This is a genomic window from Mycobacterium sp. P2_H7 (assembly GCF_056403275.1).
This window is the reverse complement of record NZ_JBFUFU010000013.1, coordinates 31727-87734: the sequence shown is the minus strand read 5'-3', so window position 1 is coordinate 87734 and position 56008 is coordinate 31727. Positions and strand designations below refer to the sequence as shown.

Annotated in this window: 54 protein-coding genes (1 of these 54 only partly in view); 27 read left to right on the top strand and 27 right to left on the bottom strand. The window is 68.0% G+C overall.

Features of this window, described 5'->3' with window-relative positions; genetic code table 11:
- The 5 genes from AC1DY7_RS20950 to AC1DY7_RS20930 form a co-directional block, all read right to left on the bottom strand.
- Positions 1–455, bottom strand: the 5' end (the start) of a protein-coding gene (locus tag AC1DY7_RS20950; RefSeq protein ID WP_477495640.1) for a type I polyketide synthase. Its footprint begins 5089 nt before the window's first position; 455 of the gene's 5544 nt are visible here — the first part of the coding sequence; the start codon lies at positions 453–455; the stop codon falls past the left edge of the window.
- A 103-nt stretch (positions 456–558) separates the two neighbouring features.
- A complete protein-coding gene (locus AC1DY7_RS20945; protein WP_477495639.1) occupies positions 559–2328 on the bottom strand; it encodes an NAD(P)/FAD-dependent oxidoreductase in 1770 nt (589 codons plus the stop codon).
- Positions 2319–3599 carry a cation:proton antiporter gene (locus AC1DY7_RS20940; RefSeq protein WP_477495638.1) on the bottom strand — a complete coding sequence of 427 codons (1281 nt, stop codon included), beginning with the start codon at positions 3597–3599 and terminating at the stop codon, positions 2319–2321. The genes AC1DY7_RS20945 and AC1DY7_RS20940 overlap by 10 nt, the downstream gene beginning before the upstream one ends.
- A 140-nt stretch (positions 3600–3739) precedes the next feature.
- Complete coding sequence (locus AC1DY7_RS20935; RefSeq protein WP_477495637.1) at positions 3740–5437, bottom strand: acyl-CoA dehydrogenase; 1698 nt, start codon at positions 5435–5437, stop codon at positions 3740–3742.
- Between the two features lie 9 nt (positions 5438–5446).
- The gene (locus AC1DY7_RS20930; RefSeq protein WP_477495636.1) at positions 5447–6334 is read right to left on the bottom strand and encodes a sigma-70 family RNA polymerase sigma factor; all 888 of its coding nucleotides are present in this window, start codon (positions 6332–6334) and stop codon (positions 5447–5449) included.
- Between the two features lie 81 nt (positions 6335–6415).
- Here AC1DY7_RS20930 and AC1DY7_RS20925 point away from each other — a divergent pair, with 81 nt between their 5' ends.
- The gene (locus AC1DY7_RS20925; protein ID WP_477495635.1) at positions 6416–6811 is read left to right on the top strand and encodes a DoxX family protein; all 396 of its coding nucleotides are present in this window, start codon (positions 6416–6418) and stop codon (positions 6809–6811) included.
- On the opposite strand, the gene AC1DY7_RS20920 is transcribed toward AC1DY7_RS20925, so the two are convergent.
- Both AC1DY7_RS20920 and AC1DY7_RS20915 read right to left on the bottom strand, forming a co-directional pair.
- On the bottom strand, positions 6795–7571 hold the full coding sequence (locus AC1DY7_RS20920) for an SDR family oxidoreductase (RefSeq protein WP_477495634.1): 777 nt from the start codon (positions 7569–7571) through the stop codon (positions 6795–6797). The genes AC1DY7_RS20925 and AC1DY7_RS20920 overlap by 17 nt on opposite strands.
- Entirely contained in the window at positions 7564–8220 is a 657-nt protein-coding gene (locus tag AC1DY7_RS20915; RefSeq protein WP_477495633.1) for a TetR/AcrR family transcriptional regulator, read from the bottom strand. The genes AC1DY7_RS20920 and AC1DY7_RS20915 overlap by 8 nt, the downstream gene beginning before the upstream one ends.
- 143 nt (positions 8221–8363) lie before the next feature.
- Between AC1DY7_RS20915 and AC1DY7_RS20910 the strand changes: the two genes are divergently transcribed.
- Positions 8364–8513: a hypothetical protein gene (locus AC1DY7_RS20910; protein WP_477495632.1), complete on the top strand. Its 150-nt coding sequence runs from the start codon at positions 8364–8366 to the stop codon at positions 8511–8513.
- Here AC1DY7_RS20910 and AC1DY7_RS20905 read toward each other — a convergent pair.
- Genes AC1DY7_RS20905 through AC1DY7_RS20895 form a run of 3 tightly spaced genes read right to left on the bottom strand, consistent with a single transcriptional unit; the run spans position 8494 to position 11154 of the window.
- Positions 8494–9282, bottom strand: a complete 789-nt coding sequence (locus AC1DY7_RS20905; protein ID WP_477495631.1) for an ABC transporter ATP-binding protein — start codon at positions 9280–9282, stop codon at positions 8494–8496. The two genes, AC1DY7_RS20910 and AC1DY7_RS20905, sit on opposite strands and share 20 nt — an antisense overlap.
- A complete protein-coding gene (locus tag AC1DY7_RS20900) occupies positions 9263–10294 on the bottom strand; it encodes a taurine ABC transporter substrate-binding protein (RefSeq protein WP_477495630.1) in 1032 nt (343 codons plus the stop codon). Before AC1DY7_RS20900 ends, AC1DY7_RS20905 begins: the two co-directional genes overlap by 20 nt.
- A complete protein-coding gene (locus AC1DY7_RS20895; protein WP_477495629.1) occupies positions 10291–11154 on the bottom strand; it encodes an ABC transporter permease in 864 nt (287 codons plus the stop codon). Before AC1DY7_RS20895 ends, AC1DY7_RS20900 begins: the two co-directional genes overlap by 4 nt.
- A gap of 242 nt (positions 11155–11396) precedes the next feature.
- On the opposite strand from AC1DY7_RS20895, the gene AC1DY7_RS20890 reads away from it, so the two are divergent.
- From AC1DY7_RS20890 to pntB, 5 genes are all read left to right on the top strand, one after another.
- On the top strand, positions 11397–11720 hold the full coding sequence (locus tag AC1DY7_RS20890) for a DUF732 domain-containing protein (RefSeq protein WP_477495628.1): 324 nt from the start codon (positions 11397–11399) through the stop codon (positions 11718–11720).
- A gap of 92 nt (positions 11721–11812) precedes the next feature.
- Complete coding sequence (locus AC1DY7_RS20885) at positions 11813–13099, top strand: serine/threonine-protein kinase (protein WP_477495627.1); 1287 nt, start codon at positions 11813–11815, stop codon at positions 13097–13099.
- Positions 13096–14103 carry a magnesium transporter CorA family protein gene (locus tag AC1DY7_RS20880; protein ID WP_477495626.1) on the top strand — a complete coding sequence of 336 codons (1008 nt, stop codon included), beginning with the start codon at positions 13096–13098 and terminating at the stop codon, positions 14101–14103. Before AC1DY7_RS20885 ends, AC1DY7_RS20880 begins: the two co-directional genes overlap by 4 nt.
- 106 nt (positions 14104–14209) lie before the next feature.
- Positions 14210–15733 (top strand): Re/Si-specific NAD(P)(+) transhydrogenase subunit alpha, encoded by a 1524-nt coding sequence (locus tag AC1DY7_RS20875; protein ID WP_477495625.1) that lies wholly within the window; start codon positions 14210–14212, stop codon positions 15731–15733.
- A 37-nt stretch (positions 15734–15770) separates the two neighbouring features.
- Positions 15771–17192: a Re/Si-specific NAD(P)(+) transhydrogenase subunit beta gene (gene pntB / locus AC1DY7_RS20870; protein WP_477495624.1), complete on the top strand. Its 1422-nt coding sequence runs from the start codon at positions 15771–15773 to the stop codon at positions 17190–17192.
- 3 nt (positions 17193–17195) lie between these two features.
- On the opposite strand, the gene AC1DY7_RS20865 is transcribed toward pntB, so the two are convergent.
- Positions 17196–17777, bottom strand: a complete 582-nt coding sequence (locus AC1DY7_RS20865; RefSeq protein WP_477495623.1) for a TetR/AcrR family transcriptional regulator — start codon at positions 17775–17777, stop codon at positions 17196–17198.
- 88 nt (positions 17778–17865) lie between these two features.
- Here AC1DY7_RS20865 and AC1DY7_RS20860 point away from each other — a divergent pair, with 88 nt between their 5' ends.
- On the top strand, positions 17866–19005 hold the full coding sequence (locus AC1DY7_RS20860) for an acyl-CoA dehydrogenase family protein (protein ID WP_477495622.1): 1140 nt from the start codon (positions 17866–17868) through the stop codon (positions 19003–19005).
- A 48-nt stretch (positions 19006–19053) separates the two neighbouring features.
- Here the strand turns inward: AC1DY7_RS20860 and AC1DY7_RS20855 are convergent, their stop codons facing one another.
- From AC1DY7_RS20855 to AC1DY7_RS20845, 3 genes are read right to left on the bottom strand one after another with little or no spacing between them, the layout of a single operon-like run.
- On the bottom strand, positions 19054–19962 hold the full coding sequence (locus tag AC1DY7_RS20855; protein ID WP_477495621.1) for an alpha/beta fold hydrolase: 909 nt from the start codon (positions 19960–19962) through the stop codon (positions 19054–19056).
- Positions 19963–20005: 43 nt separating this feature from the next.
- Positions 20006–21187 carry a sensor histidine kinase gene (locus tag AC1DY7_RS20850; RefSeq protein WP_477495620.1) on the bottom strand — a complete coding sequence of 394 codons (1182 nt, stop codon included), beginning with the start codon at positions 21185–21187 and terminating at the stop codon, positions 20006–20008.
- Position 21188: 1 nt separating this feature from the next.
- Positions 21189–21836, bottom strand: a complete 648-nt coding sequence (locus AC1DY7_RS20845; RefSeq protein WP_477495619.1) for a response regulator — start codon at positions 21834–21836, stop codon at positions 21189–21191.
- A gap of 86 nt (positions 21837–21922) precedes the next feature.
- Here AC1DY7_RS20845 and AC1DY7_RS20840 point away from each other — a divergent pair, with 86 nt between their 5' ends.
- Both AC1DY7_RS20840 and AC1DY7_RS20835 read left to right on the top strand, forming a co-directional pair.
- Positions 21923–22804: a LysR family transcriptional regulator gene (locus AC1DY7_RS20840; RefSeq protein WP_477495618.1), complete on the top strand. Its 882-nt coding sequence runs from the start codon at positions 21923–21925 to the stop codon at positions 22802–22804.
- Positions 22805–22850: 46 nt separating this feature from the next.
- The gene (locus AC1DY7_RS20835; RefSeq protein WP_477495617.1) at positions 22851–24113 is read left to right on the top strand and encodes an MFS transporter; all 1263 of its coding nucleotides are present in this window, start codon (positions 22851–22853) and stop codon (positions 24111–24113) included.
- Here the strand turns inward: AC1DY7_RS20835 and AC1DY7_RS20830 are convergent.
- The gene (locus tag AC1DY7_RS20830) at positions 24037–24585 is read right to left on the bottom strand and encodes a nuclear transport factor 2 family protein (protein ID WP_477495616.1); all 549 of its coding nucleotides are present in this window, start codon (positions 24583–24585) and stop codon (positions 24037–24039) included. The genes AC1DY7_RS20835 and AC1DY7_RS20830 overlap by 77 nt on opposite strands.
- A 56-nt stretch (positions 24586–24641) precedes the next feature.
- Here AC1DY7_RS20830 and AC1DY7_RS20825 point away from each other — a divergent pair, with 56 nt between their 5' ends.
- Together AC1DY7_RS20825 and AC1DY7_RS20820 are read left to right on the top strand one after the other, a co-directional pair.
- Complete coding sequence (locus tag AC1DY7_RS20825) at positions 24642–25856, top strand: acyl-CoA dehydrogenase family protein (protein ID WP_477495727.1); 1215 nt, start codon at positions 24642–24644, stop codon at positions 25854–25856.
- A gap of 5 nt (positions 25857–25861) precedes the next feature.
- Positions 25862–26647 carry a tyrosine-protein phosphatase gene (locus AC1DY7_RS20820; RefSeq protein WP_477495615.1) on the top strand — a complete coding sequence of 262 codons (786 nt, stop codon included), beginning with the start codon at positions 25862–25864 and terminating at the stop codon, positions 26645–26647.
- 80 nt (positions 26648–26727) lie between these two features.
- On the opposite strand, the gene AC1DY7_RS20815 is transcribed toward AC1DY7_RS20820, so the two are convergent.
- From AC1DY7_RS20815 to AC1DY7_RS20805, 3 genes are read right to left on the bottom strand one after another with little or no spacing between them, the layout of a single operon-like run.
- A complete protein-coding gene (locus AC1DY7_RS20815) occupies positions 26728–27210 on the bottom strand; it encodes a DUF456 domain-containing protein (RefSeq protein WP_477495614.1) in 483 nt (160 codons plus the stop codon).
- A gap of 9 nt (positions 27211–27219) precedes the next feature.
- Positions 27220–28185, bottom strand: coding sequence for an NADPH:quinone oxidoreductase family protein (locus AC1DY7_RS20810; RefSeq protein ID WP_477495613.1), 966 nt, complete (start codon positions 28183–28185; stop codon positions 27220–27222).
- Positions 28182–29045 (bottom strand): SDR family oxidoreductase, encoded by an 864-nt coding sequence (locus AC1DY7_RS20805; protein WP_477495612.1) that lies wholly within the window; start codon positions 29043–29045, stop codon positions 28182–28184. The genes AC1DY7_RS20810 and AC1DY7_RS20805 overlap by 4 nt, the downstream gene beginning before the upstream one ends.
- Positions 29046–29258: 213 nt before the next feature.
- Here AC1DY7_RS20805 and AC1DY7_RS20800 point away from each other — a divergent pair, with 213 nt between their 5' ends.
- On the top strand, positions 29259–29426 hold the full coding sequence (locus tag AC1DY7_RS20800) for a hypothetical protein (protein ID WP_477495611.1): 168 nt from the start codon (positions 29259–29261) through the stop codon (positions 29424–29426).
- Positions 29427–29476: 50 nt separating this feature from the next.
- On the opposite strand, the gene AC1DY7_RS20795 is transcribed toward AC1DY7_RS20800, so the two are convergent.
- From AC1DY7_RS20795 to AC1DY7_RS20785, 3 genes are all read right to left on the bottom strand, one after another.
- Entirely contained in the window at positions 29477–30886 is a 1410-nt protein-coding gene (locus AC1DY7_RS20795; RefSeq protein ID WP_477495610.1) for an aldehyde dehydrogenase family protein, read from the bottom strand.
- Between the two features lie 74 nt (positions 30887–30960).
- Positions 30961–31905: a class I SAM-dependent methyltransferase gene (locus tag AC1DY7_RS20790; RefSeq protein ID WP_477495609.1), complete on the bottom strand. Its 945-nt coding sequence runs from the start codon at positions 31903–31905 to the stop codon at positions 30961–30963.
- 90 nt (positions 31906–31995) lie between these two features.
- Positions 31996–32631, bottom strand: a complete 636-nt coding sequence (locus AC1DY7_RS20785) for a TetR/AcrR family transcriptional regulator (protein ID WP_477495726.1) — start codon at positions 32629–32631, stop codon at positions 31996–31998.
- 159 nt (positions 32632–32790) lie between these two features.
- Between AC1DY7_RS20785 and AC1DY7_RS20780 the strand changes: the two genes are divergently transcribed.
- Together AC1DY7_RS20780 and AC1DY7_RS20775 are read left to right on the top strand one after the other, a co-directional pair.
- On the top strand, positions 32791–33357 hold the full coding sequence (locus AC1DY7_RS20780; protein WP_477495608.1) for a TetR/AcrR family transcriptional regulator: 567 nt from the start codon (positions 32791–32793) through the stop codon (positions 33355–33357).
- Between the two features lie 10 nt (positions 33358–33367).
- Positions 33368–35518 carry an FUSC family protein gene (locus AC1DY7_RS20775; protein ID WP_477495607.1) on the top strand — a complete coding sequence of 717 codons (2151 nt, stop codon included), beginning with the start codon at positions 33368–33370 and terminating at the stop codon, positions 35516–35518.
- Here the strand turns inward: AC1DY7_RS20775 and AC1DY7_RS20770 are convergent.
- Positions 35493–36467 carry a pirin family protein gene (locus AC1DY7_RS20770; RefSeq protein ID WP_477495606.1) on the bottom strand — a complete coding sequence of 325 codons (975 nt, stop codon included), beginning with the start codon at positions 36465–36467 and terminating at the stop codon, positions 35493–35495. The two genes, AC1DY7_RS20775 and AC1DY7_RS20770, sit on opposite strands and share 26 nt — an antisense overlap.
- A 56-nt stretch (positions 36468–36523) precedes the next feature.
- Entirely contained in the window at positions 36524–38269 is a 1746-nt protein-coding gene (locus AC1DY7_RS20765) for a phosphoenolpyruvate--protein phosphotransferase (RefSeq protein ID WP_477495605.1), read from the bottom strand.
- A 72-nt stretch (positions 38270–38341) separates the two neighbouring features.
- Between AC1DY7_RS20765 and AC1DY7_RS20760 the strand changes: the two genes are divergently transcribed.
- The 9 genes from AC1DY7_RS20760 to AC1DY7_RS20720 all read left to right on the top strand — a co-directional run bounded on the left by AC1DY7_RS20760 (position 38342) and on the right by AC1DY7_RS20720 (position 50541).
- A complete protein-coding gene (locus AC1DY7_RS20760; protein ID WP_477495604.1) occupies positions 38342–39121 on the top strand; it encodes a DeoR/GlpR family DNA-binding transcription regulator in 780 nt (259 codons plus the stop codon).
- Positions 39118–40095 carry a 1-phosphofructokinase family hexose kinase gene (locus tag AC1DY7_RS20755; RefSeq protein WP_477495603.1) on the top strand — a complete coding sequence of 326 codons (978 nt, stop codon included), beginning with the start codon at positions 39118–39120 and terminating at the stop codon, positions 40093–40095. The genes AC1DY7_RS20760 and AC1DY7_RS20755 overlap by 4 nt, the downstream gene beginning before the upstream one ends.
- A gap of 25 nt (positions 40096–40120) precedes the next feature.
- Entirely contained in the window at positions 40121–42151 is a 2031-nt protein-coding gene (locus AC1DY7_RS20750; protein WP_477495602.1) for a PTS fructose transporter subunit IIABC, read from the top strand.
- A 30-nt stretch (positions 42152–42181) separates the two neighbouring features.
- Positions 42182–42439 (top strand): HPr family phosphocarrier protein, encoded by a 258-nt coding sequence (locus AC1DY7_RS20745; RefSeq protein WP_477495601.1) that lies wholly within the window; start codon positions 42182–42184, stop codon positions 42437–42439.
- 182 nt (positions 42440–42621) lie between these two features.
- Positions 42622–43968: a type VII secretion-associated serine protease mycosin gene (gene mycP / locus AC1DY7_RS20740; protein ID WP_477495600.1), complete on the top strand. Its 1347-nt coding sequence runs from the start codon at positions 42622–42624 to the stop codon at positions 43966–43968.
- The gene (gene eccE, locus AC1DY7_RS20735) at positions 43965–45368 is read left to right on the top strand and encodes a type VII secretion protein EccE (protein ID WP_477495599.1); all 1404 of its coding nucleotides are present in this window, start codon (positions 43965–43967) and stop codon (positions 45366–45368) included. The genes mycP and eccE overlap by 4 nt, the downstream gene beginning before the upstream one ends.
- Positions 45365–46930, top strand: coding sequence for a PPE domain-containing protein (locus AC1DY7_RS20730; protein ID WP_477495598.1), 1566 nt, complete (start codon positions 45365–45367; stop codon positions 46928–46930). Before eccE ends, AC1DY7_RS20730 begins: the two co-directional genes overlap by 4 nt.
- 20 nt (positions 46931–46950) lie before the next feature.
- A complete protein-coding gene (locus tag AC1DY7_RS20725) occupies positions 46951–47274 on the top strand; it encodes a YbaB/EbfC family nucleoid-associated protein (protein ID WP_477495725.1) in 324 nt (107 codons plus the stop codon).
- A gap of 69 nt (positions 47275–47343) precedes the next feature.
- Entirely contained in the window at positions 47344–50541 is a 3198-nt protein-coding gene (locus tag AC1DY7_RS20720) for an AAA family ATPase (RefSeq protein WP_477495597.1), read from the top strand.
- On the opposite strand, the gene AC1DY7_RS20715 is transcribed toward AC1DY7_RS20720, so the two are convergent.
- The 4 genes from AC1DY7_RS20715 to AC1DY7_RS20700 are packed head-to-tail and all read right to left on the bottom strand — an operon-like array spanning position 50542 to position 54294.
- Entirely contained in the window at positions 50542–51567 is a 1026-nt protein-coding gene (locus AC1DY7_RS20715; protein ID WP_477495596.1) for an ABC transporter ATP-binding protein, read from the bottom strand.
- Entirely contained in the window at positions 51564–52322 is a 759-nt protein-coding gene (locus tag AC1DY7_RS20710) for an ABC transporter permease (RefSeq protein ID WP_477495595.1), read from the bottom strand. Before AC1DY7_RS20710 ends, AC1DY7_RS20715 begins: the two co-directional genes overlap by 4 nt.
- Positions 52319–53161, bottom strand: a complete 843-nt coding sequence (locus tag AC1DY7_RS20705) for an ABC transporter permease (protein WP_477495594.1) — start codon at positions 53159–53161, stop codon at positions 52319–52321. The genes AC1DY7_RS20710 and AC1DY7_RS20705 overlap by 4 nt, the downstream gene beginning before the upstream one ends.
- Positions 53162–53175: 14 nt before the next feature.
- The gene (locus tag AC1DY7_RS20700) at positions 53176–54294 is read right to left on the bottom strand and encodes an ABC transporter substrate-binding protein (RefSeq protein ID WP_477495593.1); all 1119 of its coding nucleotides are present in this window, start codon (positions 54292–54294) and stop codon (positions 53176–53178) included.
- Positions 54295–54516: 222 nt separating this feature from the next.
- Here AC1DY7_RS20700 and AC1DY7_RS20695 point away from each other — a divergent pair, with 222 nt between their 5' ends.
- The 3 genes from AC1DY7_RS20695 to AC1DY7_RS20685 all read left to right on the top strand — a co-directional run bounded on the left by AC1DY7_RS20695 (position 54517) and on the right by AC1DY7_RS20685 (position 55961).
- Positions 54517–55098: a hypothetical protein gene (locus tag AC1DY7_RS20695; RefSeq protein WP_477495592.1), complete on the top strand. Its 582-nt coding sequence runs from the start codon at positions 54517–54519 to the stop codon at positions 55096–55098.
- Entirely contained in the window at positions 55095–55493 is a 399-nt protein-coding gene (locus tag AC1DY7_RS20690; protein ID WP_477495591.1) for a TIGR03668 family PPOX class F420-dependent oxidoreductase, read from the top strand. The genes AC1DY7_RS20695 and AC1DY7_RS20690 overlap by 4 nt, the downstream gene beginning before the upstream one ends.
- Positions 55494–55667: 174 nt before the next feature.
- Positions 55668–55961, top strand: coding sequence for a hypothetical protein (locus tag AC1DY7_RS20685; protein WP_477495590.1), 294 nt, complete (start codon positions 55668–55670; stop codon positions 55959–55961).
- Positions 55962–56008: the final 47 nt, after the last annotated feature.

The following is a 56008-nucleotide window of genomic DNA, read 5'->3' as shown; positions in this document are numbered from 1 at the left end:
TTGAACTGGTAGCGACTGGCTCGGCCCTGATTCTGCAGCAGTTGGTAGTCCAGGGTGAAGCCACCGACGAACACCCCCACGTCCGTGCCGGCCAGCCGGTCAGCCGATATGCCACCGTCTTCGAGCGCCTCCCAGGTGGCTTCCAACAGGAGCCGCTGCTGCGGATCGAGGGAGTGCGCCTCGCGGGGCGAGATACCGAAGAACTGCGGATCGAATTGATCGATCTCGCTGAGGAATCCGCCTCTACAGGTGACGATCTTGCCGATCTTGGCCGGGTTCGGGTCCCAGAAGCGCGCGGCGTTCCATCTTGTCTCGGGGACGACGCGGGTGGCGTCGACACCGTCGCACAACAGCTTCCAGAAGCTCTCCGCGGAGTCACAATCACCCGGAAACCGGCACCCGATGCCGACGATCGCCAAGGGTGCACGGGTGTTGCCGTCATCAGGAGTTGTCATGCCCGTCCCGTCGTGAGTTGCGATTCTCCTGAGTCATTCGTTTCAGGGGCCGTGGCGGACGGGTTCGACGTGCACATCGCTCCCGGGTGCCGACGAAGAGCGTTCAAGTCGCCTGGAGCGCAGCGGAATCGGTGATGATCCACGCATCGCTGACCGGATGGTCCCGCTGCTCGCGGCGGTAGGTGTCACGGAGCTCGCGCAGCAACGAATCCCGCTGCCAGGCTTGCACCTGGCGCACGACATCGTCGTCCTCGAAGTTCCGGGCTTTGTCCGCGACCACGGTGTCCACAAGCTGACCCGCCACCTGGCGGAGCAACAGGGCGTTGGCCTCGAACTGCTCGACGAAGTTCGAGGGGGTCCCCATCATCGCGGTGTGCAGCGACACCATGAAATTCAACGGTGCATACAGGTCCACGAAAGGCACCGACACCGGCCTGCGTTCGGTCTTGGCCCACTCCCGGAAGAAAAGCTGAACACGATTGCTGAGTGCGATCAGCCCTTCCAGGAGAGGCACGAAATCGGGCTCGTCGGCGACGCGAACGAACCGGTCATTTGCATAAAGCAAACCGACGAATCCCCAGTAGAACGCGACATCCCAAATGACTTTCGCCGCCATCACGGCCGGCGTGCCCATCAACGTGTACTGGTCCTGGTACACGGCCAGCCACATCTCGGTGAGTGACCGGAACAGCGAGTCACTGATGTGCGCTCGTGCCACGACGTCCTGGCCGTCGAGGTCGCGAGTCACCATATCGGTGATGAGCCCGTTGCCGATTGCGACCAGATCAAGCCCGGAGGAGTACAGCGGATCCAAGAAGATCCCGGCATCGCCGGTGAGTCCCCACCGTTGATCGCCGTCGAACATCCTGGTTGCACCGTGGCTGTATTTCTTCATCACCCGAAAATCCATGGTGAGGTCGTCATGCTCGGCCAGGACGGCGGCGCACTGCGGCTCGTGTGCACGGAGCCAGGTCCGGGCCCGGGCCAACGTGTTGAACTCGTCAAACCGGTGCACCGCCGGGTCGGCGACTATTCCGACACTGGTCGCACCGGATGCCAGCCGGATCAACCAGACCCAGTATCCTTGTCCCATCAGATGATTGGTGGACATCGCACGGTCACCTTCGACCAGGCGCTCCCGCCAGTCGGGGTCGTCACTCCATTTGCCGACGTCGATCTCCGTCGCAACGCGGAACCAGACGGCATTGCAGTTGTGCTGATTGGCTCGTTTGAGCTCCAGCTGCCGTGCCAGCGCCCGGTTCCGCCCGGAAGCATCGATGATCCATCGCGCCGTCACCCGGGTGGTCGTATCGGAATCCTGGAAAGTGATGGTATGCGGCGAATCGTCTCCGCCGATGTCCACCGAAGTAACGCGGCCGCAGGCGAAGTCGATGCCTTCGGCCTGGCAGCGTCGCTTGAGTTCGTTCTCCAGTCTGCCGCGATCGATCTGGTAGGTCACCTGCGGCACGAAAGAGGAACTGCCCACTTCCATCCGGCTGGCGATGTCGGTGTTGCCGTCATGGGAGAAGAACATCCGCAGACCCATCTTGCGGATCTGGGACGTGCTCAGATGGTCGCCCAAGCCGAGCCGGTCGCGAAGGTAGTGAGCCGAAACCTCCACGGTCGACTCACCGACGGTATGGGTGATCTCGGCTACCGGGCCGGCCTTCGGCTCGACGAGCAAGATCCGCGTCTGCGAGCGGGCCCGGCGAAGTTCCAGGGCCAGCGTCAAGGCGGCGACGCCCCCACCCGCGACCACCACGTCGTGATCGGCCGCCGGGATATCGCTGCGAGACAGCTGACTTCGGATCCTGCGCGCAAGGGCCTCTCGCGTTGTGGCGTCCAGTCCGGCAATCTGTCCTGTCACGTCCATACGCTTCCTTTTCGCGAGTCGGGTACCACCATCGCAGTGGGCGACCGGAACCGTCCGTAGACGAATTCGAAGATCGGTGAACACATCAGGGTGGTGATGATCGCCACCAGGACCAAGATGGTGAACAGGGTGGGCGTGATGACGCCGGCTTCGAGGCCGATGTTGAGCAGGATGAGCTCGATCAGGCCGCGGGCATTCATCAGCGAACCCAGCGCCAGCGATTCGCGGACCGGGACCTGGCACAGCCGGGCCGCCGCCGCACATGCCAGCCCTTTGCCTACGATCGCGATGCCCAACAGCGCGAGGGTGACGGCCCACAGCCCGGGGGTGTTCACCAGACCGATCTGGGTGTTGAGACCCGAGTAGACGAAGAACAGCGGCAACAGCAAGGTCGTGGTGAGCGGCTCGATGATGTCGGTGACCCGTCGCGCGAAGAAACCCGACGACATCGCGGCCCCCAGGATGAACGCCCCGAAGATCGCATAGATCCCGACGGTGTCGGTCAGCCACGCGCACCCCATCAGCAGGATCAGGACCGCGCTCAGCACGGCGGGTGACACGTCCTGCCGATCCTCCGACATGCGGCCGAGCATCCGCAATGCCCGCCGTCCCACTGTCAGCACCACCAGGGTGTAGACCAGGCCGCCGACGATGGCCAGGACGGCGGTCGCGGCACTACCTCGGTGCACCGCGAGCACCACCGCCAGGATGCACCAGGAGATCGCGTCGGCGACCGCACCGCAGGCCAGCGCCAGGGTTCCCAAAGATGTTCCCGACAGCTGCTTTTCGAAGATGATTCGGGCGAGCATGGGGAAGGCGGTGATCGCGATGGCCGCACCGAGGAACATCATCGCCATGGGCAGACTCACGTTGGGTTCGAAGAACCCACCGCTGCTCAGCAACGGCACGGCGGCCAGCGCACCGAAGGCGAGCGGTGCCACGATTCCCGCCGTCGATACCGCGGCAGCCGTGCCGGATCGCTGTTTGACGTGCCCGATGTCGAAGTTGAGTCCGATGACGAACATGTAGAGCACCAGGCCGAGCTGCGCCACGGTGTAGAGCACCACATTCGCGGTGCCCGGCGGAAACAAGTCCTGCTGCAGACCCGGCGCCACCCGGCCCAGCAGCGACGGGCCCAGTACGACTCCCGCGATCATCTCCCCCACGACCTGCGGTTGACCCAGCCGGTTGGCTGCCAGTCCGGCAAGTCGGCACGTTAACAGGATGACGGCCAGCGCGAGGAAGAAGTGGATGGCAGTCGATGCGGCCATCAGCCACGCCCACTCGGACAACATCGCGCATATGGACGTGAGATCACCGACGGCACCCCCAGCTGGCTGACCGGACGCACCTCCGGTAGCCGTGGGTACCCCTTTCGGCGGATCCCAAACGGGCCCCGCCGCTCTTTCGCCTAGAACCAGGCGTCGGCCATCTCCAGGGTGGTCCGGTCCAGACTGGCCAGCAAATCCAATTGCGCTGCGGTCTTGGGGAGTTCGTAGCGGAAGAAGAACCGGGCGGCCTGGCGCTTGCCGTCATAGAAGTCGCCGGCCTGATCACCGGTGGCCAGGAACTGCTCCAGCCAGATCCACGCGATCACGATGTGCCCGAACGCTTCCAGGTACACCGCACTGTTGGCCATCGCGGCTTCGAGGTCACCGGAGGAGAACAGCCCCGCGGTCACCTCGACCAGCCGCTGCCATGCGGTATCCAGCTGGGCACCGAACTCGTGCTCACCGGCCGCGGCAACCGTTGCCGCGATACGCTCGCCCAGCGCCGCCAGCCCGGCGCCGCCGTGCTGGGTCACCTTGCGGCCCAGGAGATCCAGGCTCTGAATGCCGTGCGTACCCTCGTGGATCGGGTTCAGCCGATTGTCCCGGTAATGCTGCTCGACATCGTATTCGCGGGTGTAGCCGTAGCCGCCGAGCACCTGGATGGCCAGATTGTTGGCCTCCACGCACCACTGCGACGGCCAGCTCTTGGCAACCGGGGTGAGGATGTCCAGCAGCTCGGTGTCCCCGAGGTCGACCAGCCGTGCACAGTACAGCGCCAGGCCCAGCGCGCCCTCCACATAGGCTTTCTGCGCCAGCAACATCCGTCGCACGTCGGCGTGCGCGATGATCGGCACCTGCAGTGTCGAGGGATCCTTGACCAGTCGGCCCTGCGGGCGTTCCCTGGCGTACTCCAAGGACTTCAGGTAGCCGGTGTAGCCGAGCGACACCGCTCCCATCCCGACTCCGAGGCGGGCCTCGTTCATCATGTGGAACATGTAGACCAACCCGCGGTGCGGTTCGCCGACCAGATAGCCGGTGGCCCCGTCGAAATTGAGCACGGTGTTGGTGATCCCGCGCTGACCCATCTTGTGGTTCAGCCCGGAGATCGCGACGCCGTTGCGGGTTCCGTCGGCCAGGAACTTCGGCACGATGAACAACGAGATGCCCTTGGTGCCCGCGGGTCCGCCGGGGATCTTGGCGAGCACCAGGTTGACGATGTTGTCACTGAGCTCGTGCTCGGCACCCGAGATCCACATCTTGGTCCCCGACACCCGGTAGCTGCCGTCGTCCTGGTGCTCGGCGCGGGTGGTGATATCGGCCAGCGACGACCCGGCCTGGGTTTCCGACAGCGCCATGGTGCCGGTGAACCGGCCGTCCAACATCGGCTTCACCCACGTCGAGATCTGTTCGGGACTGCCGAATTTGGTGATCAGGTTCGCGTTGGCGATGGTCAGCATCAGATAGCCGGAGGTGCTGACATTGGCCGCCGAGATCCATGCGAATCCGGCTTGGGCCACGGTCGTCGGCAACTGGGCGCCACCGAATTCGGCGTCGAAGGCCATGCCCATCAGATCCGCTTTCGCGAACGCCTGCAGAGCTTCGCGCACCTCCGGCAGGACGGTCACCGTGGTGCCGTCGAAGGTGGGTTCGTGGGCATCGCTGAGCTTGTTGTGCGGAGCGAAGTAGCGTTCGGCCAGCTGTTCGCACAAGTCGAGCACGCCGTCGAAGGTCTCCCGGGAATGCTCGGCGAAGCGCGGCCGGGCGGTCAGTTCCTCGACCTGAAGCCATTCGTAGAGCAGGAAATCGAGGTCGCGGCGGGACAGGATGGTCGACTTCATGCCGTCAGGTTAATCGCCCGGGTCCGGCGGCCCGGGCAGCGACAGTTGCGCGAGACGGACGGGGTCGATGATGGATACGACGCCGACCAGGCGGCCGCGGTCGACGGTGCAGGCCATCACGCCGATCGGCCGGCCGGTCGGCCCCCAGACCAGGATGCCCGGCTCGCCGTTGACCGACACGCGGCGGGCGATGACGGCTGAGCCCTGGCCGCGCCGGACGGCATCCAGGATGCCTGCGGGCCCGGTACCGGCCTCCACACCCCGAACGGTGTGCCGCTGCCAGCTGACATCGGGATCGAGCACGCGCAGCAGCGCGTCGAAATCGCCGTCACGCGCCGCGGTGAGGAACGCGTCGATCACCTCGCGCTGCTCCGCTTTCCTGCGCCGGCCACCAGCGGGCGCGGGCACGTCCTGCACCTTCCGGCGCGCACGGCTGGCCAGCATCTTGACCGCATCGGTCGACTTGTCGAGGATCTGCCCGATCTCGGCGAACGGCACTGCGAACATGTCGTGCAGTACGAACGCCAGCCGTTCCTCCGGACGGAGCGATCCCAGCACGACGAGGAGCGCGAGCCCCACCGAGTCGGCAAGCACCGCAGCATCTTCGGGGTTGTCGGTGTCTTCGTTGACGATCAGCTCGGGGAGGTCGGGCGCCATCGGGACCTCGGGTCGGCTGCTGCGTGACCGCAAGGTGTCGACACAGATGCGGCCGACGACGGTCGTCAGCCAGCCGGGCAGGTTCTCGATCGAGTCCGCGTCTTGGCGGGACAGTCGCAGCCAGGTTTCCTGGACGGCGTCCTCGGCATCCGACCGCGAGCCGAGGACACGATGGGCGACGCCGAGCAGCCGCGGGCGCTGCTGCTCGAAGGTCTGCGCCAGTGGTACGTCGGCCGTCATGAGTTACCTCTCGTCGCGCGGATCCGTCACAGGGAATGACGAGTCGGCACGGACCGACGTAACCATGAAACGGAGCCAGTCATGTACACCACGCTGTGGATCATCACCGCGGTTGCCGCAGTGGCCTATCTGGCCGGCGGGACGAGCCTGCTGCTGATGCCGAGAGCGAGGTACCGCGCCCTGAGCGCTACCCAGCACTGGGTCGACGATTTCGGTGACGGTCACCTCAAGGCGATCGGCGCCCTCAAATCGATCGGCGCGCTCGGTCTGGTGGTCCCGGCGGCGGTCGGCATCGTGCCCGTTCTCACGCCGGTGGCGGCCTGCGGGATGGCGCTCTTCATGGCCGGCGCGGCCACCACCCGGTTCCGGCGCAGCGAGTGGCCGTCCATGGGCGGCGACATCGTGTTTCTCGGGATGTTCGGCTGCCTGGCGTGGGGCTGGTTCCACCGGCTCGCAGGCGTCAGCGGATGGTGCTGACACCCCCGTCGACGGGGATCACCGCGCCGGTGATGTAGCTGCTGGCGCGGCTGGCCAGGAACACCCCGATGCCGGCCATATCGTCGGGCTGCCCGACCCGGCCCAGCGGCAACAGCGACCCGACGGCCTCCTGCCCGGCAGAGAGCAGCACCTTCGTCATCCGGGACGGAAACAGCCCTGGCGCAATGGCATTCACCAGAATCCTGGGGGCCAATTCCCCGGCGAGGTGACGGGTCAGCATGTGTACCGCGGCCTTGCTGGCGCTGTAGGAGAAGTTGTCCCGGCCCTTCTCGGGAACCAGGAAGCCGTCGATGCTGCCGGTGTTGATCACCCGGGCCGGGTCGTCGTCGGTGGCGCCGGCCGTCAGCAGCGGCACGAGCGCGCGGGTCAGCAGGAACACCCCCTTGACGTTGACGTCGAAGACCTTGTCGAAACCGGATTCCGGGAAGTCTTCGAACGGCGCACCCCACGCGGCACCCGCGTTGTTGAACAGAACGTGCACGGCGTCCTCGCGGTAGGCCACCGCGTCGGCCAGTGCCTGCACGCCCTCGGTGGTGCCCAGATCGGCGGGGATGCCCTCCACGGCGCCCAGCGGGGACAGCTCGGCCACCGCCGCGTCGAGTTCGGCCGCCTTGCGCGCCGCCAGGTACACCTTGGCGGCGCCGGCCTCCAGCAGCCCGCGGGCGATCATCACGCCGATACCGCGCCCACCGCCGGTGACCACGGCGACCTTGCCGTCGAGCCGGAACAGATCACTCATTGCCTGCTCCGCCCAGGGGTTCGTCGTTGCGTACGGTCTCGTCGCGGATCAGGCCGCGCAGCAGGGCGGTGCTGAACTCCACTGCGATCTCCTGTGCGGTGCGCCGGCCGTGCGGTCGCAGCCAGCGGTAGGCGCCCAGCACCATCCCGATATAGCCGAGCGCCAGCACATGGGAGTCGCAGTCGTAGAACTCGCCGCTGGCGATCCCGCGGTCGATCACGTCGCGCACATGCTCATAGACGGTGGCTTCGGCCTTGCGGATGTAGTCCACCTGTTCCGCGGTGAACCACTCGCTGATGTACGGGCCTTCCTGGAAGTAGACGGCGGCTGCCTCCAGGTCGTTGGCGATGCCGGTGAGCAGCCGCCTGGTGAAGTGGTAGATGGTCTCGCGGGCCGGTGCGGTCGGGTCGTCGTGCAGGGCGTCCACGGTGAAGTCGGCGGTGCGCTTGTAGATGTCCCAGAGGATCAGCGACTTGCTGGCGTAGTAGTGATAGACGGTGGCCTTGTTCAAGCCGACGGCGTCGGCGACGTCATCCATCCGGGTGCCGTGGTACCCGCGGGCGGCGAAGAGTTTGGCGGCGACGGCCAGCAGCTCCTCCCGCCGGGACAACCCGTTGGCGGTGGACGCCCCGTTTGACTCCGTGGACATGACAACTCGCTATCTGCAAACCCGGCGAACCGGAAACCAATCAACTGGTTGGCCAGTCTAGGCAATCGACCCGATCCGGTGTCGCCGCCTGGCCCAATCGCGTTAGACTTTGCAAAAGCAATAGCCATGCTGGGGAGGCATCGATGGACCCGAATCCGGATTACGACATCAGCGACGAGGGTGAATTCTTCTTCAGCTGGCTGGCCTGGGGCCTGCGCGGCGTGATTTGTGCACGTTTTGTCACGGTGAACGTGACGGAACGTGCACAAATCGCTAGGCCGCGGCGGCCTTGACCGCCTCGCCGACCTCATCCTTGAGCTTCAGGAACTCCGGGGACCGTCGCAGCTCCGTGGCGCCGACGCCGGTGCGGGGCAGCTCCGAGGACAGGTCCAGCGCCACCTTGCCCGGCCGCCGGGTCAGCACCACGATCCGCGACCCGAGGAACGCGGCCTCGTCGGCGCTGTGCGTGACGAACACGGTGGTCCGGCCCGTTTCCGCACTGACCTCGCGGACATCCTCTTGCAACCGCTCCCGGGTCAGCGCGTCCAGCGCCGCGAACGGTTCGTCGAGCAGGAACAGCGGGGTCTCGGCGGCCAGCGCCCGCGCGATCGCGACACGCTGCTGCTGTCCGCCGCTGATCTCCCAGATCTTGCGGTGCCCGGTCCCCTCCAGCCCGACGCGTTCGAGCAGCTGCTCACGCCGCTCGGCCCGGCGCTCTCGCGGCACCTTGGCGTACTTGAGCGCCAGATCGACGTTGCCGCCGACCGTGCGCCACGGGAACAGCCGCGGCTGCTGGAACACCACGCCCGAGGTCACCCCTGGCGTCGGCGACGTGCCTGCCACCCGGACATCGCCCTCGCTGGGCGATTCGAACCCGGCGATCAGCCGCAGCAGGGTGCTCTTCCCACACCCCGACGCGCCGACGAGGACCAGGAAGGCGCCGGGGTCGACGTCCAGGTTCACCGGTCCCAGCGCCGTCACCGCATCCGAACCCTTGCCGTAGCGGTGTTCGACGTTCGTGATCAGAAGCCGGCCCGACGGGTCACTGCTTGGTGAGGACATCGGGCAACCCCTTGGTGTAGACGGCGTCCTGGAAGGTGCTCAGCGGCGCGGCAGCCGGGATCTGCTTCTGGTCGGCCAGGAACTGCGACGCGCTCTCCAGGTTGGCCGCGATGTTGCCGGGCTTGCCGTCGCTGCCCAGCCACTGCTGCGAGGACACCTCCTGCGGTGTCAGGTAAACGCCCTGCTTCAGCTGTCCCACAACGTCTTCCGGGGTCAGGCCGATCTCGGCGGCGATCGCTTTCGCGGCGGCGGCGGGGTCGTCGGAGATGACGTTGAGCGCGCGGGCCTCCTGTCGGCGCCACACGTCCACCACATCCGGGTGCGCGTCGGCGAACTCGTCGGACACCACCCCCAGATCCAGGGTCGGCTTGCCGTCCGTGGCCAGCTGGCGGCTGGTGATCAGATCCTTGCCGGTCTTGCGCAGCTGATCCAGGGTGGGCAGCCAGGTGTAGGCGGCCGCGATGTCACCGCGGTCCCACGCGGCGAGGATGGCCTGCGGCTGCAGGTCGATCAGCTGAACATCGGCTGCGCTCAAACCATTCTGGGCCAGCGCGGCCAGCAGGCTGTAGTGCGCGGTCGACGCGAACGGGGTGGCGACCCGCTTGCCCTTCAGGTCGGCGATGGTGTTGATCCCGGCACCGTCGCGGGCGACCAGTGCCTCGTTGTCGCCGGCCACATCGAGTACGAAGGCCACCTTGTACGGGATGTTCAGCGGCGCGGACAAGCCGCGGGCGACCGGACTGGAACCGATTGCGCCGAAATCGATTTCCTTGGCGATGAACGCGGTGTTGACATCGGCACCCGAGTCGAACTTGGTCCACTTGATGTTGTAGTCGGGCAGTGCCTCTTCGAGCCACTTGTTGTTCTTGACGATCAGATCACCGCTCGGGAACGACTGGTAGGCAAGGCGAATGGTCGGCTTCTGCGCGTCCTGCCCGGAGTGGTCCACCGCGCACCCGGACAATGCCACGATCGAGGCCGCGGCAACCGCCAGTAACGATGTGAATTTCATATTTTTCCTCTCCAGGGAACGGCCCGCCGCTCGGCAGCCCGCAGTACGCCGTCGATCACCAGACCTGAGATCCCGATGGCGAAGATCCCGACCAGCACGACCGGGGTGTTGTTGTAATTGCTTGCGTCCTTGACCAACCCGCCGATGCCGGGGATGCCGTTGAACAGTTCGGCGGCCACCACCGAGGAGTAGGCCATCCCGACCGCCAGCCGGATGCCGGTGAAGGTCTCGGGCAGCGCCGAGGGCACCACGACATCCCTGATCACCTGGATGCGGGTGGCGCCCAGCGCACGCGCCGCTTCCTGCAGTCCGACCGGTGCGGCGACGACGGCCGCGGTGGTGGCCACCGCAGCGGGCGGCAGCGCGGCCAGCGCTAGCAGGGTGATCTTCGGGGCCTCGTCGATGCCGAGCCAGATCACCAGCAGGAAGAAGTACGCCAGCGGAGGCAGCGCCCGCAGGAAGGTCAGCCACGGCTCCAGCACGCTGCGCAACCAGCCGACCGAGCCCATCACCAGGCCCAGCAGCACGCCGAGCACCACACCGATGACGACACCGGCGAACACCCGGCGCAGCGTCATGTACAGGTGCTCCCACAACAGGTAGCCCGCATACCCGCGGGTGCCGTCGTGGGTGGTGGAGACGTCGAGGAAGGCGCGCCACACGGTCGCCGGATACGGCACGAAGGTCTGGTTCCAGATGCCGGCCGTGGCCACCACCTGCCAGACGATGAAGAACACCAGCACCGACAGCAGCGGCAATCCGGCACGGGTCAGGACCGCGCGCCACCGGCCCGATCCGCCGGGGGCCGAGGGCGCGGGCCCGACCGCCTCATCGGGGGTGATATCGACGAAAACCGACACGAATTACCTCTCACCGAAACGAGTTGACGACGGGCTCGCGACAGCATTCCGGTGATGTCGGGTTTCACGCCGCCCCCTTTATACGGTCGGGTGAACAGAACGTGAAGGGCTGCGCTCACAGCGAGTTTTAAGCCCGCCCGACCCGCCCCAAGAAATCCCCAAGTTTCCGCCAAGCCCCTGATCGGAGGCTCTTCACAGCTCGCAGACAGCGAGACCGACAGAGTCCCAGGAGTGCACCCGACATGTTCGCCCGCATCGCCACCACCGCCCTGACCGCCGCCGCTCTCGGCCTGGCCGCCTTCACCGGTGCCGCCACCGCTTCGGCGTCATCGGTCGATGACGAGTTCCTGACGAACATCGACGCCGAGGGCATCGCCTTCGACTCGGCACGCGCCGCCATCTCCGACGCACACCTGGTGTGCACATCCATCGCCGGCGGACAGCCCGCGACGGGCGTCGGCCACGACATCGTGTCCAACTCGGACCTGACCATCCACCAGGCCGCGGTCTTCGTCGTCGAATCCGTCAGCGCCTACTGCCCCGGTTACCTGACCGAACTCGGCTGACGAACCCTTCACAGACTCCCGCATCTGCGCCGCAGATGCGGGAGTCTGTGTTCTCGTGGTCAACAATGGGACGAGCACGGTAGGAGGCGACTTTGTCGATAGCTCCCGGTGAGCGGTTCGCCGGCTACACCGTCGTGCGCCTCCTCGGTGCCGGTGGCATGGGCGAGGTGTACCTCGCCGGCCATCCGCGGTTGCCACGCCAGGACGCCATCAAAGTGCTGCGCAAGGATGTCAGCGCCGACACCGAATACCAGGCCCGCTTCGACCGGGAGGCGGACTTCGCCGCCGATCTGATGCACCCCAGCATCGTTCGGGTGTACGACCGCGGCGAACACGACGGGCAGCTGTGGATCTCGATGGAGTACGTGGACGGCACCGACGCCGGCGAGCTGCTGCGCCAGCGCGGTGCGCTGCCCGCCGCCGAGGTGGTGCACATCATCACCGCCGTCGCCGGCGCGCTGGACTACGCCCATGAGCGTCAACTGCTGCATCGCGACATCAAGCCCGCCAACATCCTGCTCACCGACACCGGCGCCGAATGGCCGCGGGTGCTGCTCGCGGATTTCGGGATCGCCCGCCGGATGGGTGAAACCACCCGGCTGACCGCCACGAGCATGACCGTCGGCACCGTCGCCTATGCCGCGCCGGAACAGCTCATGGGCGAGGCCGTCGACGGCCGTGCCGACCAATACTCACTGGCGGCAACGGCTTTCGAGTTGCTCACCGGTTCGCCGCCGTATCTGCACGACAACCCGGCGGCCGTCATCAGCCAGCACATCACCGCCCCGCCACCCCAGATCGCCGGGCGCAGACCGGACCTCGCGGATCTGGACCCGGTTCTGTCGCGGGCGCTCGCGAAATCGCCCGACGACCGCTTCGGTAGTTGCGCAGAGTTCGCCGCCGCGCTGGGCACCAGCATCGACGGCCCCGTCGGCCTCACCATGCCCGCCCACGTGTACCGCAAGCCGAAGTCCACCCGTCGGCGCACCCAGGTGATCGCGCTGGTGGCCGTGGTGGCGGCGATCGGCGTCGCGGCGGCGGCCTATTTCCTGGGTGAACGCGAACCCGAACGCCCGCAGGCGAGTTCGCCCAGCGTCCCCGTGGTGCTCGTCGGTGCCGACTGCGCCACCCTCGGTGCGGCCGGGCAGAGCAGCACCGGGGAGAAGGCCTACTGCGCCCGGCTCCCGAGCACCGGGGACACCATGTGGTCCATCTACTCCGGCACCGTCCCCGTCCCGTCGGCGACGCCCGCCGCCACCGATCAGGTCTATCCGCCCGGCATCGAGCAGCAGGTGCAGGTGTGCGTCACCGAGACCCACCAGGATCGCGCCACCTGCCGGGAGAACGTTCGGCAGGGGAATCTGGTGGGACCGCCGTGACCGAGGTGCAGGGCCGGATCTGGGAGGCGGGTAAACCCGTCGACGGTTTCACCTTCACCGCCATCTCGGATTGCCTGGCGTCGGAGGACACCCTGGTGTGGGCCGACATCTACAACCCCGACCATGAGTCGCTGCGCCGGCTGGCCGACGAACTCGGGCTCAACGTCTGGGCCGTCGAGGACGCGATGGCGCCCATGGAGCGCACCAAGGCGTCGGTGTATCACACCCACACCTTCTTCACGGTCTACGCGGTGGACACCGTCGACCCCGACGATGACAGCACCGCCACCCTGGTCAAACACCGCATCTCGGCGTTCGTGCTGCCGCGCGGGCTGATCACCGTGCGGCTCCCCGCGATCGGCGCGACCGGCGCCGGTGAGTTCGACATCGCCGAGGTGTCGCAACGTTTCGACGAACTCGGCGGCCAGGAGCACGGGACCGGCGCCCTGGTGCACGGCCTGCTCGACGTCGTCGTCGACGGCCACTTCGAGGCCGTGCAGGCTCTCGACGACGCCATCGAATCGCTCGAGGACGAACTGTTCGACGAGGACGGTCCCCGGCGCGGGCTGCAACGCCGCACCTTCCGGATGCGCAAGGACCTGGTCCAGCTACGCCGGGTGGTGCTGCCGATGCGCGAAGTGGTGAGCACCATCCAGCACCGCCGCCTCGACAGCAAGACCTCCCCCGAACTCGATCCGCTGTACGCCGATCTGTACGACCATGTGTTGCGAGCCTCGGAGTGGACCGAGTCGCTGCGCGACATGGTCACGACGGTGTTCGAGACGAACCTGTCGCTGCAGGACGCCCGGCTGAACACCGTGATGAAGAAGTTGACGAGCTGGGCGGCCATCATCGCGGTGCCGACGGCCATCACCGGCTTTTACGGCCAGAACGTCGAATATCCGGGGATCAACACCACCGTCGGCTTCGTCGCCAGTTCCGCGTTGATCGTGATCTTGGTGATTCTGCTGTACGTATCGTTCAAGAGGCGCGACTGGCTGTGAACATTCGTTCACCGTTCGAGGGGGGCCCGCGCCGATCGGTCTGATGGATGGGACACTTCACCATGCCTACCAACAGGTCGGATCGCCGAGGAATGGATCGTTGTCGATGATCATCGCGATACCCCGCGAGTCTCAACTGGGTGAGACTCGCGTCGCCGCCACACCGCAAACCGTCGGGCAGATCGTCAAACTGGGCTATTCGGTAGTGGTCGAGTCCGGCGCCGGGGCCGCCTCCAGTTTCGCCGACGCCGCGTACGTCGAGGCGGGCGCCGAGATCGGCCGCCCCTGGGACGGCGATGTGGTGCTCAAGGTCAACGCGCCGACCGACGACGAGATCGCCCTGCTGCGCGACGGCTCGACTCTGGTCAGCCTGATCTCGCCCGCACTCAAGCCCGAACTGGTCGAGAAGCTGTCCGCTCGCCCGATCACCGTACTGGCCATGGACGCGGTACCGCGTATCTCGCGGGCGCAGTCCCTGGACGTGCTGTCCTCGATGGCCAACATCGCCGGTTACCGCGCCGTGGTCGAGGCCGCGCACGCCTTCGGCCGCTTTTTTACCGGCCAGGTGACCGCCGCGGGCAAGGTGCCGCCGGCCAAGGTGCTCGTCGTGGGCGCCGGGGTGGCCGGGCTGGCCGCGATCGGCGCGGCAGGCAGCCTGGGCGCCATCGTGAAGGCCACCGATCCCCGTCCCGAAGTCGCCGACCAGGTCAAGTCGTTGGGCGGCGAGTACGTCTCCGTCGACCCCGACGCGGGCGAGGTGTCGGCCACCGGCTACGCCAAGGAGATGGGCGACGACTACAAGGTCCGCGAGGCTGCGCTGTACGCCGAGCTGGCCGCCGACGTCGACATCATCATCACCACCGCGCTGATCCCGGGCCGGCCCGCACCCCGCATCATCACCGCCGACATGGTGGCCGCGATGAAGCCAGGCAGTGTGCTCGTGGACATGGCCGCGGCCAACGGCGGCAACGTCGAGGGCGCAGTCAAGGACCAGTCGATCGTCACCGACAACGGGGTGACCATCATCGGGTACACCGATCTGGCCGGCCGACTACCCGCCACGGCCTCCCAGCTCTACGGCACCAACCTGGTCAACCTGCTCAAGCTGCTCACCCCGGAGAAGGACGGCCGGCTCACCCTCGATTTCGACGACGTTGTGCAGCGATCGATCACCGTCGTGCGCGACGGGGAGACCACCTGGCCGCCGCCACCGGTGCAGGTCTCGGCTGCCCCGGCGGCGGCCGCCGCCGCCCCGGTGGTGGCACCGAAAGCCAAGGCGTCCATGTCCACGGGACGACGGCTGGGGCTGAGCTTCGGTGCGGCTGCCGTGCTGTTCGTGTTGATCGCCATCTCGCCGGTCGCCCTGCAGGTGCACCTGACGGTGTTCGCGCTGGCGATCGTGATCGGCTACTACGTGATCGGCCATGTGCACCACGCACTGCACACGCCGCTGATGTCGGTGACCAACGCGATCTCGGGCATCATCGTCGTCGGTGCCCTGCTGCAGATCGGCCATGGCGACCTGCCGGTCACCGTCCTCGCGGCCGTGGCGATCCTGCTCGCCAGCATCAACGTGTTCGGTGGCTTCGCAGTGACGCGTCGCATGCTCGGAATGTTCTCCCGCAGCTGAGCCTGCGCCCCTTTTCGAAACGTCTGAAATGGATTCCATGTTCACGGTAGAGACTGCTGCCACCTCGGCCTACGTCGTCGCGGCCCTGCTGTTCATCCTGGCGCTGGCCGGGCTGTCCAAGCACGAAACATCCAAGGTGGGCAACACATTCGGCATGGCCGGCATGGCCGTCGCGTTGATCGCGACGGTCGCACTGGCCCTGAACCGGCACATCGGGCCGCTCGGGCTGGGCCTGCTGGCCGGCGCCATGGCCATCGGCGCAGCGATCGGCCTGTGGCGCGCCAAGGTCGTCGAGATGACCGGGATGCCGGAGCTCATCGCTCTCCTGCATTCCTTTGTCGGTCTGGCCGCGGTATTGGTGGGCTGGAACGGCTACCTGCACGTCGAAGGTGACGCCGCCGGCGCCGAGGCCGCCGTGCTGGACGGGCAGGGCCTGCTCGGCATCCACTCCGCCGAGGTCTTCATCGGCGTGTTCATCGGTGCGGTCACTTTCACCGGCTCCATCGTGGCCAACCTCAAGCTGTCGGCCCGGATCAAGTCCACGCCGCTGATGCTGCCCGGCAAGAACTTCCTCAACATCGGCGCGCTCGTCGTCTTCCTCGCACTGACGGTGTGGTTCGTCATCGAGCCGCAACTGTGGCTGCTCATCGTCGTGACCGTGCTCGCCCTGCTGCTGGGCTGGCATCTGGTGGCCTCCATCGGCGGCGGCGACATGCCCGTGGTGGTGTCGATGCTCAACAGCTACTCCGGCTGGGCCGCCGCCGCGTCGGGCTTCCTGCTGTCCAACGATCTGCTGATCATCACCGGCGCCCTGGTGGGTTCCTCCGGTGCGTACCTGTCCTACATCATGTGCAAGGCGATGAACCGGTCGTTCATCTCGGTGATCGCCGGCGGCTTCGGTATCGAGGCGGGGCCCGCCGAGGACAAGGACTACGGCGAGCACCGCGAGGTCACCGCCGAGGGTGTGGCCGAGCTGCTCGGCGCCGCCGACTCGGTGATCATCACCCCGGGCTACGGCATGGCGGTGGCCCAGGCCCAGTACGGTGTCGCCGACCTGACGCGCAAGCTGCGCGAGCGCGGGGTCAACGTGCGCTTCGGTATCCACCCCGTCGCCGGCCGACTGCCCGGGCACATGAACGTGCTCCTGGCCGAGGCCAAGGTGCCCTACGACATCGTGCTGGAGATGGACGAGATCAACGACGACTTCCCGGACACCGCGGTCGTCTTGGTCATCGGCGCCAACGACACCGTCAACCCGGCGGCCTCGGAGGATCCGAGCAGCCCCATCGCGGGCATGCCGGTGCTGACGGTGTGGAACGCCGAGAACGTCATCGTGTTCAAGCGGTCCATGGCCTCCGGCTATGCCGGGGTGCAGAACCCGCTGTTCTTCCGGGACAACACCCAGATGCTGTTCGGCGACGCCCGCGACCGGGTGAACGACATCCTGGCCGCGCTGTAACGGCTAGGTGGCCCGCAGCCCGTTCGTGAGCAGCGTGGCCAGCTCCGCGTAGGCCTCGGCATCGCTGAGGCCGGTTGCCGTGCGGACGTCGCGCTGCTGGATGCGGACCATCATCGTCGCGATGAGGTCGGCCGCGAAGGACGCATGCACCTTGCGGTAGGCGCCGTCGCCGACGCCGTCCTCGATCAGTTCGCGGACGCGCTGCGCGGCGGCGCGGGTGTTGGCCTCGTAGACCTCGCGGGCGGGGGCGAACGCGTTCAGGTCGGTCATGAACACGTCCGAGGCGACGGCCAGTTCCTCGCCGACCGCGGTCAGGTATGCCGAGATGCGTTCGCGCCGGGTCTCTTTCAGGGCCGTTTCGACCGCGTTGGTGGCCCGCTTGAAGAAGTGCACCGTGACCCGCCGGACCAACTCGTCCTTGCCGGAAGCCAGCGTGTAGAGCGTGGACTTCGAGCAGTGCAGCCGCGCCGCGATCTCGTCCAGCGTGAGATGACTGAAGCCCTCCGCGAGGAACAGGGTCAGCAGGTCGTCGAACAGGGCGGTCTGCCGGCGCGTCGCGAAGCCGTCGGCAGCCAGGTCGGACATCCCATCATGATACTGCAGCGGGTGTCACAGTACTCCGACAATGATACTGTGAAGTCGTCATCAGTACTGTTTTAGGGAAAGAACCCCCGTGCCTGTAGACCGCTTGCTGCCGTCCGACGAAGCGTACGAGCTGATTTCGCTGACCCGCGACATCGCCGACAAGGTGCTCGACCCGATCGTCGACGCCCATGAGCGGGCCGAGACCTATCCCGAGGGCGTCTTCGCCCAACTGGGTGCCGCCGGGCTGTTGAGCCTGCCGCAACCCGAGGAGTGGGGCGGCGGCGGCCAACCCTATGAGGTGTACCTGCAGGTGCTCGAGGAGATCGCCGCGCGGTGGGCCGCCATCGGGGTGGCGGTCAGCGTGCACAGCCTCTCGTCGCACGCGCTGCTGGCCTTCGGCTCGCAGGAGCAGAAGCAGCGCTGGCTGCCCGGCATGCTGTCCGGCACGCAGATCGGCGCCTACAGCCTGTCCGAGACGCAGGCCGGATCCGACGCTGCGGCGCTGCAGTGCGCGGCCGTCCGGGACGGCGACGAGTATGTGCTCAACGGATCGAAGGCGTGGATCACCCACGGCGGCAAGGCCGACTTCTACACGGTGTTCGCGCGCACAGGCAAAGGCTCCAAAGGGATTTCCTGTTTCTTGGTCCCCGGCGACACCGACGGTCTGACCTTCGGCAAGCCCGAGGAGAAGATGGGTCTGCACGCCGTACCGACCACCTCGGCGTTCTACGACGACGCGCGCATCGACGCGGACCGGTTGATCGGCGCCGAAGGACAGGGCCTGCCGATCGCCTTCTCCGCGTTGGATTCCGGCCGCCTCGGCATCGCCGCGGTCGCCGTCGGTATCGCCCAGGCCGCGCTGGATGAGGCGCTGCGCTACGCGAATGAGCGAACAACGTTCGGGCGCAAGATCATCGACCATCAGGGCCTCGGATTCCTGCTGGCCGCCATGGCCGCCGAGGTGGTCAGCGCGCGGGCCACGTATCTGGATGCGGCACGGCGGCGCGACCGCGGGCTGCCCTACTCGACGCAGGCCAGCGTAGCCAAGCTGATCGCGACCGATGCCGCCATGAAGGTGACCACCGACGCCGTGCAGGTCTTCGGCGGGGTGGGTTACACCCGCGACTTCCGTCCGGAGCGGTACATGCGCGAGGCCAAGATCACCCAGATCTTCGAGGGCACCAACCAGATTCAGCGCCTCGTGATCGCCCGCGGCCTCACGGCGTAGCCGCGAGCAGACACAGAATTCTGCTTCTGCAGCCGATTCGAGCTGAGGCTATGACTGCTCGGCGACGAATTCACCGATCGCCGAGAGGAATTCGTCGGGCTTCTCGACCATCGGGCTGTGCCCGGAACCAGCGATGACATGCGGCGGCAGGCCCGCCGCGGTGTAGCGCGCCACGTTCGGGGCCGTCGGGGTCAGCACATCGCGTTCGCCCCACAGCACCAGCACCGGCTTCCCCAGACCGGCCAGGGTCTCGGCGACCGGTGCCCGGTCACCGTCCTTGGAGTCACACACACCGGCGTAGGTCAATCGCTCAAGCGACCGATATGCGAACTGCGGCACCGGATAGTCCGCGGCGAAACCGGTCTGCAAGGAGCTCTCGGTGATCGCGTCGACGGTGCGGAACCGGTCCAGCGCAGGGCCGAGGGCCGGCCAGCACACCATCTTGCCCAGCAGCGGCATGCTCACCAGGTCGTCGGCGGCGGGTGTATCGGACACGACCACCTTCTCCACCAGGTCTGGGTACCGGCGCGCAAACTCGGCGGCGACGGCGCCACCCATCGAATGCCCAACCAACACGGCATGCCGGACGCCCAACGCCATCAAGGCCTTTCGCACCGCCTCGGCCTGCTCGGCGGCGTGGTAGGGCGCGGCCTCAAGCGGCGCCTCCGACCCCCCGTGGCCGACCAGATCGACCGCGATCACGCGCTCGCCGCGGGCCAGCATCGGCGCGATCGCCTGCCACCATTCGATGGAAGCCGAATACCCGTGCAGCAGAACGACGGCACGATCGCCGGGCGGACCGTACTCGCGGACGTTGAGGTCGGGGCCGTCCAGGTGCAGCACATGCCCACCCGCGAACGGTTCCGCGGCCCGTGCCGTTCCGGTCACGACATACGCGTTCACCAGCACGGCGACGACCAGCGCGAGGACGACGCCGACGGCGATACGGAGCTTCACAGTGGGCACGCTACCCGGCACATCTCGCACCGGCGATGGATTTTCAGCCCTGCTCGGCGATGGGCGGCGAGGTCACCGTGACCGTCGTCCCACGCCCGGATGCCGAGTCCACCTCCATCTGGCCGCCCATCGCATCGACCCGAACGAGCAGTGAGCCCAGGCCGATATGGCCGGCCGCGACCCGGTCGGCCACCGACGTTGGGTCGAATCCGACACCGTCGTCGGCCACCGTCAGCACCACCCGGTCACCGGTGCGGGCGAGCCTGATGGTCACCACCGTCGCGCGCGCATGCTTGCCGATGTTGGTGAGCAACTCCCGGGCGGCCCGGTACATCAACGCCTCCGATTCCGGCGTGCCGACTTCTTCGAGGTCCGACACCACCTGGTACTGGCCGCGAGACTCGAACTGCCGCACCAATTCCCGCACACCGGCGGTGAGGCCCAGCTGCGCCAGCACCTGGGGGTGCAGCTCGGTGACGGTGGAGCGCAACTGGATCGCGGTCTGCTGCAGGGCGGCGTGCACCGCGTCCAGGGCCGGGTCGGGCATCCGCTCCCGAATCTCGTCGAGTTCCATCCGCGCCGCCAGCAGATTCTGCAACGGGCCGTCGTGCAGATTCTCGGCCACCTGACGGTTGTGCCGTTCATCGGCCTGCATGGCCTCGGACACCAACTGGCGGCGCACCTCCAGCAGCGCCTTGACACTGGCCGAACGACGCGACAGCACAACGCATAACGCCGAGGTGGCCACCGCCAGCCAGATCAGAAAGCCGAAGTGCGTGTACACCATGTTGGGCAGGCCGATGCGGTCATCACGCTTGGAGTAGACGATCCATACCGACAGATACGCTGCGGCCGTGAGGGTTCCGATGACACCGGTCAGCCACGGCCGGTCCTGGAACGCCACCGAGATGGGCAGCAGGAAGAACACCGGCAGCAGCGCGGCGGTCGCACCCCCGGACACCACACACAGCACGACGATGACGAGGACGTCGACGCCCGTGGACGCCCAGTCCGCCCAGCGGGGCAGCGGACCCCGCAACGCCACCAGCACCCACACCACGGCGGCGATCGCGTATGCGCCGAGCACCACCGCGTACAGGCCGGGCAGCCAATGGTCGACCTCCCAGATCCACACCAGCACCGCGATCAAGGCGATCAGCGGCAGCCGCAGCACCGCGGACACCCGGACCGGTTCGGCCGCGAAGAAGTCGACGATGCGGGCCACGTCAGTCGAGCAGCTTGCGCCGCATCGCCTCCGCCACCGCGGCCGCCCGATCGCCCACGCCCAGTTTCTCGTAGAGCCGCTGCACGTGCGTCTTGACCGTCGACGGCGCCAGGTAGAGCTCCTTGGCCATCGCCGGGATGCTCAGTCCCCGCGCGATCATCACGAGCACCTCACGTTCGCGCCCGGACAGCGTCGGCGCGTCCGGCTCGTTGCGGCGCCGGATCTCGCCGGCCAGCGACGCGGCCAGGGCGGGGGCGATGACGTCGCGTCCGCGCGCGCAGTCCAGCACCGCATTGACCAGCTCACTGCGGGTCGACTCCTTGGACAGGAAACCGGCCGCACCGTCCTGCAGTGCCTTATAGACGATCGCGGACTCGTCGTGCGCCGACAGCAGCAGCACCCGGGTGGGCAGCGCGTCGCGGGTCACCGCCGCGGCGACCTCCGAACCGTCCATCCCCGGCATCCGGTAATCCAGCAGCGCCACCGCAGGTTTGTGGGTGCGGATGGCTTCCAGCGCGGCCGTGCCGTCATCAGCCTCGGCGACCACCTCGATGGAACCGCTGCCGACCAGCGCACGCACCACGCCGTCGCGAAACATCGGGTGGTCATCGCCGACCACCACGCGCACCTTCTGTGCCGAGTCCTGCATGCGAGCCAGCTTGTCACAGCGGATGCGCCCCGACACGCCGAACCAAAAGGCGTGTTTGCCTTGCCCTGCCCGGGAGAGTCATGGGCATGGAATCCGACGAGCTGAAGTGGTTCGTCGTACTCGCCGAGACCGAACACGTCACCGACGCCGCCGCCGAACTGGGAATCAGCCAGCCCACGCTGTCGCGGGCGCTGTCCCGGCTGGAGGCGCAGGTGGGTGCGCCGTTGTTCGACCGGGTGAACCGTAGGCTCCAACTCAACGCGTACGGCCGCATCCTGCTCGAGCACGCGCGTCGGAGCATCGCCGAAATGCGTTCGGCCACCGAACGTATCGCCGCGCTGCGGGACCCGGAGACCGGCCTGGTGCGGCTGGCGTTCCTGCACTCGCAGGCCGGCGGATTCGTCCCGGAACTGCTGCGCCGGTTCCGGGCCCACGCCCCCCGGGTGCGCTTCGAGCTGTTCCAGGGTGCGGCCCACGAGATCGTCGAGCGGCTGGCGGACGGGCAGGCCGACCTCGCCATCACCTCGCCTCGGCCGCCGGGTTTCCCGTGGCGCGGGCTCTATGTGGAGCGGCTGTGCCTGGCGGTCCCCCGTGCGCACCCGTTCGCGCGGCGCACCCGGATCCGGCTCGCCGATGCGGGCAGTGAGCCGTTCGTCGGACTGGCGCCGAATTTCGGGCTGCGTCAGCTCACCGACGAACTGTGCGCAGAGGCCGGTATCGACCCTCCCATGGTGTTCGAGGCGATGGAGATCCCGACGATGGAAGGCCTCGTGGCCGCAGGATTCGGGGTGGCCGTCGTCCCGGTGCCCAGGCCGCAGCGCGCGGAACCCGGTGCGGCCTACATCCCGCTCACCGAAGCGGCCGCCAAGCGACAGATCGGGCTGACGTGGAGCGCCACCCGGGAGACCGCGCCCGCCGCCGAACGGTTCGCCGAATTCGTCATACAGAATCATCATGAACTTGACTAATTTCATGCATTGGACACATGAAGGGGGTCGTCCTACCGTCGTCTGAGTGACTTCCCTGACCGCCTCGGCGACCTGGCCGGGCCATACCCGTGGATCGGCGGAGTACCGCAGACTGCTGGCGGCACTGTTCTGCGCGGGTGTCGCCACCTTCGCCCAGCTGTACTCGCCGCAGGCCGTGCTGCCACAGATCGCCGCCACGCTGCACACCGGCGCCGCGCACGCCGCACTCACCATCTCGGCGGCCACCGTCGGCCTGGCGCTCGGCGTCATCCCGTGGTCCGTGCTCGCCGACCGGATCGGGCGGGTCCAGGCGATGACGATTTCCGTCGCGGCGGCAACGGTTCTCGGGCTGCTGGTGCCGTTCGCCCCCACCGCGGGCCTGCTGCTCGGCGGCCGCCTTGTCGAAGGACTGATGCTGGGCGGCGTCCCCGCCGTCGCCATCGCGTATCTGACCGAGGAGATCGCGTCGGGGCACGCCGCCCGCGCCGCGGGCACCTACGTCGCCGGGACCACGATCGGCGGCCTGACTGGCCGCCTGGTCACCGGACCGATCGCACAGTACGCCGGCTGGCGTGCCGGAGTGCTCACCGTAGCGGTGTTATGCGCCTTGGCGGCAACGGCATTCGTCAAACTCGCCCCTCGCGCACAGGGCTTCACCCCGTCACGCAGCCGCGAACTGGGTGCCAAGCTGCTGACCAACCTGCGCTCACCCCGGCAGCTGGTGCTGTTCAGTCAGGGCTTCCTGCTGATGGGCGGGTTCGTCGCGATGTACAACTTCCTGGGCTTCCGCTTGATGGCGGCGCCGTTCCAGCTGCCGCAGACCCTGGTCAGTCTGGTGTTCCTGGCCTACCTGGCCGGCACATGGGCTTCGGCACGCGCCGGGGCCGAAGCCGGCCGGTTCGGGCGCCGCACCGTGTTGCTCGCATCGACCGCGACCATGGTTGCCGGCACTGCAATCACCCTGAGCGACAACATCTTCGCCGTGCTGGCCGGGTTGGTGCTCGCCACGGCCGGTTTCTTCGGGGCGCACTCCATCGCCTCTGGTTGGGTCGGGACGGCCGCCGCGGACAGCAAGGCGCAGGCCTCGTCGCTGTACAACCTCTGCTATTACGCCGGTTCCAGCGTCATCGGCTGGTGCGGTGGGGTGGCCTTCGACGCGGCCGGGTGGTCCGCCGTGGCCGGGACTGTCATCGGCTTGGCCGTCGTGTCCGGTCTGCTCGCCGCGGTGACGCTCAGAACAGCGGAAAGTCCTGACCGTACTCGGACTCCGGACGCGGACCGAAGTAACGCCGCTCCGATTCGTCGATGACCACGTCGTTGATGCTGGCCTCCCGGCGGGCCATGAGTCCGTCGCCGGTGAACTGCCAGAGTTCATTGCCGTAGCTGCGGTGCCACTGCCCGCCGGTACCACTCCCCGAGTCGCTACGCTCCTGCCCGCCTGAATCATTCCCCGAGTCGCTACGCTCCTGCCCGCCGGCGCCGTCACGCCACTCGTACTGGAACCGCACCGCGATCCGGTCCTCGGTGAAGGACCAGAGGCCCTTGCGCAGGACGTAGTCGAGTTCACGCTCCCACTTGGCGGTGAGGAACTCGACGATCTGCGCCCGGCCCACGATGTGCAGATCCCGGTTGCGCCACTCCGAATCCGGGGTGTAGGCCAGGCTGACTCGCTGCGGGTCACGGGTGTTCCAGGCATCCTCGGCGGCCTGGACCTTCTGGATGGCTGTTTCCAGAGTGAAGGGCGGGAACGGCGGACGTCCTTCGGAAGGCACTGTGCTCATGCCTCCTTTCTACTTGTCTAACCTAGTGGCCTATCGTGGCGGTCATGGACTTCGCGATGTCCGCCAAGGCGGCCGACTACCACAAGCGTCTCTCCGACTTCATGGTCGAGAATGTGTTCCCCGCCGAGGCGTCCTACCACGCGTATCGCGAGGACAAGGGGCCCAAGGACCACACGGTGCCGCCGGTGGTCGAGGAACTCAAGGCCAAGGCCAAGGCGGCCGGGTTGTGGAACCTGTTCCTGCCTTCGGAGTCGGGGCTGACCAACCTGGAGTACGCCCCGCTGGCCGAGCTGAGCGGGTGGAGCATGGAGATCGCCCCCGAGGTGCTCAACTGTGCGGCACCGGACACCGGGAACATGGAGACCTTGCACCTGTTCGCGAACGAGGCGCAGAGCAAGCGGTGGCTGGAGCCGTTGTTGGCCGGGGAAATCCGGTCGGCGTTCGCGATGACCGAGCCCGCGGTGGCCTCCAGCGATGCCCGCAACATCGAGACCACCATGCTGCGCGACGGCGGCGACTACGTGATCAACGGTCGCAAGTGGTGGATCACCGGGGCGGCGGACCCGCGCTGCAAGCTGCTGATCGTGATGGGCCGCACCAACCCCGATGCCGCGTCGCATCAGCAGCAGTCGATGATCCTGGTGCCTGCTGATACCCCGGGAGTGGACATCCAGCGTTCGCTGCCGGTGTTCGGGTGGCAGGACCAGCACGGGCATTGCGAGATCGTGTTCGACAATGTGCGGGTGCCGGTGGAGAACCTGCTGCATGAGGAGGGGTCGGGCTTCGCGATCGCCCAGGCCCGGCTGGGTCCGGGCCGCATCCATCACTGCATGCGTGCCCTCGGTGCCGCCGAGCGGGCGTTGGCGTTGATGGTGGATCGGGTGCAGAAGCGCGTCGCGTTCGGCAAGCCGCTGGCCGAGCAGGGTGTGGTGCGTGAGCAGATCGCGAAGTCCCGCAACGAGATCGACCAGGCCCGGCTGCTGTGTGAGAAGGCCGCCTGGACCATCGACCAGTCCGGCAACAAGGCCGCCCATGTGTTGGTGTCCCAGATCAAGTCCGTCGCCCCGCAGATCGCCTGCGATGTGATCGACCGCGCCATCCAGGTGCACGGCGGGGCCGGGGTGTCTGATGACTTCCCGCTGGCCCGCCTCTACGCCTGGCACCGCGCGATGCGGCTGTTCGACGGACCCGACGAGGTGCATATACGCACCATCGCCCGCGCCGAACTCGGGCGGGAGAAATCGGCCTTCGCGACGGCTGTGACACAGTAGGAACCGTGGAACTGTCGGGTGCCTGGAACTTTCGAGACGTCGCCGAGCAGACCGGGATTCGTCCCGGCCTGCTCTACCGCGCGAGCGAGCTGAGCAGGCTCACCGACGAAGGCGGGCAACGGCTCGTCGACCTCGGCATCCTCGACATCGCCGACCTGCGTTCGCATCGTGAGGTCGAGCGCCGCGGGCCCGGGCAGGTGCCCGGTGGGGTCGAGGTGCATCTGCTGCCGTTCCACTTCGCCGACGACAGCGAACAGGACGCCCCGCACGAGTCGACGTTCCAGCGGGTGATGTCCGAGTCCCCGGCCGACGAAGACGTCGCCGAGTCGGCCAAGCGCTACATGGCCGAGGTGTACGAGGAATTCCCCGCCCTGCCGGGTGCGCAGACCGCGGTGCGACAGGTCATCAGCATGCTCGCCGACAGCCGTCCGGTGCTGGCGCACTGCTTCGCGGGCAAGGACCGCACCGGGTTCACCGTGGCCACCGTGCTGGAGGCCGTCGGCATCGACCGCGACGCCATCCTCACCGACTTCCTGCGCAGCAACGACGCCATCGCTCCGCTGCGCGAGCGGATCCTCGAACAGGTCCGGGACCGGGCCGGCGAATCCGCCGAGGTGATCACGTTCGCCGAGGCGCGCCTCACCGACGAAGTGCTCGGGGTGCGCGAGGAGTACCTGGACGCGGCCTGGCGCGTGCGCGACGAGAAGTACGGATCGCTCGGCGGGTTCCTGGACGTCGCCGAGGTCACCCCGGAGCAGCTCGAGCGGTTACGCGCGGTCCTGCGCGGCTGATTTCGGCGCGCCGACGCTACGGTTCTTGACGTGAAATCGGTCGTTTCGCACCAGAAACCGTAGTCTCGGCGCGCGTCTGGTCACCAGACCAGTACGGCGACGGCCCAGGTGATGGTCGCCAGCAGTGCCCCGGTGAACTCGACCCCGACCGACAGCGCGACACCTTTGAGCGCATGCACCGTCGAGGCCCAGGCGCGGCGCTGATCCCGGCGCTTGGCCAACTCCGCCAGGTACACCCCGAGGATGAAGCCGAGCACCAGACCCAGCACCGGCACCACGAAGAACCCGATGACACCGAGCACCGCACCGGCCACCAGGCTCAAGGTGCCGACCTCGGCCTGGCGCATGCGGCGCACCGGCCAGGTGTATTTGATCACTTCCGTGGCGACGAACAACGCCACGGCGATCCCCAGCGTCACCCAGCCGACGGTGGTCTGTTCCACCAGGGCCCACACCGTGATGGCCGCGAGCACCAGCAGGCCGCCGGGCAGGATCGGTATCACGATGCCGGCCAACCCGATGGCGATGACCAGCGCGACCAGGATGACGCCGAAGGTGCTCACGCCATCAATCTACGGAACCAGGACGAGCTTGCCCCGAATCTTGCCGTCGGCCAATGCCTGCAGACCCACCGCGCCGTCGGCCAGCGGGTAGACCACCGGCGCGGGTGGACGCATTCCGGCGGCCACCAACTCCGCCAACCCGGCGCCGACCTCGGCCTGCGCGGCCGGGGACTGCCGGACGAATTCGCCCCATCCGACGCCGACCACGCTGGCGTTGCGCAGCAGCAACCGGTTTACCTTGACCGTCGGAATACCTTGTCCGGCAGCGAAACCGATGACCAGCAGCCGCCCCTCGGGGGCGAGTGTCCGGATCGCGTCGTCGAATGCGTCACCGCCGACGGGATCCACCACCACGTCGACACCGCGGCCGCCGGTCGCGTCCAGCACGGCCTGCTTCCAGCCTCCGGTCAACGGCAGCACGACGTCGGCCCCGACACTCGACACGAAGTCCAGCGCTTCGGGCCGGTGCACCAGGGCCACCACGCGGGCACCGAGCGCCTTGGCGATCTGGATGCTCGCCACCCCGATGCCACCGGCGGAGCCCAGCACCAGCACCGTCTCGCCGGCCCGCAACGCGGCCCGGCGCTGCAGCGCGAAGTACATCGTGTAGTAGTTGCCCAGCAGGGCAGCGGCCGACGCATCGTCCACGCCTTCGGGAGTCGGCACCACGCTCGACGGCGGCACCGCCACCTGCTCGGCATAGCCGCCCAGCATCGCGAACGCCGAAACACGCTGCCCGACAACGAACTCCGAATCGGCGGGGGCCGAACGCACGGTACCGGCCACCTCCATCCCCGGAGTGAACGGCGGTTCCAGCCGCAACTGGTATTCGCCGCGCAGCAACAACAGATCGGGGAAGCAGACCCCGGCCGCGCCGACGTCGATGATCACCGAGTCCGCGGACACAGGATCGTCGACGTCGATGTAGGCCAGCCCTTCGGTACCCGTCAGGGCTTGTGCGACAAGCGCTTTCATCCGAGCTTGAAGCTCGCCGCCTGGGCCGCGGACAGGTCGGTGATCTCGCCCCACTTGCCGGCGATCTCGTCCACCGACGGCACCTCGGTGAAGGTGACACCCTCGTTCTGGAACAGCGCGGTGCGCTGCACCTTGCCGCCACCGACGATGAACACCGAATCGGTGTCCGGCAGTTCCTCGGTCATCAGGTAGGCGACGACGGGCGCCACGTATTCCGGGGTCAGCTTCTCGAAGACCTCGGGCGGCAGGATGTCCTGCGTCATCCGGGTGGCCGCGATCGGCGCGACGGCGTTGGTCTTGATGTTGTACTTGGCGCCTTCCTGGGCCAGCGTGTTGATCAGGCCGACCAGGCCGAGCTTGGCGGCACCGTAGTTGGCCTGGCCGAAGTTGCCGAACAGGCCGCTGGTGGAGGTGGCGACGACGACCCGGCCGAAGCTCTGCTCGCGGAAATGCGGCCAGGCCGCACGGATGACGTTGTAGCCGCCGTACAGGTGCACCTTCAGCACCGCGTCCCACTGCTCGAAGGTCATCTTGTGGAAGGTGCCGTCGCGCAGGATGCCCGCGTTGCTCACCACGCCGTCGACCTTGCCGAACTCGTCAATGGCGGTCTTGATGATGTTCTCCGCACCCGCGGACTCGGCGACGCTGTCGTAGTTGGCGACGGCACGGCCTCCGGCGGCCTTGATCTCGTTGACCACCTCGTCGGCCATGTTGTGGCCGGCTCCGGACCCGTCACGGGCGCCGCCGAGGTCGTTGACGACGACGCTGGCGCCTTCACGGGCAAGCGTCAGCGCGTATTCACGACCCAGTCCGCCACCGGCTCCGGTGACGACGACAACGCGATCCTGCACTCCGGGCATGGGATTCCTCTCAAGAGTTTTCTGTCCGGCTGTCGGACGACAACCTTCTGTATACGGAAGTCGGTTCTCCGGCGGTAGACCGGGTCCGCCGAGGGTTTGTTTCTGCCAACCGCCGAACAATTGCCGCCATCGGGATTACCTCGCTGACCTGTGCGTTCTACCTACCAGAGGGCGCGAAAGCCCCCTGAGACACAGCGAGAAAGAGGAGCGATCATGAAGAAGTTGGGTATCGCAGGAATCGTCACCAGCGGCCTGGTGGCCGCCGTCGTCGGGCTGGCTGCTCCGGCTGCCGCCGATATCAGCCATCACGACTGGATCTACGACATCCAGCCGCACGCGACGGCCCCGCAGGTCGACACGACGGTTCATCAGAGCCACTGACGCAGCGACGAAATCGGGGGCGCTCGCACGAGTGCCCCCTTTTTCGTGCGTCAGAAGATCTTGCGGGCCAGTTTCCATGCCTTCTCGGTGTAGGGCGGGTAGATCATCTTGGCCAGGTCCGGCCGGGTCGGCTTGGTCAGTACCGACTTGCGGTGGCTGAACTCCTCGAACCCGAAGCGCCCGTGATAGGCACCGATGCCGGACGGCCCGACCCCACCGAACGGCAGCCGGGTGGTCGCGAAGTGGAAGATCAGGTGGTTGACCACCATGCCGCCGGCCGGCACGTCCCGGATGACCCGTTCCCGGGTGTCCTTGGATTTGGTGAACAGGTAGGCTGCCAAGGGCTTGGGCCGAGCGTTGACGAAATCGATTGCCGCGTCCAGGTTTTGGACGGTGACGATGGGCAGGATGGGGCCGAAGATCTCGTCGGTCATCAGGGGCTCGTCGAGACCGGGATCGACGACGACGGTCGCGTCGATCTCGACCGCTTCGGCATCGGTTCCGCCGCCGATCACCACCTCACCGGTGGTGACGGCGAGCGCGCCGGCCAGCCGATCGAAGTGCCGACGATTCACGATCCGCTTACCGCCCGCGGCCTCGGCCTCGAACGCCGTCACCGCCTGCTTGATCCCGGCGACCAGTTCATCGCGGATGCTCACGTCGGCCAGCACGTAATCGGGGGCGATGCAGATCTGGCCGGAATTGATGAGCTTGGTCCACGCGATGCGCTTGGCGGCCACCGCGATATCGGCGTCGGCGGCGACGATCACCGGGCTCTTGCCACCGAGCTCGAGCGTCACCGGTGTCAGGTGCGCGGCCGCACTCTGATAAACCTTGCGGCCGACCTCGGTGCCGCCGGTGAAGCACAGCTTGTCGAAACCCTGCTCGATCAGTTCCTGGCTGACCGCGCCGTCGCCCTCAACCACCACGACGGCGCGCGGATCCAGATAGCGCGGCACCAACTCGGCCATCAGCGCCGAGGACGCCGGGGCGACTTCCGACGGTTTGAGGACGACGGTGTTGCCCGCGGCGATGGCGCCGACTGCGGGGCCGAGGGTCAACGCGAACGGAAAGTTCCACGCACCGATGACCAGCACGGTGCCGAACGGCTCGTACTCGATCCAGCCGCGGCCCGGCAGCTGCGAGAACTCCAGGCGCCGGTATTTACGGCGGGACCACTTGGCGACGTTCTTGGCCGCGTCGCCGGCCTCGGCGGCCACGCTGGCGACATCGGCGAGCCAGGCCTCGAACGGCTGGCGGCCGAGGTCCTTATCGAGCGCGGCGGCGATGGCCAACTCGTTGTCGGTCACGAGTTTCTGGAGGGCCAGCAGTTGTTCTTTGCGCCACCGCACATCGCGGGTGCGGCCGCTGGCGAAAGCCTTCCGGACGTCGGCGACGATCGCCGGGATGTCGGGAGCCGCGACCGCGGCGGCCTCCGGGGTCGCATCAGTAGTGGTCACGAGCGGGACGTCCTTCCGAATGAGGGATGCCCCGAATACTAACCACTTGGTTGGGCGCTCAGAAGGGGCAACCGCTACCGGCGTTCCCCGGTGACGAAATAGGAGAACGCCTCGTCGTCCGGCGTATCGGGTCCGCTCGGCAGCGCCCAGCGCCCCAGCCTGCGCATCTCATCGGCGGACTTGACGGCCGAACTGTCCCACCCGTGTTCGCCCAGCCACACCCGGACGTCGGCCCGGTTCGGGTCGTTGTACATCAACTCACCCACGTCGAGGGTGTCGCCCATGTCGAACTTCTCCCGGATCGCGTCGAATCGGGCCTTCATCTCGACGCGACGTTCCTGCGCCTGGGCCGGCGCCGTCTCCGCGGCGATCCGGCTGCCCGGTGCGCTGAGTTCGGTGATCTGGGTGAACAGCTGATCCTGCGCCTCCGCGGGCAGGTACATCAGCAGACCTTCGGCCAGCCATGCGGTCGGCGCGGTGGCGTCGAAGCCCGCCTCGACCAGCGCCTTGGGCCAGTCGTGGCGCAGGTCGACGGGGACGTGATGCCGCTGCGCGGACGGTCCGACGCCGTGCTCGGCCAGGACGGCGGCCTTGTACTCCAGCACCTTCGGCTGGTCGATCTCGAACACCGTCGTGCGGGCGGGCCAGTCCAGCCGGTAGGCCCGCGAGTCCAGTCCCGAGGCCAGGATGACCACCTGGCGCACTCCGGCGTCGACCGCGGAAGCGAAGAAGTCGTCGAAGAACTTCGTCCGCACCGCCTGGTAGCTGCCCATGTGGCTGAAGATCGCGGCGGCCTCGGCATCGATGTCGGCGGCCCTGGCGACGAATTCCTTGTCCAGCATGAAGTTCCAGACCCCACCACCACCGGTGCCGTCGACGAGCATCCTGGCGTACGGGTCCCGGATCAGCGGGTCGTCCCGGTCGGTTTCGGCGGCGCGGGCCGCGGCGACCATGACGGCGGTGGTTCCGACGCTGGTGGCGATATCCCAGCTGTCGTCGTGGGTACGCAGTGAGCTCATGATGCTGTCCGTTCGGTCGAGCGCGGCGAATAGATCCCCCGCCATGCTACCGAACAAGTTAGATTAGCTATGCGCTGGCGTTGCCGACAGTTACTTCCCGAGTGACCACAGCTTGTTAGCCAACAACAGTTCGAACTTCTCGATGACGCGTTCCAGATCCTCATACGAGCCGACATAGCCGGCGTAGAAGCCCATGCCCCACATGACGGCAACCAAGAGCTCCACGAGGGTCTCCACGTCGGTGTCGGTGGTTAGCTCGTTGTTGTCGATCGCCTCTTGGACCGCCCACGACACAAAGGCCCGGGAACTGGTCAGCGAATCGTGGGGCTCCTGGGCCAGTTCGGGATGACGCTGCGACTCCAGAACGGACGTCACCAGGAAGGCCGCCACCGAGCGATCCCTGTTGTCCGTCTGCATGACCACCGAGAAGAAAGTCGACAGCCTGGCCAACAATGTGGGCTGGGCCTTGGCCTTCTCGAAGCCGGCCCCGACCACCATCGCGTTGGTCTGCTCGACGACCTCGCGGTACAGGACGCGCTTGCTCTCGAAGTAGTGATTGATGGCCGGCCTGGTGAGGTCCGAACGGATGGCAATGGCCTGAAAGGTCGCCGCGTCATAGCCGAGTTCGCTGAACACGCCGCGCGCAGCATGCAGGATACGCTCACGCGTATCTGCGGCTTTGGCTGCAGGCGGGCGGCCCGGTCCTCTGCTGGCTATGTGCGGCACAGTCAAATTGTGCCACAGTCCACCCATCTCACTACGACTATCTTGGCTAAACGGTTATCTGACAATCCCATCCAGCAAACGCCCAGTACGGTAGCTCCGTCCGTCGGACGGGCGCCGCTCGGGGAAATCTCTGGACAGACCGAACTAAGGTGTCCAACCATGGGGGGTGTCGTGTCGAGGGAGGCCTACTTCGGGGCCGGTATCGACATACTGTCCGATCTCGGCTACGGCGGGTTGAAGCTGGCGGAGGTGTGCCAGCGACTCGGCGTCACGACGGGGTCCTTCTACCACTACTTCACCAGTTGGTCGGCGTTCACCCAGGCGCTCGTCGGACACTGGATGCAGGTGAAGACGACCCAGATCATCGAGGCCTCCCGGGCCGAGACCGATCCCCGGCGGCGGATCGACACGCTGGTCGAGGAAGCGCTTGCCCTGCCGCACGGGGCCGAGGCGGCGATCCGGGTGTGGAGTTCGATCGACCCGACGGTGGGCGAGGTGCAGCGCACGGTCGACCAGCAGCGCTTCGACGTCATGAAGGAATCCGCGCTGGAGGTCTTGCAGAACGAGCGCCAGGCGCACGTGTTCGCGATCGCCGCACTCTATCTGCTGACCGGCTACGAACAGGCCTCGCTGCCCCGCGATTTCGGGGACCTGCGATGGCTGGCGGCCCAACTGCTCGACGGGCTGGATTCCGGGATGTTCGACACCGTCCCCGACCGCTCCTGACCGTCTGAGCATGCTCACGCCCGCCGGTCTGTGGCAACGGGTGCACGCGCGTGACCCCGAGTACGACGCAATGCGTCGGGCCGGGCGCGCCGGACTGATGCTGCCGGTGGTGGCCGCCGCCGGATTCGGCTTCGGCGGGGTGCAGACCCCGCTGTTCGCCATCCTCGGTGCCGTCGCCCTGCTGATCCTCGTCGACTTCCCGGGGAACCGGCCTGCGAGGGCGCTGGCCTATGCGGGTCTCGGCGTCAACGGGGCCATCCTGATCGCACTGGGCACGTTGGTCGCGCCCATTCCGTGGCTGTCCGTGACGGTGATGTTCGTCATCGCCGCGGCAGTGATGTTCGCCGGCGTGCTCAGCGAGATCGTGGCCGCCGGTCAACGTGCCACCCTGTTGACCTTCGTCCCGGCCTTGTGCCTGCCACCCGGCCCCATTCCGGACCGGTTGCTCGGGTGGGTGATCGCGCTCGCGTTGTGTGTGCCCGCGGCGCTGTTCGTGTTCCCGCCGCGCCATCACAACGAACTGCGGATGTACGCGGGGCGGGTCTGCGCGTCACTGGCCGAACGGCTGGCCGGCGACGCGTCCGGCGAGGAGGCCGACGAGGCCGTACTCGCGTCAATGGACAAGCTGCGCAGCACTTTTCTCGGTGCCGACTTCCGGCCGGTGGGCCTCACCGCCGGTAGTCGGGCACTGGTGCGGGTGATCGACGACCTGCAGTGGCTCTCCGATCTGGTGCAGGGATCCTCCGGCGCGACACTGGCCGAACTGCGGGACCCGATCGTGGCGGTGCTGCGCGAATCGGCCGCCGTGCTGGAGACGGGCGGGCCGGGACGGGAGGCTCATCGGACGGCGCTGGCGCACGCGCTGGCCGTCCAACGGCTCATCGCGCAGAGCCGCTACCGCGAGGACATCGTGGAGATCCTCGGCGAATCCGATGACGACGCAGCCCGGGACACCGGGCGAAAACTGTTGACCCGCCGGACGATATCGGCCTGCGTGTCGGCGACCGGGCGGGTGATCGGGCTGGCCGCGGACGCCGACGCGCGACCGGTGTGGGCCCGGGTGCTGGGCCGGCGGCTACCCGATTCGGGGGCCGCCGCGCGGGTGCTGTCCGAATCGGAGGCCATCGCGAGCATCCCGTCCGGGTTCGTCGCGACCCGAGCGGTGGTGGTGCGCAACAGCCTTCGTACCGGACTGGGGCTGGCACTGGCTGTCGGCGTGACGCATCTGTTCCCACTGCAGAACGGACTGTGGGTGGTCCTTGGTGCGATGTCGGTACTGCGCAGCAGCGCGCTGACCACCGGGACCCGGGTGGTGCGGGCGGTCGCCGGGACGGTGCTCGGGTTCGGCCTCGGCGCGGCGTTCATCGCACTCTTGGGCGTGGACCCGGTGGTGATGTGGGTGACGCTGCCACTGGTGGCATTCGGCTCGGCGTTCGTACCCGAGGTCGCCTCGTTCATCGCCGGGCAGGCCGCGTTCACCATGATGGTGGTGATCATCTTCAACCTGATCCACCCGATCGGCTGGCGAGTGGGGCTGATCCGCGTCGAGGACGTCATCATCGGCGCCCTTGTCGGGGTGGTGGTCTCGCTGTTGCTGTGGCCGCGGGGTGCGGCAGCAGCAGTGACCCGGTCGCTGGATGCGGCCCGCGAAGTAGGCACCTCTTACATGAAAGCCGCGGTGCTGCGAGTCACGCGGGGGACCTCGGAGGAGGCCGACAACCGCGTCGGCGCGCTCGGCCATGACGCATTGACGGCGGGTCGCACGCTGGATGACACGGTGCGCCACTACCTTTCGGAGAGCGGCGGCCCAACCGACCAGCGGGCGCCGGTGATCAGATCGGCCAACCGTGCCACCCGGCTGCGCGGTGCCGCCGAACTGATCGCCGATGTCACGCCGCCACCGCTGGGGGCCTATCCCCAGGTGCGCACCATTCTCGAATCCCATTGCCACGCAATCTGCGAACGGTTCCGCGGGGTCGAGTCGGTCCACTTCGGGGACCCGATCAGCGACGACTTCGTGCGGGCCCTGCGGGCCGAGGCCGGCGGCGGCGAACTGGCGGTCGCGGCGGCGCTGCCTCTGGTCACCGTCGCCGCCAGCCTCGGCGAGCTGGAGCTGCTGTATCCCGAGCCGGTCGCTACGCTTCCGCCCGGTACGGCTTGAGCGCGTTCGGCGGCACGCTGCCGAACCGGCCGGCATTGAAGTCCTCCAACGCCTCGATGACCTCGGACTTGGAGTTCATCACGAACGGCCCGTAGTGGAACACCGGCTCACGAATGGGCTTGCCGCCCAACAGCAAAACCTCCATGGCCGGTCGGTGCGAGTCCTGGCTTCCGTCAGCGGCCACGGTGATCCGGTCGCCCGCCCCGAGCACTGCGAGTTGCCCCTGCTGGATCGGGCGGCCCGCCGGGCCCACCGAGCCGTGCCCGGACAGCACGTACACCAGGGCATTGAACTGCCGGTCCCACGGCAGGTCCAACCGCGCGCCGGGTGCAATCGTGGCGTGCGCCAACGTGATCGGCGTGTAGGTTCCACCCGGCCCGGCATGCCCGTCCACCTCGCCGGCGATGACGCGAACCAACGCGCCGCCGTCACTCGAGGAGAGCAACTGCACCTCGCGGCCCTCGATGGCCTGGTATTTGGGCGCGGCGAACTTGTCGGTGCGGGGCAGGTTCACCCACAACTGGATGCCGTGGAAGACGCCGCCGCTCTCGACGAGTTCGGCGGGCGGGGTCTCGATGTGCAGAATGCCCGAACCCGCCGTCATCCATTGGGTGGCACCGTCGGTGATCAACCCACCGCCGCCGTGCGAATCCTGGTGCGCGAAGCGGCCGTCGATCATGTAGGTGACGGTCTCGAACCCCCGGTGTGGGTGCCAGTCGGTACCCCTCGGTTCACCGGGCTGGTATTCGACCTCGCCCATCTGGTCCATGTGGATGAAGGGGTCGAGGTCGGCCGCGCTGACCCCGGCGAAGGCCCGGACGACGGGAAAGCCCTCGCCCTCGACGCCGCGGGGGCCGGTGGTGACGGAGCGCACCGGACGCTCGGTGTCGGAAGGTTGCGGTTCGGCGATACGGGGCAAGGTGAAGGTATCTGCGCTGATGGCTGGCATACCATATTTAACCGGACTGCAGTCCGATTAATTCCGGCCGGCGCCGTGCCGGTCGTTCAGCCCAGCACGGCGCGCGCTGCGGTACGTGCGTCCGCGGCGCTGGTGGTGCCGAGCACGGCCGCGGCCGCGTCACGGCACTGCTGCAAGGTCACCTGAGCGAGCTTGGCGCCCACTCCCTGCACCGCCGCGGCGGCCGCCGACAGCGACGTCACCCCGAAACCGGTGAGCACACAGGCGAGCAGCGGATCGGCGGCCGCTTCCCCGCACACACCGACCGGCTTGCCCACCGTGGTACCGGCCTTGACCGCCATCGCGACGAGCAACAGCACCGCGGGCTGCCACGGATCGGTGAGTGTCGCCAGGTCGGCCGACATCCGGTCGGCGGCCATCGTGTACTGCGCCAGATCGTTGGTGCCGATCGACAGGAAGTCGACGTGCTCCAGAATCCGGTCGGCCAACAGTGCGGCGGCGGGTATCTCGATCATCACACCCGGCGTCAAACCGTATGAACGCACTTTGTCCGCAAAGCTTTTCGCCTCTTCGGCGGTGGCTATCATCGGCGCCATCACCCATGGCGGGTTGCCGGTCCGCTCGGCCGCGGCGGCGATGCCCGCCAGTTGATGCTCGAGCAGGCCCGGGTTGCCGGTCGCGATCCGGATGCCGCGCACACCGAGCGCCGGGTTGGCCTCGTCCGGGTGACCCGCGAATTTGAGCGGCTTGTCCGAACCCGCGTCCAGCGTGCGAACGACGACCTTCGCGCCGGCAAAGGCGTCGAGCACCTCGGCGTAGATGGTGGCCTGTTCCTCGACGGTCGGTTCGGCATCGGTGTTGAGGAAACACAACTCGGTGCGGAACAGGCCGACGCCCTCGGCCGGCGTCTGACGGGCCACGCGCGCGGCGGCTCCGTCCTGGACGTTGGCCAGCACGGCGACCGGGTGGCCGTCGGCGGTCGCGCCGGGGCCGGTCCACCCGGCGGCGGCCGCGGCGGCGCGCCGCCCCTCCGCCACCTGATCGAGGGCGGACGCCTCATCCGGCGAGAGGGTCACGGTGCCGCGGGTCCCGTCGACGAGGACCTTGGTTCCGGCGGGTACGTCGTCGAGCCCGTTGACCGCGACGATGCACGGGATGCCGAGCTGACGGGCGATGATCGCGGTGTGACTGGTGGGTCCGCCCAGGGTGGTGGCCAGTGCCACCACCAGAGCGGGATCCAGGCCCGCGGTGTCGGCGGGCGCGAGGTCTTCGGCGCACAGCACCGACGGCACGTCGGGTTGCGGCACTCCCGGCTCGGGCAGGCCCACGAGCTCGGCGATCACCCGATCTCCGATATCGCGTAGGTCGGTCACCCGCTCGGCCATCATCCCGCCGATCTGGGTGAACATTCCGACGAACTGGTCAACGGCCGCCGCGACCGCACGCACGGCCGGGGTTCCCTCGGCGATGCGCTTCTCCGCGGCACCCAGCCAGGCCCGGTCCTGCGCGAGACCCGCGGTGGTGGCGAGCACCTCGGCCGCGGCGCCGGTGGCGCGGCCGGCCCGCTCACGCAACCGGCCCGCGACCGCCGCGGCCGCCGCGGTGAAGCGAGCGGCCTCTGCCGGGCGATCGTCGTCACCCAAAGAGGCGGCGCCGAGATCGATCGTGGGCTTGGACCCGGGGCGGATCACCGGGGCGTAGGCGACCCCGGCCACTACGGGTACACCGGTCAGAACTCGGACGCCGGTGTCCGTCACAGAGGAAGAACTCATGTGAGCCAGATTACAAGAAATCGTTGACAAGTCAACACAAACAAGCGTAAAACAACACATACCAACATTCGCCCGCTGAAATCACGCTGAATCCCCACCCGATCCCAGACCCCGAGCATCGAGACCGGAGCCATGTACGCCGAAGAACGTCAGCAAGCGATCGCCACCCTGGTGATCCGGCAGGGCCGCGCGTCCGTTGCCGAACTGGCGCAGGCCTACGACGTCACCACCGAAACCGTCCGGCGCGACCTCGCCGCCCTGGACAAGGCCGGCCTGGTGCGGCGGGTGCACGGCGGCGCCGTCCCGGCCCGATCCCTGGCGCTGGTCGAACAGGACGTCAACGAGCGCGACACCACCCGCGCCGACCACAAGGACGCGATCGCCGCGGCCGCCCACGAGTTCTTCCCGCTCTCCGGATCGAGCGTGCTGCTGGACGCCGGCACCACCACCAGCCGGATCGCCGCGGCCATTCCCACCGACCGTGCCCTCGTCGTGGTGACGAACTCGGTACCCATCGCCGGCCGACTGGCCGGCGTTCCGTCGGTCACCCTGCAACTCCTGGGCGGACGGGTGCGCGGGCTCACCCAGGCCGCGGTGGGCGACGCCGCACTCGCCGTGCTCGACTGCCTGCGCGTGGACATCGCGTTCATCGGCACCAACGGCATCAGCGCCCGCCACGGTCTGTCCACCCCCGATCCGGACGAGGCCGCGATCAAACGAGCGATGGTCCGTAGCGCCAATTACGTTGTGGTGGCCTCTGATTCCTCCAAGATAGGGCGTGAGGAGCTGGTCAGTTTCGCACCGCTGTCCAGCGTCGACGCCCTGATCACCGACCCCGAGATCTCCGATGCCGATCACGCCGAACTGGCCGGACTGGGTATCGAGATCGTCCTCGCAGGAGGCCCCGCATGATCGTCACCGTCACCCCCAATCCGAGCATCGACCGCACGGTCACCCTCAACACTCCCCTCACCCGGGGCGCCGTGCACCGGCTCGGTTCGGTCACCGACGAGCCCGGCGGCAAGGGTGTCAACGTGTCCCGTGCACTCGCCCTGGCCGGGTTGGACACGCTGGCCGTACTGCCGGCCGGAGATGGCGATCTTATGCTGGCCGCGCTGCGGGCCATCGGCCTGTCGTTCCGCAACGTGCCGATTCCCGGGCAGGTGCGCACCAACCTGGCTGTCACCGAAAATGACGGCACCACAACCAAACTCAACGAGCCCGGCGCAGCGCTCGACGCGTCGGCCCTGCAGGAACTGACCCATACCGTCCTGCAGGCCGCCCAGCGCGCCGACTGGGTGGTGCTGTCCGGGTCACTTCCGCCCGGCATCCCCGCCCGGTGGTACGCCGACGTGGTCGCCGAGCTGGCGCGGTACGACTGCCGCGTCGCCGTCGACACCTCGGATGCACCGCTGGCAGCCCTCGCCGACGGATTCGGCACCGCAGCTCCCGACGTGATCAAGCCGAATGCCGAAGAACTCGCCGGTCTGACCGGCCATTCGGCTGAGGAATTGGAAACAGCTGCCGCCCAAGGTGATACCCGACCGGTGGTCGCGGCGGCCCGGCAACTCGTCGAGCGCGGTGCGGCCGCCATCCTGGTCACCCTGGGCGCGGCGGGAGCCGTGCTCGTCGACGGTGCCGGCAGCTGGCTGGCGACGCCGCCACCGACCGTCCCGCGCAGTACCGTCGGCGCCGGGGACTCCTCGCTGGCCGGCTACGTGCGCGCCGCACTCGAGGGTGCCGCACCCGCCCAGCGGCTGCAGATGGCCGTCGCCTACGGCAGTGCCGCGGCCGCCCTGCCCGGTTCCGCCCTTCCCGCACCATTGCAGATCAACACCGAAGCCGTTGCCGTGAGGTCACTCTCACCCTCGGTCACCGGATCCTGAAACCCCACCACAAGAAGGTCAGCTCATGCCAACCACCGACGCCGCACAACCGGTGATCACCACCGATCTGGTGCTACTCGACACCGACGCGGGCACCGACAGCCGGTCCGTGATCACCCGCATCGCCACGCTGCTCGCCGGCGCGGGCCGCACCGGCGACACCGACGGACTGGTCGCCGCCGCGATGGCCCGCGAGGCCCAGTCGGCCACCGGCCTGCCCGGCGGTATCGCGATCCCGCACTGCCGTTCGGCCTTCGTCGACACGCCGACCATCGGCTTCGCCCGCCTGGCGCCCGGAGTGGATTTCGGCGCTCCCGACGGCCCCGCCGATCTGGTATTCCTCATCGCCGCACCGGAATCCGGTGGCGCCGAACACCTCAAGCTGCTCTCCAGCCTGGCCCGCGCATTGGTCCGCAAGGAGTTCGTGGCCTCGCTGCGCGCGGCTGCCACCGCGGACGAACTCGTCGCGCTCGTCGACGGCGTGGTGAACCCGGCATCCGCGACCGCACCGGCGTCGGCTCCTGTCCCGGCCGCACCCGCGGCAGCCGTGAAGGCCACCTCGATCGTCGCGATCACCGCCTGTCCCACCGGCATTGCGCACACCTACATGGCGGCCGACGCCCTGAAACTCGCCGCCGAGCGGGCCGGTGTCACGTTCACCGTCGAGACCCAGGGGTCCTCGGGCAGCACCCCGCTACCTGCCGACACCATCGCCGGCGCCGACGCCGTCATCTTCGCCACCGATGTCGGGGTCAAGGACAAGCAGCGGTTCGCGGGCAAGCCCGTCATCGCCTCGGGTGTGAAGCGTGCGATCAACGAACCCGACACCATGATCGCCGAAGCCGTCTCGGCGGCAAAGGATCCGAACGCCGCGCGGGTGTCCGGCTCCGCCGAGGAGGCCGCCGCAGGCGCCTCGACCGCCGGCGGCCTGGGCTGGGGCACCCGGCTGCGTCAGATCCTGCTCACCGGCGTGAGCTATATGATCCCGTTCGTCGCCGCGGGTGGTCTGCTGATCGCGTTGGGATTCCTGTTCGCGGGGTACGACATCGCGAACGCTCCCGAAGGCGCGCAAGGGTTGTCCTACGGCATGAACTCACTGGGTGCCCACATCGCGACGGAGAACTCCCTGGTGAATCTGCCGTCCGGCGGCTTCACCCAGTACCTCGGCGCGGTGTTGTTCACGCTCGGGGGCCTGGCCTTCATGTTCCTTGTCCCGGCGCTGGCCGGCTACATCAGCTTCGCCATCGCCGACCGGCCCGGCATCGCACCGGGTTTCACCGCCGGTGCGGTCGCGGTCTTCGTCGGCGGCGGGTTCATCGGCGGTATCGTCGGCGGCTTGATCGCCGGATTCGCGGCCCTGTGGATCGGCAAGATGAATGTGCCACAGGTATTCCGGGGCCTCATGCCGGTGGTCGTCATCCCGTTGTTCGCGTCGCTGATCGTCGGCCTGTTGATGTTCATGCTGCTGGGCCGTCCGCTGGCCGCGATCACCTCCGGGCTGACCAACTGGCTCAACGGGCTGACCGGTGCCTCGGTGATCCTGCTCGGTGTCATCCTCGGCCTGATGATGTGCTTCGACCTGGGTGGCCCGGTCAACAAGGCCGCCTACGCCTTCGCCACCGCGGGGCTCAACGTCACCGACGTCGCATCGCTACGCATCATGGCCGCGGTGATGGCCGCGGGCATGGTGCCGCCGCTGGCCATGGCGCTCGCCACCCGCGTGCGACCCGGTCTCTTCAGTGAGCCCGAACGGGAGAACGGCAATGCCGCGTGGTTCCTCGGTGCCGCGTTCATCTCCGAGGGCGCCATCCCGTTCGCCGCGGCCGACCCGTTGCGCGTCATCCCCTCGATGATGGCCGGCGGTGCCGTGACCGGCGCGCTCATCATGGCCTTCGACGTCACGCTGAAGGCGCCGCACGGCGGCATCTTCGTGTTCTTCGCGATCGGCCACCTCGTGTGGTTCCTGGTCGCCCTGGTCGCCGGCACCCTCGTCGCCGCACTCGCCGTGGTCCTGGCCAAACAGTTCGCCGGTACCAAGACCCCCGTCACCGCCTGAATCACCCACCGAATAAATAGGAGAAGAGCTATGCCCAGCAAGACCGTCACCGTCGGATCCGCCATCGGCCTGCACGCCCGGCCAGCCGCCATCATCGCCGAAGCCGTCGTCAACGCCGGTGTTCCCGTCACCCTGGCCGTCGATGGCGGCGAACCCGTGGATGCCGGTTCGGCCCTGATGATCATGACCCTGGGTGCGGGCAACGGCGCCCAGGTGACCGTGGCCTCCGACGACGCGGCGGCGCTGGCCACCGTCGCCGACCTGGTCGCCCAGGATCTGGACGCCTGACCGCGCCCAGAAAGCGCTCCTGACCCCTTCTTCGCCCCCGTAATATTGCTCTGACACAGCCCGCTGGACCCGTCTGGCAGGCTGACGTTGCGAGAACACGCCGCATCAGTGCGGCCTTCGCTTTGCTGCGGTTGTGCCGGCACATCCGCATCGGGGGATCTGCAAGGGGGAGTGACACGACCGTGCGACGAATCGCCGCGCTACTGGCCGCACTGACACTGCTGGTGGGCACCGCCCCGCCGGCAGGCGCCATCGAGCCACCGACGATCGATCCGGCAGCCGTTCCACCAGACGAGACAGGGCCCGATCAACCGACCGAGCAACGGCGGGTGTGCTCGGCCCCGATCGCGTTCCCGAACGCGAACTTCACCGACAAGCCGTGGGCCAACGACTACCTGCGGATCGCGGACGCGCAGAAGTTCGCAACCGGGGCGGGCATAACTGTCGCCGTCATCGACACCGGGGTGAACGGCTCGCCCCGGGTGCCGGCCGAACCGGGCGGCGATTTCGTCGACAAGGCCGGCAACGGCATGTCCGACTGCGATTCGCACGGCACGTTGACGGCCTCGATCATCGCCGGACGGCCCGCACCCACCGACGGCTTCGTCGGCATCGCACCCGACGCCCGCATCCTGTCCCTGCGCCAGACCTCGGACAACTTCCAGCCGGTCGGGTCCCGCACCGACCCCAACGACCCGAACAGCACCCAGACCGCGGGCTCACTGCGCAGCCTCGCCCGGTCCATCGTGCATGCCGCCAATCTCGGTGCGCAGGTGATCAACATCAGCGAGGCGGCCTGCTACAAGGTGACCCGCCCGATCAACGAGTCGGGTGTGGGTGCGGCCATCAACTACGCCGTCAACATCAAGGGTGCGGTCATCGTGGTCGCCGCAGGCAACACCGGTCAGGACTGCACCCAGAACCCGCCGCCGGAGGCCGACCAACCCAATGATCCGCGCGGCTGGAAACAGGTCCAGACCATCGTGTCGCCTGCCTGGTATTCGCCGCTGGTCCTGTCCGTCGGCGGGATCGGGCAGACTGGACAACCCAGCAGCTTCTCGGTGGCCGGTCCGTGGCTGGACGCCGCGGCCCCTGCCGAGAACATCACCGCGCTCGGGTACGACGGAAACCCGGTCAACGCGCTGGCCGGCACCGACGGGCCCATCCCCATCGCGGGAACCTCGTTCGCGGCCGCCTACGTCTCCGGGTTGGCGGCGCTGTTGCGCCAGCGCTTCCCCGACCTCACCCCCGCACAGGTCATGAACCGGATCACGGCGACTGCCCGGCATCCCGGCGGCGGTGTGGACAACTACGTCGGAGCCGGTGTCATCGACCCGGTGGCCGCCCTCACCTGGGATGTGCCCGCCGGCCCCAAGGGGGTGCCCTACCGGGTCAAGCAGATCCCGCCACCGGTGTACATCGCGCCGCCGGACCGCAGGCCCATCACCATCGTCGTGCTGACCGGCACGGCGGTGGCCCTGATCCTCGGCATCGGCGCACTCGCCCGGCGAGCGTTGCGACGCCGATGAGAGAGTTCCTGGGCCAGTTCGGTTTCCGGTTCAGCACCGCGCACCTGTTGTGGGCGGCGGTGCTCATCCCCGCGTGCATCGTCGTATCGATCCCCCTGCAGCTGCTGTGGCTGGGGATCACTCTCGGCGTGCTGATCGCCATCGCGACCACCCTCACCATCCGGGGCCGACGGCTCACCGGGTGGGTCGCTGCGTTGTTCTCCTGGCGCCGGCGCCACACCGTCCCCCCACCTGCGCCGTCAGAACCCGATGTCGGTGCGACCGTGCTGCCCGGCGATCACGTCGCGGTGCGGTGGGAGGGTGACGAGCTGATCGCCACCATCGAACTCGTTCCCCGCGCCTTCACGCCGACGGTGCTGGTCTCCGGCGAGGCGTTCACCGACGACGTGGTGGACACCCGGCTCGTCGAACAACTCCTGGCCGCGCACTGCCCCGAACTGGAGGCCGACGTCGTCTCCGCCGGCTACCGGGTGGGTAAGACCGCACCGGCCAGCCTGGTCGCCCTGTACGAACAGGTGGTCGGACCGTACCCGGCGCCCGCGAACAGGCGCACCTGGATTGTGTTGCGCGCCAATCCCGAACGCACCCGCAGGCCCGCGCAGCGCCGCGAATCCGGTGTTGCCGGCCTGGCCCGCTATCTGGTCGCGTCGACCACGCGGATCGCGGATCAGCTGGCCGGAAACGGCATCGATGCGCGCTGCGGACGCAGTTTCGACGATTTCGACCGCGCCACCGAGATCAGCTTCGAGCGCGAATCCTGGTCATCGATCAAGGGCCGCAGCACCTTCACCGCCGCCTACGTCGCGCCCGGTGGCCCGAACGTGTGGTGGTCGGCCCGCGCCGACCACACCATCACCCGGGTGCGCATCCGCCCGGGAAGCGCACCCACCACCACGGTGTTACTGACCACACTGGCCAATCCCACCACCCCGCGCGGCTTTTCGTGCCTGTTCGGTGGCCAGCGCGCGGCGTTGCTCGGTGAGAGTCCGGTCTCCGATCGGCACTACGAACTGCCGATCGGTTCGGCCGGTGTACTGGTCGGCGAGACCGCCGACCGCTACCCGGTATACATGCCCTTCGATGACGTCGACGTCAGCATCAACCTCGGCGACGCCCGGCTGTTCACGCAGTTCGTCATCCGGTCCGCCGCGGCGGGCGGTGTGGTGACACTGGGACCGCAGTTCCGCGAGTTCGCCGGGTTCGTCAACGCCAGGATCGGCACCGAGGCCAAGGTGACGTGGCCGAACGCCACGACCTACCTCGGCCCGCACTCCGGTGTCGGCCGAGTGATGTTGCGCAGCAACTTCATCGGTACCCCGCGGCATGGCCAGTTGCCGATCCGGCTCATCAATCCGCGTGAGGAGAGCCGTTACCAGATGGCGCTGGAAGGCGCGTCGTGACCACCGAAGCCAAGGTGAACACCGCCGAACTCAAAGGTCTTGCCGGCGCCATGCGGGGAGTGTTCTGGTACCAGCCGGAAGCCCAGGCCATGCCCCCGGATCAGCTTCCGCTGGCGGTGTCGGCCGCTGCCAATCTCAATTCCAATGCCGAAGCGCTGCAACAGCATCAGAAGATCGCCGAGGCAGAGGGTCACCGCCTGGGCGAGATGCTCGATTCCGCGGCCACCGCCTACGACGAGGTGGACGAGAAGTACAAGACCACCCTCGACGATCCGCAGCGGCACTCGGCGGTCGAGGCGATCACGCTGCGGCCGCCGTCCACCCCGCTGCCGCCGCTTCCGGACGGCCCGTCCGCTCCCGAGTCACTCGACGGTGGCGGCTACAGCAATATCGAACAGACACAAGCACTTCTACTCAGCGGCAACGAGGCATCGCTGCGCTCGGCCGCCGTCGAATGGGGGCTGGCAGCGGACAGCGCCGACGGTGCCCGTCCGATGCGCGATGCGACCGACTGGGAGGGCGAGGCCGCCGACGCCGCCCACAAACGGCTCAACGACTACGGCGACTGGTGCACCGATCTGGGTGCGGCCTGGCGCCGGCTGGCCGAGGCGGCCACCCAGGTCGCCGACGCCCACGTGACGGCGCTGACCGAGCACACACCCCTGTTCCTTCGGTATGAGGCCGCCAAGGAGGCGATTGCCCGGTTGCTCGCCGAGGGCGGCCCCAAGGCCGAGGTGCAGGCGCAGGCTGTGCAGGCCGAGATGGTGAAACTGCAGCAGCAGTCCGACGAGGTGCGGCAGAACTACGCCGGCCACGCGACGTTCGATCAGGTGAAGGTCCGGGAACCGGGATTCGCCGGGCGCGGCGGGAGCGGTGGCAGCTCATCGGGTGGATCCGGCGGCGGAAGCGGTGGCGGTGGCGGCAATCCGGCCGCCGGCGGCGGGCAGTCGGCCGGCGCGGCGTCGCCACCCTCGGCGCCCGCCTCGTCCCAGGGTATGGAGCCGATGTCGGCCGGGCAGTCGCCGTCGGAGTCCTCGTCCGGCTCCGGTGGCAGTCCATCGGGTTCGGGCGGCAGCCCGTCCGGCAAGGGTGGCTCCCCCTCCGGTGGTGGCTCGCCGGCGGGCGGTGGCCTTCCCGGCGGCGGACTGCCCGATGGCGGCGTGCCCGACCTCGGCCTCGACGACCCGGGTGTCAGCCCCGCCTCCACGGGTGCCGGCGGCGGCGGCTCCGGTGCAGGCGCCGGAGGTGGTGGCGGTGCACCGGCCCTGCCGCTGCAGCCCAGTGTCGGCGCCGAGACCGTCGGGCCCGCGGCGGGGGCGCGAGGTGGGGGCGCCGGTGCGATCCCGGCCGCCGCCATGGGCGGTGGCGGAATGGGCGGCGGCATGGGTGGCGGCATGGGCGGGATGGGCCACGGCGCGGGCGGCGCCCAGCAGGGCAAGGAGAAGCGTCGCGACCCCAATCTGAGCCCCGACGAAGACCTCTACACCGAGGATCGGCCCTGGACCGAAGGCGTCATCGGGGCACGCCGGCGGCGCGACACCCCTGACAAGGACCAGAAGTGAGCTTCGAACCCACTGATGACATGCACCCGCAGGTGGCCGCGGTGCTGCGCCAGGCCGGCCGCCTGCAGGATCTGATGGACAGCCAGTTGCAGAAGATGGCCGGCGAATCCTTCACCGCCACAGACGAATCCCAGACCGTCGAGGTCACCCTCAACGGGCACCACCATCTGGTCGACGTCCACCTGTCCGACGGTGTGCTGCGACTGGGGTCCGACACGGTCTCCGATCGACTCAACGAGGCCCTGCACAACGCGACCGAGGTGGCCAGTGAATCCATTGCCGTGGACCAGGATCGACTGAACGAGGCCATCTCGGAGATCACGGGCGACCTCTCAGGGTCTTGAAACTGCTCCGGCAGAACTGCCACAGCAATATGTCGGGCATTCGCTCAGCGGCGGTGCCATGATACTGACGTGGGCGGCACTGGGAACGGTCGCGGTGCGGTGCCGGCAGCGGGACCGTGGTGTGGATCGTGCGGCAGCACGGAGCTGCCCGCGGGTTCTCGGTTCTGCAACAAGTGCGGCGCGGCTGTCACGTCGGCGTCGGCAACGGCCGAATACAAACAGGTGACGGTGCTGTTCGCCGATGTCGTCCATTCGATGGACATCGCCGCGGCCGTCGGCGCCGAACGGATGCGTCAGATCATGGCCGAATTGCTGGACCGCTGCACGGCCATGGTGCATCGCTACGACGGATCCCTGAGTCAGTTCACCGGAGACGGCATCATGGCGGTCTTCGGCGCGCCGATCGCGTTGGAGGATCACGCTGTTCGCGCCTGCCTGGCCGCGTTGGGCATTCAAGGGGAAGCGAAGCGGGTGGCAGCCGGGGCCCGCGATCGCGACGGGATCGACTTGCTGCTGCGGGTCGGGCTGAACTCGGGTCAGGTGATCGCCGGTGAGCTCGGTACCGGATCTTTCGGATACGCCGCGATCGGTGTGCAGGTGGGCATGGCTCAGCGGATGGAGTCGGTGGCCCCGCCGGGCGGGGTGATGCTCAGCGCGTCGACCGCGCGGTTGGTGGCCGGCTCGGCGGCCTTGGGTGAGTCCGAGCTGGTTCATATCAAGGGTGCCGAGGAGCCGGTGCGGGTCCACCGGCTGTTGGGCGTGGGCGAACCGCATCGGGCCGGGCGGGCCGAGTCGGATCTGGTCGGTCGGCGCCGGGAACTGTCCGCCGTCGACGGCCTGTTGGAACGTGCGGCCGATGGACACGGCGCGGTCGTCGGTGTGGTGGGACCACCCGGTATCGGCAAGAGCCGGTTGGTGCGTGAGGTGGCGGCGCTGGCGCGGCAACGGGGCGCACAGGTGTTCAGCACCTTCTGTGAATCGCACGCGGGCCAGGTGCAGTTCCACGCGGTCGCCCATTTGTTGCGTGCGGCCACCGAGGTCGGCGCCCTGGATCCGGCGGCCGCCCGGGATCGGGTGCGCGACCAGATGCGGGGCGCCGACCCAGAGGACCTGCTGCTCCTCGATGACTTACTGGGCATCGGCGATCCAGATGCGATTCCGCCGCAGATCGATCCGGATGCCCGCCGGCGGCGGTTGAGCGCCCTGGTGAGTACGGCGATGCTGGCCCGCGAGACGCTGGCCGTCTATGTCATCGAGGATGCCCATTGGATAGATGAGGTCAGCGAGTCGATGCTGGCCGATTTCGTCACCGTGATTCCGCAGACGCCCTCGCTGGTGCTGGTCACCTACCGCCCCGAGTATCGCGGCGCACTGGCCCAGGTGACCGACATCCGCACGGTAGGCCTTGTCCCGCTGAGTGATTCAGACACCGCGGCGCTGGTCGCACAACTGCTCGGCCCCGATCCGTCGGTTGCCGCGCTGGGTCACCGAATCGCCGGACGGGCTGCAGGAAATCCGTATTTCGCCGAGGAGTTGGTGCGCGACCTGGCCGAGCGCGGTGTGCTGCGCGGGGAGCCGGGCGCCTACCTGGCCGGGGCGGAGTTGGGTGAGGTGAGCGTGCCTGCAACGCTGCAGGCGACCATTGCCGCACGTATCGACCGGCTCGGTCCGTTGGCCAAGCGCACATTGAGCGCGGCAGCGGTCGTCGGCTCGCGATTCCGCCTCGACCTGTTCCCGTTGTTGGGTGTTGAGCCCGTCGTCGACGAGTTGCTGGCGGCCCAGCTCATCGACCTGTCCGTGGCACCGGAGTATGTGTTCCACCATCCGCTCATCCATTCCGTGGCGTACCAGGCGCAGCTGCGATCGGATCGCTCCGATCTGCACCGGCGGGTGGCCGCCGCGATCGAAGCCCGCGATCCCGAGTCGGTCGACGAGAACTCGGCGTCCATTGCCGAACATCTGGAGGCCGCCGGGGATTCGCATGCCGCCTACGGCTGGCACATGCGCGCCGCCATGTGGGCGACCAATCGCGATATCACCGCCGCCCTGCTGAGTTGGGAGCGGGCCCAGGCGATAGCCGACGCGTTGCCCGCCGCTGACCCGGGCCGGCCGGCCATGCGCATCGCCCCGCTCACCATGCTGTGCGGAACCGGCTGGCGGGTCAACGCCACCGGCGCCGTGGACCGTCTCCAGCTGTTGCGGGAGCTGTGCGCCGCCGCCGGCGACAAGGCGTCACTGAGCATCGCGACGGCAGGCATGGTGGTCAGTTATGCGCATCAAGACCGGGTGCGCGACGCTTCGCAACTGGCGTCGGAGGCGTGGACCCTCGCCGAGGCGGTCGACGACCCGACCTTGACCGTGGGACTGTCCTTCCCGCTCATCTTCGGCAAGATCGAGGGTGCCGAATGGGGTGACGTGTTGCGGTGGTCGCAGACCGTCATCGACCTCGCGGCCGGTGATTCGACGAAAGGAAATTTCCTCGTCGGGTCGCCGTTGGCGCTCGCTCATGCGTCGCGGGGGATGGCCCGCTATTCACTCGGTCATCTCGGATGGCGGGACGACCTGCGGCACGGCCTGCCTCTGGCCTACCGGTCTGACCCCGCCTCCTACGCCGGAGTGGCCGGCTACGTCTACTTGCTGGGCATCCCGTTCGGCGTGCTGACGCCCGATGATCATGCGCTACAAGAGATCGAACATGCGCTGCGGACTGCCGAACGATCCAGTGATGACGTCGTGGTCGGATTCATCAGGGCGACCTTGGGAATCGCGCTGATGCATCACCGGGGAGCAGCCGAGCGGGCGCGCGGGCGCCAGCTCGGGGTCGAGGTCGGCGAAGTGTTGCTGGAACAGCGACGCAACCTCTGCGATCTGCCGATCATCGACGTCTGTTTGGCCCGCGAAAGCGCACGAGCCGGAGACCGCGACGGCGCGATCACGCTGATGCACACCACCTGCGATCATCTGTTCCGGAGCGGACGACTGCTGCTGTGGGCCATCCCTGCGACAGGCGTTCTGGTGGAAACCCTGCTCGCCGGTGGCACAGCCGGCGACGTGACCGACGCCGAAGCGGCGATCGAACGCCTGGCGCAAGCGACCGCGGACGACAATCTGGCCATGCGCGAGATCTGGCTGGCGCGGTTACGGGCGCTGCTGGCCCAGGCGCACGGAGACGACGCCGGCTATCGCCGAAACCGGGATCGCCACCGGGACATGGCGAATGCACTTGGCTTCGAAGGGCATATGGCGTGGTCGGCCGACATGGCGTGACTAGACCACCAGCACGCCGGCCGATTCCACACTGACGCGCACCCGGTCCCCCACCTCGAAGCTGTGGCCGCCGCCGACCTGCGCCAGCAGCAGTGGCCCGTCACCGGCTTTCACCGAAACCCGTGACATCGCACCGAGAAACGACACCGACTGCACCGTCGCCGGGCCTGCGGGATCCGCGCTGAGCCGAACCGCTTCCGGTCGGACCAGCGCCGTCCCCGCGCCCGCGACCGACCCGGGCAGGGCTCGTATCGCCTTCTCCCACAACCGCACCCGGCCGTCGACGACCTGCACGGGGATCCTGTTGCTCAGCCCGACGAACTCGGCGACGAACGGCGTGGCGGGCGCCGTATAGAGGTCCGCGGGGGCGGCCAACTGTTCCAACCGGCCCGCGTTCATCACGCCCACCCGGTCGGCGACGGCCAGCGCTTCCTCCTGGTCATGGGTGACGAACAGGGTCGTGATGCCGACCTCTTGCTGAACCCGGCGAATCTCGTCGCGTAACTGGCTGCGCACCTTGGCATCCAGTGCGGACAGCGGCTCGTCGAGCAACAGCACCCTGGGTCGGATCGCGAGGGCCCGGGCCAGTGCCACCCGCTGCTGCTGACCACCGGACAGCTCGCCGCCGTAGCGGCCCGCCTGGGCCGACAAACCCACCAGATCGAGCATGTCCATCGCGCGAGTCTCTCTGTCCCTCTTGGCCACTGCGCGCATCTTCAGACCGAAGGCCACGTTGTCGCGCACCGTCAGATGCGGGAACAGGCTATAGGCCTGGAACACCATCCCGATATCGCGCTTGTTGGCGGGCACCCTGCTGATATCGCGGCCGTCCACCCAAACGCTGCCCGCGCTCGCCTCGTCGAGACCGGCCAGGATCCGCAGCGCGGTCGTCTTGCCGCAGCCCGACGGCCCCAGCAGCGCGACCAGCTCTCCGGGTTCCATCCGCAAGGTCAGACCGTCGAGTGCCTGCACGGGCCCGTAGCGGCGGTCCAGCTCACGCAACTCCACCGCAACACCGGCGGTCATCCTCGGCGCCCCCTTCTGGAGATCAGCGAAAGGCTCAGCAGCAGAGCAAAACCGAGGATCAGCGTTGCCAGGGAGGCCGCCACCGATGTCGGCCCGTCCGCTTTCCCGATCGCGACGATCTGCACCGGAAGCGTGTCGAACCCCGAGAGGGAGGCCACGGTGTACTCGCCGAGTACCACCGCGATGGAGATGAACGCCGCCGACAGGATTCCGGACCGGATGTTGGGCACGATGACGCGCAGCACCGTGGTGATCCAGCCGGCGCCCAGCGAGCGGGCCGCTTCCGCGAGCGTGTTCAGATCGATCGCCGACAAGGCCGCATCGAGTGCCCGGTAGGCGAACGGCAGCACCAGCACCACATAGACGAAGGTCAGGGTGAGCGCCGATTCGCCGAGCAGGTAGGTCACCCAGAGGTACACGTTGCGTAGGCCGACGACCACCACCAGCGCGGGAATCGTCAACGGCAGCAGGCACAGGAACTCGACGAGGCCGCGGGCCCATGGGGCGCGCAGCCGCACCCAGATCATCGTCGGCACCAGCAGCGCGAGCATGGCGGCGACCGTCAGCGCGGCAAGCAGCAGGGAGGTGAGGATCGCGCGAAAAAGTTCCTGGTCGGTGACGAGGCTGCGCCAGGCTTCCCAGGTGCGCCCACCGCCACTGAGGTCACGGGTGGCGAAATCGGCCATCGCATACAGCGGGATGAGAAAGAACGCCGCGAATAGCACCCACAGTGCCCCGCGCACCACCCTCGTCATGTCAGCCACTTCGCGGTGCGCCGCACCAGCGCGTTGTACGCCACCATCACCACGGCGACGACGACGATCATCTCCAGCGCCAGCGCGTACGCGAAGCCGGACTGGCCGAGCACCACCTCGCTGGTCAACGCCGCCCGGATCAGCAGCGGCACAATGGGACTGCCCTGGCTGACCAGCGCGGCCGCGGTCGCGTAGGCGGCAAAGGCGTTGGCGAACAACAACAGGACAGAGCCCAGGAAGGCCGGGGTGAGCAGCGGGACACCCACCTCGCGCCAGTACTGCCACGGGCTCGCGCCCAAACTGACGGCGGCTTCGCGCCATTGCACGCGCAACCCCTCCAGGGCCGGCAGGAACACGATGACCATCAGCGGGATCTGGAAGTAGCTGTACACCAGGATCAGGCCCGGTAATCCGTACAGCCAGCCCGAACCCGCCAGGTCCCAGCCGAACGCCTGCTGCGCCCACACCGTCAGCACGCCGTTCAGCCCGATCGTGGCCAGGAATGCGAAAGCCAATGCCACCCCGCCGAACTGGGCCAGCACACTGCACAGCGACAACACCGCCCTGCGCACCGGCGAGGTGGGCGGGCTCGCGACGATCAGCCACGCCAGCACCGCCCCGAACACCGCGCCGATCAGCGCGGTGCTGCCCGAGAGCACCAGGCTGCGGCCCAGCGCCGCCAGCGGCGCCTCGGTGAACAGTGCCGAGATCCGGGCCATCGAGAAACGCCCGTCCACGATGACCGCGTTCACCAGGACCGTCCCCGTCGGGACGACGAGGAACACCGACACCACCGCCAGGAACGGCAGCAGCGGCAACGCCTCCCGGATCCGGCGCACTGTCAGGCGAAGGATCAGCCGACCGCCTTGGCCCAGTTGGCTTTCAGATACTCGGTGGCCTTCTTGTTCTGGTCGATCGACACGAAGGTCGCCCCGCCGTCGACCGGCGGCAGCGTGCCGTACACGGCGCGGTCGATGCTGCCCTTGGTGACCATCGAGTCCGCACGCACCGGACGGGCACCGCCGACCAGGTACAGGTTCTGCCCTTGGTCGCTGTACAGGAACTCCTGCCACAGTCGGGCGGCCGCCGGGTGCGGCGCATCTTTGTTGATGGCCTGGAAGTAGTACCCGGCGACGGCGGCGTTGTGCGGAATGATCACCTTCCAGCCGTGCACCTTCTTGGACTGCGCGACATTCAGGTAGTCCCAGTCGATCACGACGGGCGTCTGGCCGGAGGCGATCGTGGCCGGCGTCGGGTCCACCGGCAGAAAGTTGCCCGCCTCCTTCAGCTTGCCGAAGAACTCGACGCCGGGGGCGATGTCGTCGGGCGACCCGCCCTGGGACACCGAGGCCATCATCACGCCGGAGAACGCGGAACCGGCCTGGGTCGGATCGCCGTTGAGCGCCACCTTGCCCTTCAGTTCCGGTTTGAGCAGATCGTCGACGCCGGCGACGATGCCCACCCGGGTGGAGTCGAAGCCGATCGACATGTAGCCGCCGTAGTCGTTGACCCAGAGCCCATTCGGGTCCTTGAAGGCATCGGAGATCTCGGCGAAGTGCTCCACCTTGTACGGCGCGAACACCTCCGTGTTGGCCAACGCCACCGACTGGCCCAGGTCGAACACGTCGGGCGCGGTGCTGCGGCCCTTCTGCTGCTGGGCGGCGTTGATCTCCTCCTGGCTGTTGGCGCCGGACTGGGCGGAGTTCACCTTGATGCCGTACTTGGCCGTGAACGCTTCGATGATCGCGCCGTAGTTGGCCCAGTCCGGCGGCAGGGCGATGACGTTGAGTTCGCCCTCCTTCTTGGCCGCCTCGACCAGGCCGTCCATCCCGCCGAAGTCGGCGGCCGAGGTCGCGGCGCTCGCCTTGTTGCCGCTCTGCTCGTCCTTCTTCTCCGGCGGCGCGCAGGACGCGACGAGCGCGACGGTCAGAAACGCGGTCGCCGTCATCGCGAGAAGCCCTGATTTCCTCATGCGCGAACCCTCCGTGGGACAAGCTTCCGGACAGTGACGTGACGGTGACGACTTCTGCGTCCCACGATGAACCTGCGATGAACGCAGACCGACCCTACCGGCGCTTTCGCGTCCGTGACGCCCCTTCGGCCAAGGCCGGAGTTCGGATCCCGCGCAGTCGGCCCGGCGTGCCGAGATCGCCAGAATCGGAGTTTGCGCAGGTCGGCGCATACCATCTGGGGTGTGGCGGAACGCGAGGCCCCGGAGGGAGCGGCACCCCGGGTGGACGAGGCCGCCGATCTGGCCGGTGCCGACGGCGCGAACGAGGCCGAACACCCCGGCTGGGTGGGCCATAACTCCAGCGTGTGGGACGACCCGCGCCTGTACGAACCGGTGGCCGCGCCCACCGACCCCCCGACCGGACCGTTCGATGCGTTCAACACGGGGACGTGGACGTTCAAGCCGCCGCCGGCGCCCTGGTACCGCACCCAGCGAGCGACGCTGGCGATCTTGGCCGTCGGTGGCGCGGCCGTCGCCATCGTGGTGTCCGTCGTGCTGCTGGTCTTCTCCGACTCCGGCGACGACGCTCCGGTGGACCAGAGCACCACCACGCCGAGCACCACCCCGACGACCACCCCGTCCTCGGAGCTGCCGCCGCCTCCCCCGCCACCACCACCTCCGCCACCGCCTCCGCCACCGCCCGCGCCGGAACCCGAACGGTCCGGGCCGGCACCGCGTCAGCGCAGCGAACCGCCCTCCAAACCGCGGATCAACGTGACCCGGTCGCCGATGAGCGTGGCGCCGCAACCGCGAACCGGACGATGACCGATCCCGCCGAGCTGTTCGCTGCGGCACCTGTCGCGACGCTGGCGACGACGGCCGACGGGTTCCCGCATCTGGTACCGGTGGTCTTCGCCGTCCACGATGACGTCCTGTACACCGCCGTGGACGCGAAGCGTAAATCGACCCATCGGCTGCGGCGGCTGGCCAATATCGCGGCCAACCCCCGGGTGAGCCTGCTGGTCGACCACTACGCCGAGGACTGGAGCCAACTGTGGTGGGTCCGCGCGGACGGCACCGCCGAGATCCACCCGCACGGCGATCAGATGGCGATCGGTTATGCGTTGTTGCGCGCCAAATATCACCAGTACGAGCGGATCGCGCTGGACGGTCCGGTGGTGACGGTCAGTGTGGACCGATGGGCGTCCTGGCACGCTTGAACGCGCGATCCTGCCATCTGTCGATCAATTTCTGCCGCCGGAATTAAACGTTCGGCTCCCCGGTTGAAGCAGTCAGATCGGGGCCGGACCAACGGTACCGGTTCAGGGGGACGTTACGCACCGCGGCCACTCCTCGCGGCGCGGAACGTCAAGACGCAGAAGAGGAAACAGCACATGAAGAAGTTCAATATCGCTGCCGCCATCGCGGGCGGATTGGCCACCACTGTCATCGATTTGGCGGCGCCTGCACTTGCCGCTCCGTCCGGTCCGGGCTCTGCCCAGGACACCATCAGCAAGCTTCAGGCCCAGGGTTACAAGGTCATCGTCAACCGGGTGGGCGCCACTCCACTCGAGCAGGCGACGGTGGTCTCGGTACGCCCGGGGCAGACCTACGCCGGCGTGGACTCCACGGGTGACAATTACACGCCCACCGTCGCCGAGAAGACGGTCTACGTAGACGTCAAGTAGCTCGACTCGGAACATGAAGTGGGGCACCCCGATCGGGGGTGCCCCNC

What these genes read in the sequence shown, in the direction of transcription:
- AC1DY7_RS20775 (WP_477495607.1), top strand. Translation starts at nt 33,368, where the DNA reads ATGCTCACGCCCGCCGGTCTGTGGCAACGGGTGCACGCGCGTGACCCC.
- AC1DY7_RS20940 (WP_477495638.1), bottom strand. Translation starts at nt 3,599, where the DNA reads ATGGCCGCATCGACTGCCATCCACTTCTTCCTCGCGCTGGCCGTCATC.
- AC1DY7_RS20930 (WP_477495636.1), bottom strand. Translation starts at nt 6,334, where the DNA reads ATGACGGCCGACGTACCACTGGCGCAGACCTTCGAGCAGCAGCGCCCG.
- AC1DY7_RS20925 (WP_477495635.1), top strand. Translation starts at nt 6,416, where the DNA reads ATGTACACCACGCTGTGGATCATCACCGCGGTTGCCGCAGTGGCCTAT.
- AC1DY7_RS20905 (WP_477495631.1), bottom strand. Translation starts at nt 9,282, where the DNA reads ATGTCCTCACCAAGCAGTGACCCGTCGGGCCGGCTTCTGATCACGAAC.
- AC1DY7_RS20825 (WP_477495727.1), top strand. Translation starts at nt 24,642, where the DNA reads ATGTCCGCCAAGGCGGCCGACTACCACAAGCGTCTCTCCGACTTCATG.
- AC1DY7_RS20800 (WP_477495611.1), top strand. Translation starts at nt 29,259, where the DNA reads ATGAAGAAGTTGGGTATCGCAGGAATCGTCACCAGCGGCCTGGTGGCC.
- AC1DY7_RS20765 (WP_477495605.1), bottom strand. Translation starts at nt 38,269, where the DNA reads ATGTGTTGTTTTACGCTTGTTTGTGTTGACTTGTCAACGATTTCTTGT.
- AC1DY7_RS20805 (WP_477495612.1), bottom strand. Translation starts at nt 29,045, where the DNA reads ATGCCCGGAGTGCAGGATCGCGTTGTCGTCGTCACCGGAGCCGGTGGC.
- AC1DY7_RS20700 (WP_477495593.1), bottom strand. Translation starts at nt 54,294, where the DNA reads ATGAGGAAATCAGGGCTTCTCGCGATGACGGCGACCGCGTTTCTGACC.
- AC1DY7_RS20710 (WP_477495595.1), bottom strand. Translation starts at nt 52,322, where the DNA reads ATGACGAGGGTGGTGCGCGGGGCACTGTGGGTGCTATTCGCGGCGTTC.
- AC1DY7_RS20865 (WP_477495623.1), bottom strand. Translation starts at nt 17,777, where the DNA reads ATGTCCGACCTGGCTGCCGACGGCTTCGCGACGCGCCGGCAGACCGCC.
- AC1DY7_RS20715 (WP_477495596.1), bottom strand. Translation starts at nt 51,567, where the DNA reads ATGACCGCCGGTGTTGCGGTGGAGTTGCGTGAGCTGGACCGCCGCTAC.
- AC1DY7_RS20900 (WP_477495630.1), bottom strand. Translation starts at nt 10,294, where the DNA reads ATGAAATTCACATCGTTACTGGCGGTTGCCGCGGCCTCGATCGTGGCA.
- AC1DY7_RS20750 (WP_477495602.1), top strand. Translation starts at nt 40,121, where the DNA reads ATGCCAACCACCGACGCCGCACAACCGGTGATCACCACCGATCTGGTG.
- AC1DY7_RS20845 (WP_477495619.1), bottom strand. Translation starts at nt 21,836, where the DNA reads ATGCAGGACTCGGCACAGAAGGTGCGCGTGGTGGTCGGCGATGACCAC.
- AC1DY7_RS20920 (WP_477495634.1), bottom strand. Translation starts at nt 7,571, where the DNA reads ATGAGTGATCTGTTCCGGCTCGACGGCAAGGTCGCCGTGGTCACCGGC.
- AC1DY7_RS20890 (WP_477495628.1), top strand. Translation starts at nt 11,397, where the DNA reads ATGTTCGCCCGCATCGCCACCACCGCCCTGACCGCCGCCGCTCTCGGC.
- AC1DY7_RS20780 (WP_477495608.1), top strand. Translation starts at nt 32,791, where the DNA reads ATGGGGGGTGTCGTGTCGAGGGAGGCCTACTTCGGGGCCGGTATCGAC.
- AC1DY7_RS20790 (WP_477495609.1), bottom strand. Translation starts at nt 31,905, where the DNA reads ATGAGCTCACTGCGTACCCACGACGACAGCTGGGATATCGCCACCAGC.
- AC1DY7_RS20745 (WP_477495601.1), top strand. Translation starts at nt 42,182, where the DNA reads ATGCCCAGCAAGACCGTCACCGTCGGATCCGCCATCGGCCTGCACGCC.
- AC1DY7_RS20840 (WP_477495618.1), top strand. Translation starts at nt 21,923, where the DNA reads ATGGAATCCGACGAGCTGAAGTGGTTCGTCGTACTCGCCGAGACCGAA.
- AC1DY7_RS20945 (WP_477495639.1), bottom strand. Translation starts at nt 2,328, where the DNA reads ATGGACGTGACAGGACAGATTGCCGGACTGGACGCCACAACGCGAGAG.
- AC1DY7_RS20755 (WP_477495603.1), top strand. Translation starts at nt 39,118, where the DNA reads ATGATCGTCACCGTCACCCCCAATCCGAGCATCGACCGCACGGTCACC.
- AC1DY7_RS20875 (WP_477495625.1), top strand. Translation starts at nt 14,210, where the DNA reads ATGATCATCGCGATACCCCGCGAGTCTCAACTGGGTGAGACTCGCGTC.
- AC1DY7_RS20915 (WP_477495633.1), bottom strand. Translation starts at nt 8,220, where the DNA reads ATGTCCACGGAGTCAAACGGGGCGTCCACCGCCAACGGGTTGTCCCGG.
- AC1DY7_RS20685 (WP_477495590.1), top strand. Translation starts at nt 55,668, where the DNA reads ATGAAGAAGTTCAATATCGCTGCCGCCATCGCGGGCGGATTGGCCACC.
- pntB (WP_477495624.1), top strand. Translation starts at nt 15,771, where the DNA reads ATGTTCACGGTAGAGACTGCTGCCACCTCGGCCTACGTCGTCGCGGCC.
- AC1DY7_RS20810 (WP_477495613.1), bottom strand. Translation starts at nt 28,185, where the DNA reads ATGAAAGCGCTTGTCGCACAAGCCCTGACGGGTACCGAAGGGCTGGCC.
- AC1DY7_RS20830 (WP_477495616.1), bottom strand. Translation starts at nt 24,585, where the DNA reads ATGAGCACAGTGCCTTCCGAAGGACGTCCGCCGTTCCCGCCCTTCACT.
- AC1DY7_RS20770 (WP_477495606.1), bottom strand. Translation starts at nt 36,467, where the DNA reads ATGCCAGCCATCAGCGCAGATACCTTCACCTTGCCCCGTATCGCCGAA.
- AC1DY7_RS20935 (WP_477495637.1), bottom strand. Translation starts at nt 5,437, where the DNA reads ATGAAGTCGACCATCCTGTCCCGCCGCGACCTCGATTTCCTGCTCTAC.
- AC1DY7_RS20690 (WP_477495591.1), top strand. Translation starts at nt 55,095, where the DNA reads ATGACCGATCCCGCCGAGCTGTTCGCTGCGGCACCTGTCGCGACGCTG.
- AC1DY7_RS20910 (WP_477495632.1), top strand. Translation starts at nt 8,364, where the DNA reads ATGGACCCGAATCCGGATTACGACATCAGCGACGAGGGTGAATTCTTC.
- eccE (WP_477495599.1), top strand. Translation starts at nt 43,965, where the DNA reads ATGAGAGAGTTCCTGGGCCAGTTCGGTTTCCGGTTCAGCACCGCGCAC.
- AC1DY7_RS20725 (WP_477495725.1), top strand. Translation starts at nt 46,951, where the DNA reads ATGCACCCGCAGGTGGCCGCGGTGCTGCGCCAGGCCGGCCGCCTGCAG.
- AC1DY7_RS20760 (WP_477495604.1), top strand. Translation starts at nt 38,342, where the DNA reads ATGTACGCCGAAGAACGTCAGCAAGCGATCGCCACCCTGGTGATCCGG.